This is a genomic window from Pseudomonas gregormendelii (genome assembly GCF_017114825.1).
In the GTDB taxonomy this organism is placed as follows: domain Bacteria; phylum Pseudomonadota; class Gammaproteobacteria; order Pseudomonadales; family Pseudomonadaceae; genus Aquipseudomonas; species Aquipseudomonas gregormendelii.
This window is the reverse complement of record NZ_JADEVO010000040.1, coordinates 1-47,328: the sequence shown is the minus strand read 5'-3', so window position 1 is coordinate 47,328 and position 47,328 is coordinate 1. Positions and strand designations below refer to the sequence as shown.

Here is a 47,328-nt window from a genome sequence, read left to right as displayed (position 1 = left end):
GTGGGGGTGATGTTGTGGGTGGGCGGCATGGACGTGATTGCCGGGCGGATTTCCGCGGGCGAGCTGGCGGCTTTCGTTTTTTACAGCCTGATCGTCGGCAGCGCGTTCGGCACCTTGAGCGAAGTGATTGGTGAACTGCAACGTGCCGCTGGCGCCGCCGAGCGCATTGCCGAGTTACTGCGCTCGGAAAACATCATTCAGCCGCCGACCTCGGGGCTGGTAACCCTGCCCGAGCGGGTCGCCGGCGACCTGGTGCTGGAGGATGTGCGTTTTTCCTACCCCTCGCGGCCGGACAGCTACGCGGTCGATGGCCTGAGCCTGACCATCCATGCCGGCGAAACCCTGGCCCTGGTCGGGCCTTCGGGGGCTGGCAAGTCGACGGTGTATGACCTGCTGCTGCGCTTCTACGACCCGATCGCCGGGCGCATCCTGCTCGATGGCGTGCCACTGACCCAGCTCGACCCCCTGGACCTGCGCCGCTGCTTCGCGCTGGTGTCGCAGAACCCGGCGCTGTTTTACGGCAGCGTTGAAGAGAACATCCGCTATGGCCGGCCGGACGCCACCCTGGCCCAGGTGCAGGAAGCGGCGAAAATCGCCTATGCCCACGACTTCATCGAACAGATGCCCGACGGCTACCAGACCCACCTCGGCGACGGCGGCCTGGGCTTGTCCGGCGGCCAGCGCCAACGCCTGGCCATCGCCCGCGCGCTGCTGGTGGACGCCCCCATCCTGCTGCTCGACGAAGCCACCAGCGCCCTCGATGCCCAGAGCGAACACCTGATTCAGCAAGCGCTGCCCAGCCTGATGAAAAACCGCACCACCCTGGTCATCGCCCACCGCCTGGCCACGGTGAAAAACGCCGACCGCATCGCGGTGATGGATCAGGGCAAATTGGTCGCCGTGGGGACGCATCAGGAGCTGATCGCGGGGAATGCGCTGTATGCGCGGTTGGCGGCGTTGCAGTTCAGTGATGGGCATGAAGGGGCGTGAATGAGTGGCACTGGCTGTCCCAATACCGACTAAGTAACCGACTAAGTAACCGACTAAGTAACCGACCAGGGATCGGCACTCGGAAATATGCAGAAATCGCGCAAATCAGCGGCTTTAAATCGCTGGGCTAACCTTGAGTAATCTGCATGTTTCAGGGAGGGCAACGGAATGCCCATCGCCGCAAACGGATGTCGCCTGCGTACGTCCAGATTTTCTGAGCAGGGTCGTATTTATCTGCTGACAGCAGTCACTCATCAGCGCCAGCCGGTGTTTGCTGACTGGCGCTTGGGCCGCCTGTTGGTGGATCAATTGCGCTGCGCCGATGAGGGGGCGGCGATCAGTTCCATGGCATGTGTTGTGATGCCGGATCATCTGCATTGGCTGATTGAGCTTAAGCACGGGACGCTCGCGGAATTGATGTGTCGCATCAAGTCCAGGAGCAGCCGTTCGATCAATCTGCTGCGTGGAGATCAGGGGCGAGTGTGGCAGAGGGGGTATTACGACCGCGCGTTGCGACGCGATGAAGATATCAAGGGGGCGGCGAGGTACATCGTCATGAATCCGTTGCGGGCGGGGTTGGTTCGGCGGGTTGGTGATTATCCGTTGTGGGATGCGATTTGGGTTTGAAGATCAGAAGCAAAAGTCAAAAGATCGCAGCCTTCGGCAGCTCCTACGGGGGCACCGCTGCGATCTTTTGATCTTGCTTCACCGTATCTTACTGATCATCAAAATACCGCTCATGCCAATCCACCAGCGGCTGCGGCGAATTGAGCTTCTGCCCGTAGATCACCGAATACGACAACACGTTCTGCACGTACTGCCGGGTTTCATCGAACGGAATGCTCTCCACCCACACGTCGAAACTCAGGTGATCGGCACCGCGCAGCCACTGGCGTACGCGGCCCGGGCCGGCGTTGTAGGCGGCGGAGGCGAGGACGCGGTTGCCGTTGAACTGGGCGTGGACCTGGCTCAGGTAGGCGGCGCCGAGTTGGATGTTCGTGTCCGGGTTGAGCACTTGCTGAGGCGAAGCCAGGGGAATGCTGAACTTGCGTGCAGTTTCCTTGGCGGTGGCTGGCATCAGCTGCATCAGGCCGCTGGCGCCGACGCCGGAGCGGGCGTCGTCCATGAAGGCGCTTTCCTGGCGGGTAATGGCGAAGACCCAGCTCGAATGCAGGCCGCGGACCTTGGCTTCACGCACCAGGGTTTCGCGGTGGGCCATCGGGAAGCGGATATCGAGGTCGTCCCAGTACTGCGCCTGGCTGATGGTGCGGATCGCCGGGAAATACCATTTCAGGTCATAGGCCAGTTTGGCCTGGGCGACCATTTCATCGCGGTTGAAGTGGCGGCTGACGTGATACCACTCGCGGCGACCGTCGACGATCTGCCCGCGAGCATGAAACTCCAGCGCGCGGCGAATGCCCGGTGTATTGCGCACAGTGTTGATCAGCGCCTGGCTCAACACCAGCGGCTTGTTGTTCAGCGAGTAGGGCGATTGCGAACGATCGGCGGCCAGGAAGCCATAGAAGTCACGCTCGCGGGCCAGGCCCTTGTACAGCGTCTGCGCTTCCGGGTTCTGCGGTTGGGCCAGTTCCAGGCTGCGGGCCTGCCAATAGCGCCACCGGTTGGTGGTCGCCAGGTCCTGGGGCAGGCGGCGAGTCAGCTGATAGGCATCATCCCAACGCGCCAGGCGCAGCAACAGGCGCAGGCGCCATTCGGAAACGGTGTTGTCGCGCAGCTCAGGGTCGTACTTGGTCATCACCTCCAGCGCCCGGGCGTCAAACCGGCGGGCGAGGGTCAGGCCGATTTCCCGGGCAATGGCAACTTTTTCATCGCGGGAAAAATGCATGCTGCTGGCATAGCCGTCGAGCAGGGCCATGGCCTTGTCCGGGTCCTGGCGCGCCAGGCGGCGCAGGCCAAGGCTGACGACGTCGGACATCGGCTCATCGGCCGGGGTGAAACGTGACGGCTGGTTGAGCAGCTCGGGCTTCTGCGCTACATCCACCAGCAAGCGGCCGCGGGGGGCGAGGGTGGTGAGGCCGTTGACCAGGCTGTTGGCCAGCGGATAGTTGCGCGCCTGGGCCGCGAGCTTGGTGCGCTCCCAGCGTTTCTGTTCAGTCAGTTGACCATCGGCGGCCCACACCCCGAACAAGCCGTCGCAGGCGGCAGGCAGGGATTTACCGGTGAGCCACAGCTTGTTGGCGTTGGCGTAGCCTTCGGATTTCTGGTTGTGACCGATCTGGTATTGCGCGTTCAGGCAATCCAGCTCGGTGAAGTTGAGCTTGGGGTCGTAATACTTGACGAAGGGTGCCCAGTCGCCGCGTTCGGCCAGCCAGCGCAACCAGCGCAGTTTCATCCAGTTGGCCTGGGGCAGGTCACCGTGCTCGGCGAGGAATTTCTCTATTTCGGCATTGCTGGCGGTTTTCAGGCGCGCGGTCAGTTCGTCATACGCCAGGTAAGGCTCCAGCGGATAATCGGCCAGGGCCTGGCTGTAGCGCATATAAGGGCCGGTATCGCCCTTGGCCAGCGCGCGCTTGGCTTCGTCGTAGTATTGGCGCTGGGTGGACAGGTCCACCGCCTGGGCTGATTGGATGGCAGAGGCAGAAAGAAGCAAACATGAAAAAAGACTGAAAAGGCGACTGCGCATGAGACATCCGGGCAGAGAAATCATGACAAGTGCGGGCAGGACCCCCACTGAATAATCTGTAGCTTAGCCTTTTGCCAGCGACCGGCGAAAGCTTTGCCGGCCTCTTGGCATCAGTTCGCAACATTTGTCATGCAGAGTGCCCCGACATTGAAATTGCCGGCCTTTTGCAGCCTCAAGTCAGGTAGAATGCGCGCCCGGTTTTTGGAGAAGCTCATGACCCTGCTCAAATTCAGCGATGTGTCCCTTGCTTTCGGCTCTACGCCGTTGTTGGACAAGGTGTCCTGGCAGATCGCCCGTGGAGAGCGGGTGTGCATCATCGGCCGCAACGGCACTGGCAAGTCCAGCATGATGAAGCTCGTCAAGGGCGACCAGAAGCCGGATGACGGCTCCGTTTGGCGTGCCCCCGGCCTCAAGATTGGCGAATTGCCGCAAGAATTGCCGGTAGCCGACGAGCGGACCGTGTTCGACGTGGTGGCTGAAGGCCTGGACGGCGTTGGTGAGCTGCTCGCGCAGTATCACCACCTGAGCCAGAACATCGTCACCGACGCCGACCTGGACAAGCTGATGCACGTCCAGCAAGACCTCGAAGCTCGTGACGGCTGGCGCTTGCAGCAATTGGTAGACAGCACCCTGAGCCGCCTGCAACTGCCGGCCGACAAGACCCTGTCCCAGTTGTCCGGCGGCTGGCGTCGTCGCGTGCTGCTGGCCCAGGCCCTGGTTTCCGAGCCGGACCTGCTGCTGCTCGACGAACCGACCAACCACCTGGACATCGGTGCCATCGCCTGGCTTGAAGAAGCGCTGAAGGATTTCCAGGGCGCCGTGCTGTTCATCACGCACGACCGTTCTTTCCTTCAGAACCTGGCGACCCGCATCCTGGAACTGGATCGCGGCGGCCTGATCGACTGGAACGGCGACTACGCCAGCTTCCTGGTGCACAAGGAAGCGTCGCTGGCCGCTGAAGAAACCGCCAACGCGCTGTTCGACAAGAAGCTGGCCCAGGAAGAAGTCTGGATCCGCCAGGGCATCAAGGCCCGTCGTACCCGTAACGAAGGCCGTGTTCGCGCATTGAAAGCATTGCGCGTCGAGCGTAGCGAGCGTCGTGAGCGCACCGGCAAGGCCAACATTCAGCTGGACACTGCCGACAAGTCCGGCAAGCAGGTGATGGTCCTCGAGAACGTGAGCTTCGCGCATCCGGACGGCCCGTTCCTGATCAAGGATTTTTCGATGGTCCTGGCGCGCGGCGACCGTATCGGCCTGCTTGGCGCCAACGGTACCGGCAAGACCACGCTGCTCAAATTGATGCTCAACGGCCTGCAGCCTACCAGCGGCACCGTGGAGGAGGGCACGCGCATCGACGTGGCCTACTTCGACCAGTTGCGTCATCAGCTGGACCTGGAAAAGACCGTGATCGACAACGTGGCCGAAGGCCGCGACTTTATCGACATCGACGGCCAGAGCCGCCACGTGCTGAGCTACCTGGGCGACTTCCTGTTCAGCCCGCAGCGTGCCCGCACGCCGGTCAAGGCGCTGTCGGGTGGTGAGCGTGCGCGTCTGTTGCTGGCCAAATTGTTCAGCAAACCGGCCAACCTGCTGGTGCTCGACGAACCGACCAACGACCTCGACGTGGAAACCCTCGAGCTGCTGGAAGAGGTCCTGCTGACCTTCAATGGCACCGTGCTGATGGTCAGTCACGACCGGGCATTCCTCGACAACGTGGTGACCAGCACCCTGGTCTTCGAAGGTGAAGGCAAGGTTCGCGAATACGTCGGTGGTTATCAGGACTGGCTGCGCCAGGGTGGCTCGCCGCGCCTGCTGGGCGTGACCGAGAGCAAATCGGGTAAAGCCGACCTGACGTCGGCGGTGGTGACTGCCGAGGCGGCGCCTGTGGCTGCTGCGGTTGAAGCGCCAGTGGCGAAGAAGAAACTCAGCTACAAGCTGCAGCGCGAGCTGGAAGCCTTGCCGGGCCAGATCGAAGCCATGGAGCAGCAGATCGCCGCGGTTGAAGCGCAAATGGCCAACAGCGCGTTCTACCAGCGTCCTGCGGCGGAAACCGCAGCGGTGATTGCTCAGCTGGAACAGTTGCAGGCGGAACTGGAAGTGATGGTGGAGCGTTGGGCCGAGCTGGACGCCTGATTAACCCCGCAATAAAAAAGCCCGGCGTCCAGTGATGAGCGCCGGGCTTTTCGTATGTACCGCGATCCCGTAGGAGCTGCCGAAGGCTCGGGCCGCGTTCGGACGATCTTTTGATCTTGCTTTAAAAAACCAGGCCCAGAATCGCAACCCCGTAGGAGCTGCCGAAGGCTGCGATCTTTTGATCTTGCTTTAAAAAACCAAGCCCAGGATCGCAGCTCCAACAGGGGATGGTGTTGTCAGTTCTTGTTGGCCAGGCGCACCGCCAGCACGTCACAGGGCGCGCCGTGCAGCACGTCATTGGCCGTCGAGCCCAGCAGCAATGCCAGGCCATGGCGGCCATGACTGCCCACCACGATCATGTCGCAACCTTGCTCCTTGGCCAGGTGATGGATTTCCTGGCGCGGTTGGCCGTAGGTCAGGTGGCTGAATTCCTTGGACAGCTCCGGGTACTTGATGATCAACCGGTCAAGTCGCTCGCGAGCCTGGTCAAACTGCTGCTGTTGCAGTTGCGACAGGTCCATGGGCACGTCGCCGCCAAAGGCCATGGCCATCGGTTCGACGATGTGCACCAGGGACAGCTTGGCACCGTTGCTCACCGACAGTTCGCGAGCACGGTGGATTACAGGGTCGCACTCTTCGGTTAGATCTACAGCGACCAGAATATGGTGGTAGGGCATGAGGTGCTCCTCCTGAGAATGGCAATAGTGATAAGTATGGCTGGTTTCAAGCGCAGCGGTTCCAAAGTGACCCGGACGCGCTCATTTAAAAAAACGATGCCTGTAAAAACGGAGTACTGATATGACGGTCTGGATAGTGGTGTCAATCCTGTTGGTGGTTTTGAGTCCGCTGGCATGGTTGCGGCCGTCCCGTGGCCAGAGCGGTCGCATGGCCCTGCGCATGGAGGCGCGACGCATCGGCCTGGCCATGCAACTGGCGCCCGTGGAGTGGCCGCACTGGCTCAGCCAGGAGCCGCCAAGCCCGTGCGCGCAGTACCATCGGCCACGACGCGGCAAGCAGCCGGCCTGCTGGAGTTACTGGCAAAAAGCCCCTGGGGTCTGGGTGAATCAGTGGCAGGAAGTCTGCGAGGATCAGGCGCTGCTGAATCATTTCGAAAAATTGCCAGACAACGTCTACAAGGTCGAGGCGGATCAGCAAATGATCACCTTGTATTGGGGTGAGAAGGGCGAGGCGAGTGTGTTGCAACAAATCGACGCCACCCTCAAAGCCCTGGCCTGAAACCGATCTGCCTGGCCTGCGGTGTTGCATCCACATTTCCCGAGACAATAAAAAGCCCGACATCAACATCGGGCCGGGTTGGCCAGGCAGGCCGGAAAACGGTGTGGGCTGATCTTACGCTTGGCATTCGTCCAAGCGTTGATAAATTTTCCTCCAGGTCCCCGCCAGCGTAGCCTCTTAAACGGAAGCTGCCGCGAATTAGGGCGACTTTTCTAACTATTGATTCTATGAATGGCCACACATGTACCCGCGTGTTGAAGATCTTCGCGTAACGGAAATGACCGCAAAGTCGCATTTGCGCCCCTGTTTTGGGCGATTGACAATTGTCTGAAATTCCGTGAAGGTGACGTACCCAAATCAAACGGGCGTATGAATTGAGCGTTTGCATTGCGCATCGCTCCTACGAATCCCGACTATCGCGTTGGCGGGTGTGACGGGTGGATTGGCGTAGCATCGACGAATAACGTCCTGCCAAGCCATTCGCCTGCGTCCGACGTGTACTGTTCAGCTTCCATATCGTGGAGATCAGTTGATGATTTACGAAGGTAAAGCCATCACGGTTACGGCTCTTGAAAGTGGCATCGTCGAATTGAAATTCGACCTCAAGGGTGAGTCCGTCAACAAGTTCAACCGTCTAACCCTGAACGAACTGCGTCAGGCCGTAGACACCATCAAGGCAGATGCTTCGATCAAGGGTGTGATCGTCAGCAGCGGCAAGGACGTTTTCATCGTCGGCGCCGACATCACCGAATTCGTCGAGAACTTCAAGCTGCCCGATGCAGAGCTTGTTGCAGGCAACCTCGAAGCCAACAAGATATTCAGTGATTTCGAAGACCTCAACGTCCCGACTGTCGCCGCGATCAACGGTATCGCCTTGGGTGGCGGTCTGGAAATGTGCCTGGCGGCGGACTACCGCGTCATGTCCACCTCGGCCAAGATCGGCCTGCCGGAAGTCAAGCTGGGCATCTACCCTGGCTTCGGCGGCACCGTGCGCCTGCCGCGCCTGATCGGTGCCGACAACGCCATCGAATGGATTGCCGCCGGCAAGGAAAACCGTGCTGAAGACGCGCTGAAAGTTGGCGCTGTAGACGCAGTGGTGGCTCCTGAGAAACTGCAGGAAGCGGCCCTTGAACTGATCAAGCGCGCCATTTCCGGTGAGTTTGACTACAAGGCCAAGCGCCAGCCGAAGCTGGAAAAGCTCAAGCTGAACGCGATCGAACAAATGATGGCTTTCGAAACCGCCAAAGGTTTCGTGGCCGGTCAGGCTGGCCCGAACTACCCGGCGCCGGTTGAAGCGATCAAGACCATCCAGAAAGCCGCGAACTTCGGTCGCGACAAGGCTCTGGAAGTCGAAGCGGCAGGTTTTGTGAAACTGGCCAAGACCTCTGCTGCGCAGAGCTTGATCGGTCTGTTCCTGAACGATCAGGAACTGAAGAAAAAGGCCAAGGCCTACGACGAAATCGCTCGCGACGTGAAGCAGGCTGCCGTATTGGGCGCTGGCATCATGGGCGGCGGCATCGCCTATCAGTCGGCTTCCAAAGGTACGCCGATCCTGATGAAGGACATCAACGAGCACGGTATCGAGCAGGGCCTGGCTGAAGCCGCCAAGCTGCTGGTTGGCCGCGTTGATAAAGGCCGCATGACGGCGGCGAAAATGGCCGAAGTGCTCAACGGCATTCGTCCAACCCTGTCCTACGGCGACTTCGGTCACGTGGACCTGGTGGTCGAAGCCGTGGTCGAGAACCCGAAAGTCAAGCAGGCCGTACTGGCCGAAGTGGAAGACAAGGTCAAAGAGGACACTATCCTCGCGTCCAACACCTCGACCATTTCCATCACCTTGCTGGCCAAGGCCCTCAAGCGTCCGGAAAACTTCGTCGGCATGCACTTCTTCAACCCGGTGCACATGATGCCGCTGGTTGAAGTGATCCGTGGCGAGAAGTCCAGCGAGCTGGCTGTTGCCACCACCGTTGCCTACGCCAAGAAAATGGGCAAGAACCCGATCGTGGTCAACGACTGCCCGGGCTTCCTGGTGAACCGCGTGCTGTTCCCGTACTTCGGCGGTTTCGCCAAGTTGGTCAGCGCTGGTGTGGACTTCGTGCGCATCGACAAGGTCATGGAAAAATTCGGCTGGCCGATGGGCCCGGCTTACCTGATGGACGTGGTCGGCATCGACACCGGTCACCACGGTCGTGACGTGATGGCTGAAGGCTTCCCGGATCGCATGAAAGACGACCGCCGTTCGGCGATCGACGTGCTCTACGAAGCCAAGCGCCTGGGCCAGAAAAACGGCAAGGGCTTCTACGCCTACGAGACCGACAAGAAGGGCAAGCAGAAGAAAGTGGCCGACCCGTCGGTGCTGGAAGTGCTCAAGCCGATCGTTTACGAGCAGCGCGAAGTCACTGACGAAGACATCATCAACTGGATGATGATCCCGCTGTGCCTGGAAACCGTGCGTTGCCTGGAAGACGGCATTGTCGAAACCGCCGCCGAAGCCGACATGGGTCTGGTCTACGGTATTGGTTTCCCTCCATTCCGTGGCGGCGCGCTGCGCTACATCGATTCGATCGGTGTTGCCGAGTTCGTTGCCCTGGCTGACCAGTACGCTGATTTGGGCGCGCTGTACCACCCGACCGCAAAACTGCGTGAAATGGCCAAGACTGGCCAGCGGTTCTTCGGTTAAGCGTCCCAACACTTGAGCGAGAGTGAAATTTTATGAGCTTGAATCCAAGAGACGTCGTGATTGTCGACTTCGGTCGTACGCCGATGGGCCGCTCCAAGGGCGGCATGCACCGCAACACCCGTGCCGAAGACATGTCGGCGCACCTGATCAGCAAACTGCTGGAACGCAACGTCAAGGTTGATCCTAACGAAGTCGAAGACGTGATCTGGGGCTGCGTCAACCAGACCCTGGAACAGGGCTGGAACATCGCCCGTATGGCGTCCCTGATGACGCAGATCCCGCACACCGCTGCCGGCCAGACCGTCAGCCGCCTGTGTGGCTCCTCGATGAGCGCGCTGCACACTGCTGCGCAAGCGATCATGACCGGCAACGGTGACGTATTCGTGGTTGGCGGCGTCGAGCATATGGGTCACGTGAGCATGATGCACGGTGTCGATCCGAACCCGCACATGTCGCTGTACGCGGCAAAAGCCTCGGGCATGATGGGCCTGACCGCGGAAATGCTCGGCAAGATGCACGGCATTACTCGCGAACAGCAGGACGCCTTTGGCGTGCGCTCCCACCAGCTCGCTCACAAGGCGACGGTGGAAGGCAAGTTCAAGGACGAGATCATCCCGATGCAGGGCTACGACGAGAACGGTTTCCTGAAACTGTTCGACTACGACGAAACCATTCGTCCGGAAACCACCCTGGAAAGCCTGGCGGCGTTGAAGCCAGCGTTTAACCCCAAGGGCGGCACCGTGACAGCCGGTACTTCGTCGCAGATCACCGATGGTGCCTCGTGCATGATCGTTATGTCGGCGCAACGTGCACAGGACCTGGGCATCCAGCCGCTGGCGGTGATCCGCTCGATGGCAGTGGCAGGTGTGGACCCGGCGATCATGGGCTATGGTCCAGTACCGGCCACCCAGAAAGCACTTAAACGTGCGGGCCTTGGTATCAACGATATCGACTTCTTCGAGCTCAACGAAGCTTTCGCCGCACAGGCCCTGCCAGTGCTGAAAGATCTGAAAGTGCTCGACAAGATGAACGAGAAGGTTAACCTGCACGGCGGCGCGATCGCCTTGGGTCACCCGTTCGGTTGCTCCGGAGCGCGTATCTCCGGCACTCTGCTGAACGTGATGAAGCAAAATGGCGGCAGCCTCGGGGTTGCCACCATGTGCATTGGTCTCGGCCAAGGCATCTCCACCGTCTTCGAACGCGTTTAAGCGTTACGTTGATGGAAGCCGGGGCCAAGTGCCCCGGTTTTTGTTTTTCTGAAATTTTTTTTATTTTTATTTTGAAAAGATTTGTGCGAGGGCCAAACCATGCTTTTACAACCTGGGCTCTACCAACATTACAAAGGTCCGCAGTACCGCGTATTCAGCATTGCGCGACATTCGGAAACAGAAGAAGAAGTGGTCTTCTACCAAGCCCTGTATGGTGATTACGGCTTTTGGGTGCGTCCCTTGAGCATGTTCCTGGAGTCGGTCGAGGTTGACGGCGAACAGGTGCCACGCTTTGCTTTGGTGCAGGCCGAACCGAGTGTTTTTTCGAAGGTATAAGCTGAGTGCGCGCCGAACCCTGCGCTTGACCTCATCTTGTAGCCACTATATATAGCGGTGCCGCGTCAGGCGCCAACCGCCTTTCACTTCTAGAATTCAGGAATTTTCTGATCCATGGGCAAATCGCTGGTCATTGTGGAATCCCCGGCTAAGGCCAAGACCATCAACAAGTATCTGGGTAACCAATACGTGGTGAAGTCGAGTATCGGCCATATCCGAGACCTGCCCACCAGCGGTTCGGCTAGCGCCAGCAAAGAGCCTGCCGCCAAGCGCGGCAAGGCCGCTGCGGGCGAAGGCCCGGTGCTCACGCCGAAAGAGAAGTCGCGCAAGCAACTGGTCTCCCGCATGGGCGTCGATCCCGATAACGGCTGGAAAGCCAAGTACGAGATCCTCCCGGGCAAGGAAAAGGTCATCGAAGAGCTGCGCCGGCTCGCCAAGGATGCTGACACCATCTATCTCGCAACCGACTTGGATAGAGAGGGGGAAGCCATTGCCTGGCACCTGCGCGAAGCCATCGGTGGCGACGACAGCCGCTACAAGCGCGTGGTGTTCAACGAAATCACCAAGAAGGCGATTCAGGAAGCCTTCTCCAAGCCCGGCGAGCTGGACATCGACCGCGTCAATGCCCAGCAGGCGCGTCGATTCCTCGACCGTGTGGTGGGTTACATGGTGTCGCCGCTGCTGTGGGCCAAGATCGCCCGTGGCCTGTCTGCCGGTCGCGTGCAATCGGTTGCCGTGAAGCTGGTGGTGGATCGCGAGCGCGAAATTCGTGCGTTCAACCCTGAAGAATACTGGGAAATCCACGCCGACCTCGGCACCGCCAAGGGCGCCACCGTGCGCTTTGACGTCGCTCGCGAGAAAGGCGAGGCCTTCAAGCCGCTTAACGAAACCCAGGCCATGGCTGCGCTGGAGAAGATCAAGGCTTCCAGCTACAGCATCGTCAAGCGTGAAGACAAGCCGACCAGCAGCAAGCCGTCTGCGCCCTTCATCACGTCCACCCTGCAGCAGGCCGCGAGTAACCGCCTGGGCTTCGGCGTGAAGAAAACCATGATGATGGCCCAGCGTCTGTATGAAGCCGGCTACATCACGTATATGCGTACCGACTCCACCAACCTCTCGGCTGATGCCGTGACCATGGCGCGCAGTTACATCGAGACCGAGTTCGGCAAGAAGTACCTGCCGGAAAACCCTAACGTCTACAGCAGCAAGGAAGGCGCACAGGAGGCTCACGAAGCGATTCGTCCTTCTGACGCCAATACCGAGCCAAGCAAGCTGGCGGGCATGGAGCGTGATGCAGAGCGCCTCTACGAGCTGATCTGGCGCCAGTTCCTGGCATGCCAGATGCTGCCGGCGCAATACCTGTCGACCACCGTTACCGTGGGCGCGGGTGATTTCGAGTTGCGCGCCAAGGGCCGTATCCTCAAGTTCGACGGTTACACCCGCGTCATGCCGCAGATCGCCAAGCCTGGCGATGACGATGTACTGCCGGACATGGCCCAGGGCGACTCGATGAAGCTGATCAAGCTTGATCCGACCCAGCACTTCACCAAGCCGCCTGCGCGTTACTCGGAAGCGAGCCTGGTCAAGGAAATGGAAAAACGCGGCATCGGTCGTCCTTCGACTTACGCCGCGATCATTTCGACCATCCAGGACCGCGGCTACGTTGCACTGCACAACCGCCGGTTCTATTCGGAAAAAATGGGCGACATCGTCACCGAGCGCCTGTCCGAGAGCTTCCCGAACCTGATGGATTACGGCTTCACTGCCGGCATGGAAGAGAACCTCGATGACGTGGCCAAGAGCGAGCGCGACTGGAAAAGCGTGCTGGACGAGTTCTACGGCGACTTCAAGAAGAAACTCGAAGTAGCTGAAAGCGCCGAAGGTGGCATGCGCGCCAACCAGCCGGTGATGACGAACATCCCGTGCGTGGTGTGCGGTCGTCCGATGCAGATTCGTACGGCATCGACCGGCGTGTTCCTCGGTTGCTCCGGCTACAGCCTGCCACCGAAAGAACGCTGCAAGGCCACCGTCAACCTGGTGCCGGGCGATGAAATTGCCGCAGACGACGAGGGCGAGTCCGAATCCCTGGTGCTGCGTGGCAAGCATCGCTGCCCGATCTGCAGCACGGCGATGGACGCCTACCTGCTGGACGAGAAGCGCAAGTTGCACATCTGCGGCAACAATCCGGACTGCGACGGCTACGAGATCGAAGAAGGCAGTTATCGCATCAAGGGCTACGAAGGTCCGAGCCTGGAATGCGACAAGTGCGGCAGCGAGATGCAACTCAAGACCGGCCGTTTCGGCAAGTTCTTCGGCTGCACCAACGCGACCTGCAAGAACACCCGCAAGCTGCTGAAAAGCGGTGATGCGGCGCCGCCGAAGATGGACCCGGTGAAGATGCCTGAGCTCAAATGCGAGAAGGTCAACGACACCTACATCCTGCGCGACGGTGCTTCCGGGTTGTTCCTGGCCGCCAGCCAGTTCCCGAAAAACCGTGAGACTCGTGCGCCCCTGGTGATGGAGATCATTCCGCACAAGGACGAGATCGATCCGAAGTATCACTTCCTGTGCGAAGCGCCGAAGAAGGACCCGGATGGCTTGCCGGCGGTGATTCGTTACAGCCGCAAGACCAAGGAGCAGTACGTGCAGACAGAAGTCGACGGCAAGCCGACTGGCTGGAAGGCGTACTATGACGGCGGCAAGTGGACGGTAGAAGACAAGCGCCCGGCGAAAGCCAAGGCTTGATCCGGCGCTGATATAAAAAACCGCATGTGAACCCTCGGGTTTTCATGCGGTTTTTTTTGCAAGCAAAGATCAAAAGATCGTCCGAACGCGGCCCGAGCCTTCGGACGATCTTTTGATCTTGATTTACTTGCCGCAGGCCAGGTGTATCCACGACACTGTCCGACCTGCTTCAAGCAATTATTTCGTTGTGGAGGCTGCCGTCATGGCCCACGAACTCTATACCCGCACCAACCAGAAGATCTATTTCGCCGGCCTGTCGCTTGAAGCGCTGGGCAAAGCCGAAGAGGGGCGGGCGATGAACTCCCTCGCGTTGATCCAGGCGGGGCGTGAATCGGCGCTGTTTCATCTATACGGCGCGCTGCTGGGCCTGTGCCATGAGATCGCCGGCTTCTACCGTCTGCCGCAGGCCAACGCCCCGCGCGCAGAGATGCTGCTGACGCGCGAAGTGCTCGAAGCCATCGCTATTCCGGAAATGGCCGAGATGGTCGAGCTGGCGCAAAACCCGGAAACATGGCTGGCCAGGTTGCTGGCCGCGTACTCGGCGCTGTTCCAGCCACCGCGTGCCCCGCACAAGCCCAAGGGTGACGTGACCCAGCCGCTGATCCAGGCGATCAACCTGGATGAAGAACAGGCGCCTCAGGAGCTCAGCCGCGAAGAGCTGGAGAGCTGGCGGCAGCACCTCAAAGGCCTGGCCATTCGTTTTCGTGAAGGCTTGAACGAGTGCTGATGGCTGGGGATTCAGCGGTGCTGTCAATGGCACTGCTGGTCAAGATCCCGAGCGAAGCATGGCCGATGCCTATATAATCCCCGCCTTTCGTGGAGAACAGACTTATATGCCAACGTCGTTTCTGGAAATTGTCGAGTTGCCTGACGGCCGTATCGAGCTGCGCAGGGCTGAGGACGAGGGTTCTCTGGTGACTTTGGATTTTTCCGAAGATGCCAAAGCGTTCCTGCAAGGCCAGCACGTGGAAGTCGCCAAGGCGATGTTGAGCGTCGGCGTGCAGATGGCCGGTCGCATGGTTGAAGGCGAATTAGAGCAGGAAGAGGGGTCGCGGGTTCTTCATTGATCCCCGCCCGTCGATTTCTGCAGACACCGCTTCGGTTCGGCTTCTCTGTCCTTTGAGAAGCCCCGCGCATGATCCTTGCGCGCAGCAGGTTCGCTTAGCCCAGTCGAATATTCAGGCTTTGCGCGTCCCCGATCCGGGCGGCGCTGATCAACTGTTGCCGTTGGGTTGAACCCAGCGGATTGAGCCAGCTCACAACCGTGTGGCTGCGGCCCAGTCGAAGTGCTTCGCACGTCAGCTGCTGAGCGCTCTGGGTGCCCCGTGGTTGCAGTAGCAGGATGCGCTCGCGGTTGAGGCCGGCGTCCCGCAACCAGGCCTGGGTCAGGCTGGCGGGCGGGGCGATCAGGGTGAGCCAGCGGGCGTCCTGGTCCTGGCTCAGTTCCCTGAGGATCGGGGCGAGAAGGTTAAGGCAATTCCCGGCTGCACCACGCAGTGACAGTTCGCTGAAGACTTCCGGTTCGGCGCTCCACGGCGATTCGACCACGTCTTTGAGGATGGGCGCCAACGGCTGCACCATGAACGCCTCGAACAACGGCAGTTGGGCTTGCTGTGATGTGTGCGGGAATTGCATAAAGCCTCCTTTAGCGGCGAATGACGCCGACACTCAAGCCTTCGATCACCAGTTCCTGATCTTTCAGGTTGACTTCGATAGGGGCGAACTCGGGGTTTTCAGCCAGCAACCAGACTTTGCTGCCATCGCGCTTGAAGCGTTTGACGGTCACTTCATCGCCGATCCGCGCGACTACGATCTGGCCATTACGGGCATCGCGAGTGGTATGAACCGCCAGCAGGTCGCCGTCGAAAATGCCGACGTCCTTCATGCTCATGCCGTGGACGCGCAGCAGGTAGTCGGCGCGTGGATGAAAGAAGGTCGGGTTGATGTTGCAGGATTCCTCGATGTGCTGCTGGGCCAGGATCGGCGCACCGGCAGCCACCCGGCCAATGATCGGCAGGGTGGAATCGTCGGCGGCCTCGGCTTCAAAGCCCGGAATACGGATGCCACGGGACGCGCCCGGGGTCATTTCGATTGCACCCTTGCGGGCCAGGGCCTTGAGGTGTTCTTCCGCCGCATTAGGCGATTTGAAGCCCAGTTCCTGGGCGATTTCCGCACGGGTCGGCGGGTAGCCGTTGTCTTCGAGGCAGCGTTTGATGAAGGCCAGAATCTCTGCTTGGCGTGGCGTCAGCTTTAGCATATTGATCGCTCTGTCTTTTTATACAGTGACTGTGATTATATACAGTGGAACGGTCTTGGCAATGCCCGTTTTTTTACCCGCCGCTGGACGGTCGATCCGAGCCCTGATTGAAGCTTTGCAGTTGTATGGTTAAATAGCTGACCGACCATTCCCAAAACGAACCGCCAGGCTTGACAAAACAGGGTCTGAAACGTATGTTTCAAACAAGTGTTTGTCAGGCGGAGTAGCCATGGCCCAGTCGGAAACCGTTGAACGCATTCTCGATGCTGCCGAGCAATTGTTCGCGGAAAAAGGTTTCGCCGAAACCTCGTTGCGCCTGATCACCAGCAAGGCCGGGGTCAACCTGGCGGCGGTGAACTATCACTTCGGCTCGAAGAAAGCCCTGATCCAGGCGGTGTTCTCGCGCTTCCTCGGGCCGTTCTGCCTGAGCCTCGATAAAGAGCTTGAGCGTCGCCAGGCCAAGCCGGAAAACAAGCCGACGCTGGAAGAGCTGCTGGAGATCCTGGTCGAGCAGGCCCTGGTCGTGCAGCCGCGCAGCGGTAACGACCTGTCCATTTTCATGCGTCTGCTGGGCTTGGCGTTCAGCCAGAGCCAGGGCCATTTGCGTCGTTATCTGGAAGACATGTACGGCAAGGTGTTTCGCCGCTACATGATGCTGGTCAACGAAGCTGCGCCGCGTATACCGCCGATCGAGTTGTTCTGGCGCGTGCACTTCATGCTCGGTGCCGCTGCGTTCAGCATGTCGGGGATCAAGGCGCTGCGGGCGATTGCCGAGACCGATTTCGGCGTCAACACGTCGATCGAGCAGGTCATGCGCCTGATGGTGCCGTTCCTGGCCGCCGGCATGCGCGCCGAAACCGGCGTGACAGACTCCGCCATGGCCACCGCGCAGTTGCGTCCACGCAGCAAATCGACACAGGTTGCCGCCAAGGTTTAACCGCGTACGGGTGGGCGCGGCAGCTGACATCCGCTAAGCTAGCCGCCCATGCCGACTCTCGTTCTGAACCCGCTCCCCATTGCACTCGTCGACCTGCCTGGCCTCGCCCAGGTTGGCGATTTTGCACGCGCCGGGTTTTTCGTTATCAAGGAATCTCTATGACTGCTGGCCTGCAAGGCTCGTTGATGGTGGACGTCGCCGGTACCTGGCTGACGGCTGAAGATCGCCAGTTGCTGCGTCAACCGCAAGTGGGCGGGCTGATCATTTTCGCCCGCAACATCGAACATCCGCGCCAGGTGCGTGAATTGAGCGCGGCGATTCGCGCGGTGCGTCCCGACCTGTTGCTGGCAGTCGACCAGGAAGGCGGGCGGGTGCAACGGCTGCGCCAGGGCTTCGTGCGCCTGCCGGCCATGCGCGCCATTGCCGATAACCCGAATGCCGAATACCTGGCGGAACAATGTGGCTGGATCATGGCCACTGAAGTGCTGGCTGTGGGTCTGGACCTGAGTTTCGCCCCGGTGCTGGACCTCGATTACCAGCGCAGCGCCGTCGTCGGCACCCGTTCGTTCGAAGGTGATCCGCAACGCGCCGCCTTGCTGGCCGGCGCGTTCATTCGCGGCATGAACAGCGCCGGCATGGCCGCCACCGGCAAGCATTTCCCCGGGCATGGCTGGGCCGAAGCAGATTCCCATGTGGCCATCCCCAACGACGAGCGCAGCCTTGACGAGATCCGCGCCAACGACCTGGTGCCGTTTGCCCGTTTGAGCAAGCAGCTGGCGGCAGTGATGCCGGCCCACGTCATTTACCCGCAAGTCGACTCCCAACCGGCCGGCTTCTCCCGCCGCTGGTTGCAGGACATCTTGCGCGGCGAACTGCAATTTGACGGTGTGATCTTCAGTGATGACCTGTCCATGGCCGGTGCCCATGTGGTTGGCGATGCGGCCAGCCGGATCGAAGCGGCGCTGACGGCCGGTTGCGACATGGGCCTGGTGTGCAACGACCGCGCAGCGGCAGAGCTTGCCCTGTCGGCGGCGCAGCGCCTGAAAGTGACCCCTTCGCAGCGCATTGCGCGGATGCGTGGGCAAGCCTTCGTCGGTACCGAATACCGTCAGCAGCCACGCTGGCTGGCTGCCATCGGCGCGCTCAAAGAAGCTCAACTGATTGAATAAGGATTCAACGTTATGACGGTTTACGCGATCATCGGTGGCACCGGCCTGACCCAGCTCGAAGGCCTGAACATTCGTCAGTCCCTGGCTGTGGACACGCCTTACGGCGCGCCGTCGGCCGAGGTGCAGATTGGCGAATACGCCGGCAAGGAAGTGCTGTTCCTCGCCCGTCACGGCCATCCGCACCGGTTCCCGCCGCATCAGGTGAATTACCGCGCCAACCTCTGGGCCCTGAAGCAGGCTGGCGCCGAAGCGATCCTGGCGGTCAATGCCGTCGGCGGGATCCACAGCGCGATGGGCACCGGGCATTTCTGCGTGCCGCACCAGCTGATCGACTACACCAGCGGGCGTCAGCACACGTTCTTTGCCGATGACCTGGAGCAGGTGACCCACATTGATTTCAGCTACCCCTACAGCGAGCCGTTGCGCCAGCAATTGATCGCGGCGCTGGCTGCAGAGGGTGTCGATTACAGCAGCCAGGGCGTGTATGCCTGCACCCAGGGACCGCGCCTGGAAACGGTTGCCGAAATTACCCGGCTGGAGCGTGATGGCTGCGACATCGTCGGCATGACCGGCATGCCTGAAGCGGCGCTGGCGCGGGAACTGGAACTGGATTACGCCTGCCTGGCGCTGGTGGTGAACCCGGCGGCGGGCAAGTCGACGGCGATCATCACCATGGCCGAGATCGAGCAGGCTTTACATGACGGGATGGGGAAGGTGAAGTCGACTCTGGCGCGGGTGCTCAAGGGCTAATCACTTTTGGGACCGGGGTGACCCCATCGCGGGCAAGCCCGCTCCCACAGGAAATGTGTGCAATCCCCGCATTGCCGGGCCAACAACAATCTCTGTGGGAGCGGGCTTGCCCGCGATGACGGCCTGACAGGCGCCGACACTCTCAACGCTTCTCCAGCTTATCCGGCAACGGCGCAAACAGCGCCTCGATATCATCGCTCTGCAACTTCCAGTCCCCGGCACTGCGTCCATCCAGCACGCCCGCCGCCAGGTCGGATTTTTCCTTTTGCAGGTGCTGGATCTTCTCCTCCACCGTGCCCCGGGCAATCATCTTGTAGACGAACACCGGTTTCTCCTGGCCGATGCGGTAGGCCCTGTCAGTCGCCTGGTTTTCCGTGGCCGGGTTCCACCACGGGTCATAGTGAATCACCGTGTCCGCTTCGGTCAGGTTCAGGCCCACGCCGCCGGCCTTCAAGCTGATCAGGAAGATCTGTCGCTTGCCGCTCTGGAAGTCTTTCACCGGCGCCCGGCGGTCGCGGGTCTGGCCCGTGAGCAAGGCATATTCCACGCCGCGCTTCTTCAGCTCGACCTCGATCAGCGCCAGCATCGAAGTGAACTGCGAGAACAACAGAATCCGCCGGCCCTCTTCGAACAGTTCTTCCAGCATTTCCATCAGGCTGTCGAGTTTGCCCGAGGTGCTGCCGCGAGTCGGCGGCGCGGCATCGCTGACCAGGCGCAAGTCGCAACACACCTGGCGCAGCTTCAGCAGCGCTTCAAGAATGATGATCTGGCTGCGGGCCACGCCTTTGCGGGTGATCTCGTCGCGCACTTTCTTGTCCATGGCCAGGCGCATGGTTTCGTACACGTCGCGCTGGGCTTCGTTGAGTTCGACCCAGTGAATGATTTCGGTTTTCGGCGGTAATTCTGTCGCCACCTGCTCCTTGGTGCGGCGCAGCAGAAAGGGTTTGATCCGCCCGTTCAGGTGCTGCAGCCGGACGTCGCTGGCGCGCTTTTCAATGGGCACGCGGTAATCGCGATTGAAGCTCTTCACGTCGCCCAGCCAGCCGGGCAGCAGGAAGTGAAACAACGACCACAACTCCCCCAGGTGATTCTCCAATGGCGTGCCACTCAGGCACAGGCGCTGGCGCGCGTTCAGTTCGCGGGCAGCCTGGGCGGCTTTGCTGTTGGGGTTCTTGATGTACTGCGCCTCATCCAGCACCAGCACGTGCAAAGGTTGCGCCGCCAGGTGCTCGATGTCCTTGGGCAGCAGTGCATAGGTGGTCAGGATCAGGTCGTAGTCGCCAAGGTGGGCGAAATGTTTTTTGCGGCTGGCACCGTACAGCGCCAGCACCTTGAGCTGCGGGGTGAAGTGCGCCGCTTCGTCGAGCCAGTTGGGGATGAGGCTGGTGGGCATCACCACCATGCACGGGCGATCGAGGCGCCCGGCGTTCTTCTCGCTGAGCACATGCGCCAGGGTCTGCAGGGTTTTCCCCAGGCCCATGTCATCGGCGAGAATGCCGCCGACTTCCAGCTGGCGCAACGACTGCATCCAGCTCAAGCCTTCCAGCTGATACGGGCGCAGGGTGGCGTTGAGGCCGTCCGGCGCGGTCGCAGTAAAGTCCTTGATGTCGCGCAGGCGCTGGGCAAACGTGCGGATCTGCTCGCCGCCTTCCCAGAGCAGTGGCATGTCTTCCAGCGGGTTGAGGCGCGTGGCGTCGGCCTTGCTCAGGCGCAGCGTGGTTTCGCCCGGCTCCTGCAGGTAGAACTCGCCGAGGGTCGCCAGTACCGGTTTCAACCGACCCAGGGGCAGGGCGACTTGCAGCGGGCCGTGCTCGGAGTTGGGGCGATTGGGAATGTTGACCAGGATCAGCTCGTCGTCCCGACGCCGTGCCAGGCGTTCCGGGTTGAGGATTTCGGTGTGCGAGCGCATCAGGTTCAACAGGATCGGCAGCAGGCTCAGGCGCTCGCCATTGACGATGATGCCCAGCTCGAGGTCGAACCAGTCGCGTTCCGGCGCCTGTTCGACGGTGGCGTACCAGTCGTCCACGGCCGTCAGGTCGAAGCCGAATTCCTCGTCGATCTGCAACTCCCAGCCCTGGGTGCGCAGCTTCGGCAGTTCATTGAGGGTGAAGGTCAGCCAGGCGCTGTCGTTGACCATTTCGAACAGCTCGCCCGCGCTTTCCGGCAGGGCCTTGCTTTGGCGGGTGGCGATCTTGAAGCCGAGGATTCGCAGGTGCTCCCGGTAGGACTGTTCCACTTCCGGTTGACGCTTGATCCGCAGGGTCTGGGTCTCCTGGCGGATGAGAATGTCGGCGTTTTTTTGTCCGCTGACGTATTCGTCCAGATAATTGAACGACAGCGCGGCGCGATGCTGGATGTAGCGCTGCATCTTGCCGTTGCGCGGCTCGAATGCACTGAATTCGATACTCGCCAGCCACAGGCGCGGCACCGGCTGGACATTCTCCACCAGCACCTGAGGCACGCTTTTGGGGTTGCGGTTTTCCAGTACGGCCGATAGTTTTTCCAGCAGTTCGGCGTCTTTGGCGGCGGCTGGATAGTCGAGGGTTTCCTGCACCTGCAGCAGCACCGCAGCGCAATGCTTGCAGTTGTTGCGCACCGGGCAACTGCAGGTGGCATCGACCATCAGCAGGGTGGACTTGGCCGACTCGCGCAGGCGAATGGTCTGGCGGTAGACGTTGCCGCCAGAGCCTTCGCACGCGGCAACGATCGTGGCGTCGCCCACTTCGACGATCCTGACGCGGTTCTCCAGGGCGTAGCGCCGGCCACGCTCCAGGCTCTGTTCCTTGAATCGGCTGACCCAGGACGGTGCCAGGGGTTTGCTCAGGGTCGTGGACATAAGGACTTCAATCAGTCCGGAATTTCATCGGGGACTGGCCGAGGTGCGGGGGCGGTCAACGAAGTGATTTTTATCAGCAGGCCGAGGTGGCCGTTATCGAGGAAATTCAGCTGGCCGTTCTTGGTGTGGCTTTCCTGCTTGAGGCGCTCGCTGGAGGTGACCATGCCATTGGCGTCGATCTGGTTGACCCAGAAGTCGGCGTCGACGTCGGTGAAGCGCCCCAGTTTCAGGCTCAGGGTGCCCTCGATCGGGAACTGGCCGAACTGTTCCGCGCCGTCGCTGATCGCGAACTTGCTGGCTTGTTCGCCCAGGGTCTGTTGCCACGCCTTGTGCAGCAGCACTGTGTATTCATTGCTGGCCGTGAGTTTTTCCACCTCGCGAGTCAGGCTTGGCGTGCGCAGGCTTTGCGGGCTCACGCGTTGCGCGCCGGCTGCCCAGTCTTCCGGTGCGGCACGGCTGACGATGGCCGGCACGGCGTTCTGCCGCACCAGCACCATTTCCACTTGATACATGTCGTCGGCAAACACCGAGGGGGCGACCAGGGTCATCAGCAAGGTCAGTGAGCAAAACAGGCGCATGCGGCGTCCTTCAAGCAGTTTTCGGGATGAGGCGCTCAAGCAGCGCCTCCACAGTATTAAAGCGCTCTTCTGCGCGCTCCATCGGCACCATGAATTTGAACACCGTGGCACCTTCGAATTTGTAGCGTTTGGGTTGTCCCTGAATCAGCTTGATCAGCGTCAGCGGGTCGACCGGTGTTTGCGCCGCGAATTCGATACGGCCCCCTTGCGGCCCGCCGTCGACTTTCTTGATGCCGAGCAGTTCGGCCTGCAGTTTCAGGGCCGTGATGCGCATCAGGTTCTTGGTCGGTTCCGGCAGCAGGCCAAAGCGGTCGATCATCTCCACCTGCAGATCCTTGAGGCCGTCTTCGTCGGTGGCCGAGGCGATGCGCTTGTAGAGGATTAGTCGGGCGTGCACGTCCGGCAGGTAGTCTTCAGGGATCAGCGCCGGTACCCGCAGATTGACTTCAGGACCGCCACCCAGGGGTTGGTCGAGGTTCGGTTGTTCGCCCTTGCGGATCGACTTCACCGCGCGTTCGAGCATCTCCATGTACAGGGTGAAACCCACGGCCTGGATCTGCCCGCTCTGACCGTCACCCAGCAGCTCGCCGGCGCCGCGGATTTCCAGGTCGTTGGTGGCGAGCACAAAGCCCGCGCCAAGGTCCTGGGTATTGGCGATCGCTTCCAGGCGCTTTTCCGCATCGGCGGTAATCTGCTGGCGCGGCGGTGTGAGCAGATAGGCATAGGCCTGGTGGTGACTGCGTCCGACCCGGCCGCGCAGCTGGTGCAGCTGTGCCAGGCCGAACTTGTCGGCACGCTCGATGATGATGGTGTTGGCGCTCGGCACGTCGATGCCGGTCTCGATGATGGTCGAGGCGATCAGCACGTTGAAGCGCTTGTGGTAGAAGTCGCTCATCACCTGTTCGAGTTCGCGCTCGCGCATCTGCCCGTGGCCGATGCCGATGCGTGCTTCCGGCACCAGTTCGGCGAGGTCGGCGGCACATTTCTCGATGGTCTTCACGTCGTTGTGCAGGTAGTAGACCTGGCCGCCGCGCAGCAACTCACGCAGCAGGGCCTCCTTGACTGTGCTCTTGTTCTGCTCCATGACGAACGTGCGCACGGACAGGCGACGGGCCGGCGGCGTGGCGATGATCGACAGGTCGCGCATGCCCGACACCGCCATGTTCAGCGTGCGCGGAATCGGCGTGGCGGTCAGGGTCAGGATGTCGACTTCGCTGCGCAGCGCCTTGAGCTGTTCCTTCTGGCGGACGCCAAAGCGGTGTTCTTCGTCGATGATCACCAGCCCCAGGTTCTTGATCTTGACGTCGTCCGACAGCAGCTTGTGGGTGCCGATGACGATGTCGATCTTGCCTTCGGCGAGGTCGGCGATGGCCGCATTCACTTCCTTGGGCGACTTGAAGCGGCTCATCACTTCCACGCTCACCGGCCAGTCGGCGAAGCGGTCGCGGAAGCTGTTGTAGTGCTGCTGGGCGAGCAGGGTGGTCGGCACCAGGATGGCCACCTGACGCCCGCCATGCACCGCGATGAAGGCGGCGCGCATGGCCACTTCGGTCTTGCCGAAACCCACATCGCCGCACACCAGGCGGTCCATCGGTTTGGGCGCGAGCATGTCGGCGCGCACGGCGTCGATGGTGGTTTGCTGGTCCGGGGTTTCCTCGAACGGGAAGCCGGCGCTGAAGGTCGCGTAGTCGGCCTTCGGGTCTTCGAAGGCATAGCCTTCCCGTGCAGCTCGACGGGCATAGATGTCAAGCAGTTCGGCGGCCACATCGCGCACTTGCTCGGCGGCCTTGCGCTTGGCTTTCTGCCAGGTCTCGGAGCCGAGGCGGTGCAGCGGCGCCAGGGCGTCGTCGCTGCCGGTGTAACGGGCAATCAGGTGCAGGTTGGCCACGGGCACGTAGAGCTTGGCGCCTTCGGCGTATTGCAGGGTCAGGAATTCAGCGGCCTGATCGTCGATTTCCAGGGTCGCCAGCCCCAGATAGCGCCCCACACCGTGATCGATGTGCACCACCGGCGCGCCTTCGCGCAGCTCGGTGAGGTTCTTGATGACGGCGTCGTTGTTCGCGTCGGCGCGTTTCTCCCGACGGCGGCGCTGCATCACGCGCTGGCCGAACAGCGGGCTTTCCGCTACCAGTGCCAGGGCTGGGTCATCGAGCACCAGGCCTTCGTCCAGCGGCGCGATGGTGATCGCCAGGCGCTCTTTGCCCGCAACAAAGTCTGGCCAGCTGTCGACGGTTTTCGGTCGCAGCTTCAGGCGTTCGAGCAGTTCCAGCAGCACTTCGCGACGGCCTGCGGACTCGGCGGTAAACAGCACGCGCCCGGGAAACTCGTCGAGGAAGCCGGCCAGCGCCGCCAGTGGCTGGGTGGCCTTGGCTTCGATGGCCAGGTTGGGCAGTTCGCGGGCCGGGAAGCGCTCGCGCCCAGCGCCGGTTTCGACATCCTGTTGGCTGGCCACCACGCGCGGCCAGTTTTTCAGGCGGGCGAAGCAGTCTTCCACCGGCAGGAACAGCTCCGCTGGTGGCAATAGAGGTCGGGCCGGATCGACGCGGCGTTCTTCATAGCGGTTGCGCACGTCGTTCCAGAAGTTTTCCGCCGCCTGTTCAATGCCTGGCAGGGAGAACACCTGGGTGTCCTGGGGCAGGTAATCGAACAGGGTAGAGGTTTCATCGAAGAACAGCGGCAGGTAGTACTCGATGCCGGCGGGGGTAATCCCGCTGCTCAAGTCCTGGAAGATCGGGCAGCGCCGGAAGTCGACGTCGAAGCGTTCGCGAAAGCGTGCCTTGAAGCGCGTGACCGCATCTTTTTGCAGCGGGAACTCACGCGCAGGCAGCAGGCGCACGGTGTCGACCTTGTCGATGGAGCGCTGGTTCTCAGGGTCGAAGGTGCGCAAGGTCTCGATTTCGTCATCGAACAGATCGATACGGAAAGGCAGCTTGCTGCCCATCGGGAACAGGTCGATCAGCGAGCCGCGCACGGTGAATTCGCCATGCTCGTACACGGTATCGACGTAGCGATAGCCACTGGCCTCGAGCCGGGTGCGCATCTGCTCGACGTCGAGCTTCTGGCCGACGTCCAGCACCAGGCTGCTGCCGAGCAGAAACTTGGTCGGCGCCAGGCGGTGCAGGGCGGTCGTGATCGGTACCACCAGCACGCCGTGGCTCAGCTCTGGCAGCCGGTACAAGGCAGCGATGCGCTGGGAGATGATGTCCTGGTGCGGCGAGAACAGGTCGTAAGGCAAGGTTTCCCAGTCCGGGAAATGCAGTACGGGCAAATCCGGGGCGAAGAAACCCAGCTCCTGTTCCAGCCGCTCGGCACTTTGGCTGTCGGCAGTGAGCAGCAGGGTAAAGCGCTTGGCAGCGCTGGCAGCCTCGGCAATGGCCAGGCTCAGGGCGGCACCGGGCAGGTTGCCCCAGTGCTGTTTACCTGCCGCGGCAGGGAGAAGCGGTAGACGCAGAACGGGCACGGAAGGTTGAGCTCCAAGCGTTGCGACAAAGTCGGTAATTGTAGCGGGCCTGGGTGCCGCCTGTCAGTGACAGACTGTGCCTATTACGCAGGTTTGGCGAAATGTAGTGGTAAAGACAAAATCGGCGGTTTTTTTAGGGAAAATGACCGGATATGTAGTGGCAAAACGGACCGGTGTTACGGATGGTTACGGACAAGGCAGCGCTGTCTGCAAAAAAATGACAGCGCTGGAAGCCGCGTGTTTACTGGGCTGCAGCGAGGCGTATTTTTTTCTGACGGAATTTTGTTACGGATGGTACGACAAGCGCGCATTGCTACAAGAGGCACTCGGCGGCATAATGTAGCCCCTTTTTTCTGCCCCTACATGTGGAAGGTTCCCGTGACTCAGAAGCCCGACCAGTGTCTTGGTGAATGGATCGACCGTGAAGCACTCGCAGAAGCGATGATTCCGCTTATCGGTCAGCTCTACCGCAATAACAACGTGGTGAGCTCGATCTATGGCCGCAGCCTGATCAATCGTTCAGTCATTGCGATTCTCAAAGCCCACCGCTTTGCTCGTCATCGCCAGTCCGATGACAGCGAATTGTCCGTCCACGAAACATTCCCTCTGCTCAAGGCGATGAGCGAGCTCAAGCTCGGCGCCGCTTCGGTAGACCTGGGCAAGCTTGCGGTCAAGTTCAAGACCGAAGGCAATGGCCGTACTGCCGAGCAGTTCGTCCGTGAAGAACTGGCTGACGTCGTTGGTCAGCAGAACGCCGCCGCTCGCAAGGGCACCGACGTTGTCCTGTACGGTTTCGGTCGTATCGGCCGCCTGCTGGCGCGCATCTTGATCGAGAAAACCGGTGGTGGCGACGGCCTGCGCCTGCGCGCCATCGTGGTCCGCAAGGGCGCCGAGAACGACTTGGTCAAGCGCGCAAGCCTGCTGCGTCGTGACTCGGTTCATGGTCCGTTCGATGGCACCATCACCATTGATGAAGCCAACAACACCATTACCGCCAACGGCAACCTGATCCAGGTTATCTACGCGAAAAACCCGACTGAGGTGGACTACACCCAGTACGGCATCAAAGACGCGCTGCTGGTGGACAACACCGGTGTATGGCGTGACGCCGATGGCCTTGGCCAACACCTGGCGTGCCCGGGTGTCGACCGCGTTGTTCTGACCGCGCCTGGCAAAGGCAAGCTGAAGAACATCGTGCACGGCATCAACCACGGCGATATCACTGCTGACGACAAGATCGTTTCTGCCGCTTCGTGCACCACCAACGCCATCGTGCCGGTGCTCAAGGCTGTGAACGACAAGTTCGGCATCGTTAATGGTCACGTTGAAACAGTTCACTCGTACACCAACGACCAGAACCTGATCGACAACTTCCACAAAGGCGATCGCCGTGGCCGTAGTGCTGCGCTGAACATGGTTATCACCGAGACCGGTGCCGCTACCGCTGCTGCCAAGGCCCTGCCTGAGCTGGCCGGCAAGCTGACCGGTAACGCGATCCGCGTTCCGACGCCTAACGTGTCGATGGCCATTCTCAACCTGAACCTTGAGAAAGCCACCACCCGCGAAGAGATCAACGAGTACCTGCGCCAGATGGCCATGCACTCGGATCTGCATAAGCAAATCGACTATGTCAACTCGCAGGAAGTGGTTTCCACCGACTTCGTTGGCTCGCGCCACGCAGGCGTAGTGGACGCTGAAGCGACCATCACCCAGGATAACCGCGTTGTACTGTACGTTTGGTACGACAACGAATTCGGTTACAGCTGCCAGGTGGTTCGCGTGATGGAAGACATGGCCGGTGTAAACCCGCCAGCATTCCCGCGCTAAGCTTCACAAGTAACTAAAAATGCCCCGGCCCTTGGTCGGGGCGTTTTTGTTTGTATCTTGCTTATAACTTTTTAGACTTTTTTCCCAGGAGTTAAGCGTTATCCAGTTTGTTGCCTCGAAAGTTGCAGGCATAAACTTCCAGCAAAAATAAGCAGTTGCCGATTGTTTGAGGTGCGGGTGGGTTTAGTGGATCCAACTTAAAATGCGTTGGCGAATTGGCGCCATTTAATTGTTCCGTCCAAATACTTGACACTGTCACTCACTGAAACTAGTGTCGCCTGTGACGGCCCGCTCTGCCTCGGGCTTCGTCGGTTTTGCTGCTTCAGCGTCGCGTTACAACTCTCCAAAAAGACAGGGATCTCATTCCTGCTCACATCACAATAAATCTAATGAAAACTGTTCCGGCTTAGTTGCCGTGCAGCGCCCTGTTTCGTATTGCTCACCCTGCCGAAAGTGTTTTGCGGTCACGGCATGTTATTGCCTGGCTTTTACGCGGTTGGTCTATCGGGAGAGTCGAACATGGCGGAAGAACGATCGAAGTTGTTGTCGCTGTTACCGCGCTTGGTGGGGTTGGGAGTCCTGGGGTTTGTCGTCTGGTTACTGCTGTCGACACTGCTGATGCCTCTGGTGTCGGCCTCTGCCACCCGGGCGATTTTGAATGCTCCGGTGATCCTGCTCACCACGCCCATTGATGGCGTGGTCAGTGCGTTGGACGTCAAACCCGGTGCGACCTTTGCCCAGGGCCAGAAAATCGCCGTAGTGGAAAACCCCCGGGCGAATCAGGAAACCTTGCTGACCCTGCAAACGCGCCGCCTCACTCTGGAACAGCAGATATCTTCCTCGGCCAGCCAGGCCGAACATGATCAGCAGTATTACGAGGCACTGGAAAAAACCAGCCAGCAGTACCAGACCGCTTTTCATACCCGGCAACTCTTTACCCAAAGGGCGCTGCGGGCCGAAAACAGTGCCGCCAGTGCGCGGTTGATGGACGCCCAGGAAACGGTCGAGCGCAACCTGGAGTTGTTCGTGCAAGGGGCGGTGAGTGGCGCGGTGGTGGCCTCGTCGAAAGCGCAGCTGGCCTCTTTGCAAGGTGCGGCCGAGTCCGTTCGCTCGCAGTTACGGATCAACTACGGCGACGTCAGTGCGGCCAATAAGCAGGTGTACCTCGACCCGGATCAACTGCGCATGTTCGACCTGACGGCGCAAATGACCACGCTCAAGCTCAGCCTGGAAAATCAGGCGCGCAATCGGGCGACCTATCAACAGGAGCTCGACAACCTCAACCGTTTGATCGATGCCGAGCAGAGCCGGGTCAAGCTGATGGCCGGGTACGATGTCGTGGCCTATTCGCCGGGTACTGTCCAGGAGCTCCTGGCGCCCCAAGGCACGCTGGTGCAGGCCGGTTCGACCTTGCTGCGCGCCACCGATTGCGGGCAGAGCTATGTGATTGCGGTGTTCCCGGAGCGCATGGCCAGCAAGATCGATCGTGACAGTGTGTTGACCGTGAAAATCCGCGGCCTTGCCGAGCCGCTCAAGGCCAGCGTGGTGCAGTTGTTATCCAGCGCTTCGGACATTCGCGCCAACTCCTACAGCGTGCCGTTCCCCTACGCCGAGCAGAACTCGGTGTATGTGGTCGGTACCTTTGCCGCCGACCTCACCGATAGCCAGCGCGCCATGACTTGCAACCCCGGGCTATGGGCCAGTGCCGAAGTGTCACGACCATGAACGGCCTCTTGCGCGGGGTGGTCAGCGTGATACTCATGGGCTCTGGCGCGTCCTCATTGGCGGCAGCCGCCAGGCCTCAACTGGCGACAATGACCTGCGCCGCACTCGATCGCGCGGTGGCGACGCAGCCGGCGGGCCCTGTGCTGGTGGCCAGTTACCCGGCGCTAAATGGTCAGCCGGCGCCGATCCTGGCGTTGCGCGGGGTGGCGTTCACTTACGATAACGCCCTGGCGAGCATTGCCTTGTTCGCCTGCGGCAAGGCCGGGTCGGCGCGACGCATCGCCGATGCTCTGGTCTTTGCAACGAACCACGATCCCGAATATCACGATGGCCGTTTGCGCAACGCCTACGCTGCTGGCCCCGTGGGTGCGCCGCCGATGAAGCTGCCCGGCTACTGGAGCACCGAACGCAACGCCTGGAACCAGGACGCCTATCAAGTCAGCAGTGCCACCGGGAACCAGGCCTGGGCGGCGCTGGCGTTGCTTGAGGCTTTTCGCCAAAGCGGCGAGGGCGCCTACCTGGAAGCGGCAAGAAAAGTCCTGCGCTGGTCGCAGGACAAAACCTACGACGCCCAGGCACCGGCCGGCTTCAGTGGGGGCTACTACGGGTACTTCGATCAGCAGATCCAGCAGAACTGGAAGTCCACCGAGCATAACGTCGACCTGGCGGCTGCGTGGTCGGCACTCAATGCGCTGGCTCCGGATCAGGGCACGGCGCGGCAGGCGCAGATCGCCCGGCAGTTTGTCGCCAGCCAGTGGGACGCCACGGAAGGGCGCTTCCTGATCGGCACCGGTGCGGATGGCCAGACGTCGGACCGCGTGCGCTCCGGGCTGGATGCGCAAATCTGGCCACTGATTGCCTTGCACGACCCGCCCGGGGATTGGCGTCGGGTGTTCGCTTTTGTCGATCGCGCGCACCGGTCCGGTGACGGCTACGGCTTCAATCGCGATCCCGATGGTTTGTGGACCGAAGGCACCGCGCAAGCCGCAGCGGTCGCGCAGTTAAACGGCCTGAGTGACAAGGCGCAGCCGCTTTGGAGTGTTTTGCTGGCCCAGGAAGCCGGCAATGGCTGGCTGTACGCGACCCCGGCACCGCGCATCAGTACCGGGCTGGCCATAGGCCCGGACTCGGTGACCAACGATTTTTTCTATTACCACCTGCCTCACCTGGGCGCCACGGCGTGGGCGGCGATTGCGGCCACCGGCGTCAATCCCTTTACCGGTTCGCTAGAGGCTGACTGACATGCAGGCACTGGACTCGTTGCAACTGATGCAAATCAACTTCTGGACCCTGGCACTGGTGATTCTATTCACCTGCCTGACTCATCGGGACCAATGGGCTGCGCGCGCCGGATTCGGCGCCGTGACCGCGTTGCTGTTGCTCAACTACGCGGCCTGGCGGATTCGCGACACCTTGCCGGACGGCCATTCCGGGTTTGCCACGGTCTGGGCCTACACCTTTTTGTTCTTCGAAATGCTGGCGATCGGTTACACGCTGTTTTCCATCGTCGTCATGCTCTGTCGCTCGGATCACAGCAAGGACGCGGACGCGGGCGAGCGACGCTTGCGCGCCCAGGGCGTGAGTGCGCCAGCGGTCGATATCTTCATCGCCACGTACAACGAAGGCCTGGAAATCCTGGAAAAAACCATTATTGCCGCCCAGGCCATCGACTACCCGAATTTCACCATCTGGGTGCTCGACGATACGCGCCGGGACTGGTTGCGTGATTACTGTGCCGAGGTCGGCGTGCAGTACGCGCGCCGCCCTGATAACTCCCACGCCAAGGCCGGCAACCTGAACAATGGCTTGCGCCAGTCGGCGGCCGGCAGCAACGCGCCGTACATACTGGTGCTGGATGCTGATTTCGCGCCGCAGCAGCCGATCCTGTTGCGCACCCTGGGCTTGTTCGACGACCCGAAAGTCGGCCTGGTGCAGACGCCGCAGTTCTACTACAACCCCGACCCGATCCAGCACAACCTGGGCACTTCGGCGTGCTGGGTCGATGAGCAAAGGGTGTTCTTCGACGTGTTTCAGCCGGCGAAGGATGGCTGGGATGCGGCATTTTGCGTCGGTACGTCCTTCGTGGTGCGGCGCGATTTGATCAACGAGATGGGCGGTTTTCCTACAGGCTCGGTCTGCGAAGACATCTACACCACCTACCGGCTGCTGCAGAAAGGCTATGTCACCCGCTGGTTGAATGAGCGCCTGTCAATCGGCTTGTCGGCCGAAGGCCTGACCGAGTACATCAACCAGCGCGGGCGCTGGTGCCTGGGCACCATCCAGGTGGCGCTGCTCAAGGATGGACCGTTGCGCGGCAGCGGCTATACGCTCAACGACCGCCTGCACTACATCCATGGGCTTATGCACTGGTTTTCCAAACCCTTCATCCTGATGATGCTGGTGTCGCCGGTGCTGTACTGGTATTTCGGCATTGCCGGTTTCTACGCCACGCCGATGGATTTCCTCGCGTTTGGCATGCCGGCGCTGATCGCGTTCTGGGGCTACGGCACCTGGGTCACGGACCGGCGCACCTTGCCGATTTTCACTGAGGTCACACAGATCGTTGCCTCCCTGGCCGTCACCGCCACCATCGCCAGCGCGATGATCCGGCCTTTCGGACGCCCGTTCAAAGTGACCGCCAAAGGCCTGGATCGCACCAAAACCATGGTGCACTGGAAGCTGTTCGGGTTCTTTTTTGCCTTGACGCTGTTCTCGCAGATTGGCGCCTATATCGTGATCAGCACTGCCGCCTCGTTCGACGGCAACATGCTGTTCAACCTGTGTTGGACTGTGGTCGCGCTGGTCTACAACCTGGCAACGCTGGTCGCCTGTGTGGATCGTCCGCGCTTGCACGGTGAAGAGCGTTTTCCGTTCAACAAGCCCACGGGGTTTCGGTTTGGCGGCAAGGTGCTCGCCGGGCGCCTGGTGGATATCTCCCTCAGCGGCGCGTCGTTCGAGTGCGCGTTCGCGTCGTCGATCAAGCCGGGGCTGTGCGGGCAGATGTGGGTCGACAAACTGGGTTGGCTCGATGTCGAGGTCATGCGCAACCATGGAGACAATCAACTGGGCCTGAGGTTTGCCGAGCTTGATGAAGCGCTGCGGCGACGGTTGATCGCGCGGTTGTTCAGCGATGCAACGATCAATGTCGTCAGCAAGGCGGAGCCGGGGCTGGCGTTCGGCACCTTGTTACGGCGTGCATTGCTTGGCGAAAAATCAGCGGCGCCGCATTTGCCTGCGCCGGCCAGGGCGTCGTCCTACACCCCGCTACGTCGCTGGCGACCGGTCAGTGTACGTTCGCGTAGACAGCCTTTGCCGCATGTCAGCGTCAGTCGGTCAGGCCTTTGGTCTTTGCTGCTTTCACCCTTGCGAGCTCTGCTCGGCCAACGATTTTAGGTGCGCGCCATGAACAGTTGCTTATCGACCTCATGCTTTATGTCATTGCTTCTGCTGGGTGGTTGTTCGCTGGAGCCGACCTACGAGAAACCCGATGCACCGATCGACCAGCAATGGCCGGCCAACACGGCCGGCGAATGCTGCGCGGGCAAGCAGGCGTTCGACAAGGACTGGCGCGGCTTTGTGGTCGATGACCGCCTGCGCCAGCTGATCGACCTGGCGCTGGCCAACAACCGCAGCCTGCGCCAGTTCGCGGCCAGTGTCGAAGAGGCGCGGGCGGGTTATGCCAGTGCGCAGTCCGGGCTGTTTCCTACCATCGGCATAGACACCTATGCCGGACGCAGCAAGTTGCCGCCGCTGGTGCGCACGCCCAATGGCGGAGACAGTGCCGGCAGTATTGCCAACACCTTCCAGGCCACCGGTGGTTTCACGTCCTACGAGCTGGACCTGTTCGGTCGCATTCGCAGCCAGCGCAATGCCGCCGGTGCCCGGTTCGAAGCGTCTGAGGGCGATTACCAGGCCGCACGCCTGGCGCTGATCGGCGAAGTGGCCAGCACCTGGTTGACGCTCAAGGCCAATAAGCACCTGCTTGACCTGGCGCAGAATACTTATCAGTCCCAGGACCGCTACGGGCAGTTGCTGCGCAAGAGTTTCAACCTCGGTTCCAGCGCCCGGATCGACGTGCACCAGGCCGATGCGCAGACCAACACGGCGGCCGTGCAGGTCAACACTTACCGGATGCAAGTGGCGCAGAACAGCAATGCGCTGCGGGTGCTGGTGGGGCAGCCGGTGCCGCCGGGTTTGCTGCCCACGGGCGTGCTCGGTGAGCAGTTGGCCACGCTGGACGTGCCGGCCGGTTTGCCGGCGTCATTGGTCGAACGCCGCCCCGATATCATGTCTGCCGAGGCCCAGCTGCGCGCTGCCAATGCCGACATTGGTGCCGCTCGTAGCGCTTACTTCCCGACCTTTTCCCTGACCTCGGCCCTGGGCAGCCTGACCGGGGACTTCTCGCGCCTGCTCACCGGCCCGGCGGAGTTCTGGACCGTGGCGCTGGCAGGGTCGTTGCCATTGATCGATGGGGGTGCCCGTCGTGCGCAAGTGGACGCCAGCCATGCGCGGTTTGACGGGCAAACGGCGGCGTACGAGGCCACAGTGCAGAACGCTTTTCGGGAAGCGGCCGATGCCTTGAATGCGCGTCAGGAGATGCTGACCCAGGTGCAGTTCCAGAAGAAACTGGTGGGGGATTATCAGGAGGCTTACCGCCAGTCCCGCCTGCGCTTTGAGGCTGGGCTGGACAGCTATTTTTCAACCATGGATGCACAGCGTTCGCTGTTTGACGCGCAGCAGAAGTGGGCCCAGCTGGAGTTGGCCCGGGAGATTAACCAGGTGACCTTGTACAAGGCGTTGGGTGGGGGCTGGGGTGGCTCCTTGAAGGTGGCAGGGCGGTGATGATGGCGATCGATCAGGCGCCGCCGACCACAGACGCCTGCGCGGTGCGCAACTCATGGCGATTGCCGCGGAACAACACCAGGGTCGCAATCAACCCCAGTACCGCTGCGCCCGTCAGCCAGATCCCCGGTGCGGCCTTGTTATCCAGCACATGAATCAAATAGGTACAGGCTGCCGGAGTAAACCCGCCGAAGGTAGCGGTCGCCAGGCTGTAGGCCAGGGAAAAACCGGTGGTGCGCACTTCCACCGGCATGATCTCGGTCAGCGCCACGACCATGGCACCGTTGTACGAGCCGTACAGGAACGACAGCCACAACTCGACGATCAGCAAGTGACTGAAGCTCGGATTGGCCACCAGCCAGGACAGGGCAGGGTAGGCGGTGAGAATCGCCAGAAGCGTCGCCGCCAGCAGCAGGGGTTTGCGCCCGACCTTGTCGGAAAATGCGCCCATGACCGGTAACCAGAAGAAATTCGACAGGCCGATGCACACCGTCACCAGCAAGGCATCCAGGTCGGACAAGTGCAGTTCGGCCTTGCCGAAGGTCGGCGTGTAGGCGGTGATCAGGTAGAACGACACGGTGGTCATGACCACCAGGGCCATGCCGGCGATGACGATGCCGAAGTTCTGCCCGATCGAGCGGACCACCTCGCGCAAGGTCGGGCGATGTTTGCGTGCCTGGAACTCCGGTGTTTCTTCCAGTGAACGACGAATCACGAAGATTACCGGCACAATCAAACAGCCGACCAGGAACGGCACGCGCCAGCCCCATTCGCCCATTTCCTGCGGGCTGAGCCAGTGGTTCAAGGCCACGCCCAGCAAACCGGCGAAGACCACCGCCGCTTGCTGGCTGGCGGACTGCCAGCTGACAAAAAAGCCTTTACGGCCCGCAGTGGATATTTCGGCCAGGTACACCGACACCCCGCCAAGCTCGACGCCTGCCGAGAAACCTTGCAGCAGGCGGCCGAACAGCACGAGCAGCGGTGCCGCGACACCCAGGGTGGCGTATCCCGGGACGCAGGCTATCAATACGGTGCCGGCAGCCATCATCACCAGGGTAATGATCAGGCCTTTGCGGCGCCCGTGACGGTCGATGTAGGCGCCGAGAAAGATTGCCCCCAGCGGCCGCATCAGGAAGCCGGCGCCGAAGGTCGCCAGCGACAGCATCAGGGACGCGAACGCGCTGTCAGCGGGGAAGAAGGTTTTGGCAATGGCAGTGGCGTAGAAGCCGTAGACCATGAAGTCAAACATTTCGAGGAAGTTGCCGCTGACAACGCGAAAGATCGCTTTGCCTTTGCTCGTGGGGGTAGACATGTGTAGGTACTCACGCTGGTAAATCTTGTTTGAAAACACGGCGCCTGTGGGCGCGGGCCTGCTCGCGATGGCGTGGGGTCAATCCGCATGGCTGTTGGCTGACGCACCCCTGTCGCGAGCAGCCTCGCTCCCGCAGGTTTTGCGTTTGCCTGACGGGCGCCGGCAGCCCTCGCTCCTCTGCGCTCTGAGGTCCATAATGGCCGGCGCGGTTTTGCGGGGAGATGAAGATTTGTTAACTGGACGGTGGGGTGGGCTTGTGGTGCTGGCCGTGGTTGTGTCCGGCTGCGGCAACGGTGACTCCATGGAAAGCTTCGGGGGGCCCACCATGGGCAGCTCCTATTCAATCAAGTATGTGCACCGCGCCGGCCTGCCCGCACCCGCTGAGGTGCAGGCGCAGGTGGAAACAATCCTCGACCGCATCGACCGGCAAATGTCGACCTACCGCAGCGACTCCGACATCGAGCGCTTCAACCATCTGCCTGCCGACCACTGTCAGGACATGCCCGCGCCTGTCCTCGAACTGGTCCGGGTCGGCCAGCAGCTGTCACAGCAGAGCGAAGGCGCCTACGACCTGACGGTCGAGCCGCTGCTCAACCTCTGGGGATTTGGTCCGCAATCGCGCCAGGAAGTCGTCCCGAGCGCCGAAGCACTGACCCAGGTGCGTCAGCGAGTGGGTTACCGGCATTTGCGCATCGAAGGCGAACAACTGTGCAAGGACGCTGCAGTGGAAGTCGATTTCAACAGCATCGCCGCCGGTTACGCGGTCGACACCATCGCTGCCCGACTCGAGGCCATGGGCATCCACGATTACCTCGCCGAAGCCACCGGTGAACTCAAGGCGGCCGGCCGCAAACTCGACGGTAGTCCGTGGCGCATCGCCCTGGAGGAGCCCCGGGATGACCGCCAGGTCGCGGAGAAAATCATCGCGGTCGATCACTACGCGGTGTCCACCTCGGGCGACTACCGTCATTACTTCCAGCAGGATGGCCGGCGCTATTCCCACACCTTCGATGCGCGCACCGGGGCGCCGGTTTCCCACGCCCTGGCGGCAGTCACGGTGATCCATCCTTCGGCGCTGATGGCCGATGGCTTATCGACGCTGTTGCTGATTCTCGGGCCGGAACGCGGCTGGGACTACGCGGAGAAATACGCTATTGGCGCTTTTTTTGTGATTCGAACCGATACCGGTTTCGTCACAAGAACCAATCAGGCTTTCGAGCGGCTCAGTGGCGCGGCTACCCAAAAAAAGCAATGAACGCTGGCGTTGTAGTGCAGGCAAAACTAGCCTACGACGCGACCAAGGGTTAATGTGCCCGGCGTTGACGCTTCTATAGACTGTGTCCGGGTTCTGCACTGGCCCCAAATTGTTCCTTCACGCCGCAGATGGCGTGATTTAGCCGCAGGTGCCGAGGGCGCCGCGGCCTGTTCTGAGGAGTACGCATGGCTGTCTACAACTACGACGTGGTGGTGCTGGGTTCCGGCCCGGCAGGAGAAGGCGCGGCAATGAACGCCGCCAAAGCAGGACGCAAGGTGGCGATGGTCGATAGCCGTCGCCAGGTCGGCGGTAACTGCACCCACCTGGGCACCATCCCGTCCAAGGCCTTGCGTCACTCGGTGCGGCAGATCATGCAGTTCAACACCAACCCGATGTTCCGGGCCATTGGTGAGCCGCGCTGGTTCTCGTTCCCGGACGTGCTCAAAAGCGCCGAGAAAGTCATCTCCAAGCAAGTCGCTTCGCGCACCGGCTACTACGCCCGTAACCGCGTCGACGTGTTCTTCGGCACCGGCAGCTTCGCCGACGAGCAAACCATCGAAGTCGTCTGCGCCAACGGCGTGGTCGAGAAACTGGTGGCCAAGCACATCATCATCGCCACCGGCTCGCGTCCTTATCGCCCGGCGGATATCGATTTCCACCACCCGCGTATCTACGATAGCGACACCATCCTGAGCCTCGGCCACACCCCGCGCAAACTCATCGTTTATGGCGCCGGCGTGATCGGTTGCGAGTACGCCTCGATCTTCAGTGGCCTGGGTGTACTGGTTGAACTGGTGGACAACCGCGGCCAGTTGCTGAGCTTCCTGGACTCGGAAATCTCCCAGGCCCTGAGCTACCACTTCAGCAACAACAACATCACCGTGCGCCACAACGAAGACTATGACCGCGTCGAAGGCGTGGACAATGGCGTGATCCTGCACCTCAAGTCCGGCAAGAAGATCAAGGCCGACGCCTTGCTCTGGTGTAATGGCCGTACCGGCAACACCGATCAGCTGGGTCTGGAAAACATTGGCGTGAAGGTCAACAGCCGTGGCCAGATCGAAGTGGACGAGGCTTACCGCACCTGCAAGCCGAACATCTACGGCGCCGGTGACGTGATTGGTTGGCCGAGCCTGGCCAGTGCCGCTCATGACCAGGGCCGTTCGGCCGCTGGCAGCATCGTCGACAACCACAGCTGGCGCTTCGTCAATGACGTGCCAACCGGCATCTACACCATCCCGGAGATCAGCTCGATCGGCAAGAACGAGCAGGAGCTGACCCAGGCGAAGGTGCCGTACGAAGTGGGCAAGGCGTTCTTCAAGAGCATGGCGCGCGCGCAGATTGCCGGCGAGCCGCAAGGCATGCTGAAGATCCTGTTCCACCGCGAGACCCTGGAAGTGCTGGGCGTTCACTGCTTTGGTTATCAGGCGTCGGAGATCGTGCACATCGGCCAGGCGATCATGAACCAGCCGGGCGATCTGAACACGCTGAAGTACTTCGTCAACACCACGTTCAACTACCCGACCATGGCCGAAGCCTATCGGGTAGCGGCCTACGATGGCCTCAACCGGCTTTTTTGAGCGGCTCCGGCCGGTGGCCTGAGCCGGCCGGGGAGACCGATTTCAGCAATTCTCGAGCGTGGCGCTGGCCAAACCGGGAAAGTCTGTAATCAGGCTGTCAACGCCGAAGTCGGCGAGCCTGCGCATTAGCGCGGGCTCGTTGACTGTCCATACCGACACATGCAGCCCCTGGCGCTGCGCCTTCTCCAGGCGTTCCGGCGTGCACAGGGTCCAGTTCAGCGCGAGAAACTCACAGCCATAGCTTTGCGCGACCTTCAACGGGTCGAGCCAGGCGTACTCGGCTACCAGCCCGCGGGACACGTCCGGCACCAGATCCAGTGCAGCCTTCAACACTTCACGTGAACTCGAGGTGATGGTGACTTTGTCGAGCATGCCGAAACGCTGGGCCATTTCGCGAATCGCCAGCACGGTGGTGGCGGCGCGGGTGCGCGAAGCGCTTTTGACTTCCAGCTGCCAATGCTCGAAATCGCATTTTTCGAACAGCTCTTCCAGGGTCGGGATCGGGCACGGTTTGATCCAGCCCGGGCCGCCTTTGCGCGCGTCGTAGGTCTTAAGCTCCGCCGCCGTATGTTCGACGACCTTGCCGCGCCGTTCGGTGGTGCGCTTGAGAGTCGGGTCATGAATGACCATCAGCTCGTTGTCCTTGGACAGGTGCAAGTCCAGTTCGCAACGGCGCACGCCGTGCTTGAGGCATTGCTGAAAGCTGATCAGGGTGTTTTCCGGTGCTTCGCCCTTGGCGCCGCGATGGCCGTAGATGAGGGTCACGGTTCTTCCTTAATTTAGAGGCCTGAGTCGTTTTGTTCGCGGGCCAGGCGACGTTCCTGGGCCTGCTTCTGCAAAATGTAGCGGGCGAGCAATTGGCGCTGGGCATCGGTGGGGTGTTCAAACTCGGTGCCGATGTCGTAGCCATCGCCCTTGGGATCGCAATGGGTGACGCGGGCGCGCAGCAACAGGCCAAGGGCTTGCGGCATCAACACCAGCTTGATCGACAGGCGCGCCCCGGCGGCAATCGGCGTGGGGTACTGAAAGTCGACGCCCCCTTCGGAGATGATCACCGGTTGCGGCTCGCCAATCTGCCCCAGCACGGTAATGGCGATCACCTGGCTCAGCAGGTCGATGCGTTTGTTCTGGGATTTCAAGAATGCCGCAAGGTTGCGGTCGCGCTCACTGATCTGGCGCAACAGGTGTTGCGATTCGAATTCGCTCAGGTGCAATTCGCTGAGCAAATTGAACAGTGGAGAAGCATCCTGCAACACTTCCTGGCCCGCGGCTTCGACAGCGGACAAAGGCCGAATTTCCAGTGCGATCGTGTCCTCGATACGGTAGTATTCGCGGCGATCTTCTTCATCTAATGTCGACATGGCGAACCCATGGTAGCGGCGGTGGTCTGAGTGTAAAGCTGGTTATCGACCCCCGCCACAAGGACGTTCCTTTTCCCTCCGAACAAGCCCCGACATGTTCAGACCTCTCTTCGTATTTATTGGCACGCGTTATACCCGTGCAAAGCGTCGCAATCATTTTGTGTCGTTCATTTCCCTGACTTCCATGATCGGGCTCGCCTTGGGCGTGGTCGTGATGATCGTGGTGCTGTCGGTCATGAACGGCTTCGATCATGAGATGCGCACCCGCGTGCTGGGCATGGTGCCCCACGCGACCATCGAGTCCGGTGAACCGATCAGCGACTGGCCAAGCCTGGCGGCCAAGGTCAAGCAGAACCCGCAGGTGACGGCGGTAGCGCCGTTTACCCAGATGCAGGGGTTGCTGACCAACAACGGCAAGGTGTCCAAGGTGCTGCTCAATGCCATCGACCCGGCGCTGGAGCGCCAGGTGTCGATCATCGACAAGTTCATGCTGCAGGGCAAACTCGACGACCTGGCGCCCGGCAGTTTCGGCATCGTCATCGGTGACAAGGCCGCCGCCAAGCTGGGTGCCGCCATCGGCGACAAGCTGACCTTCGTCGCGCCGGAAGTCACCGTGACCCCGGCCGGGATGTTCCCGCGCATGAAGCGCTTTACCGTGGTCGGCATTTTCCATGTCGGCGCCGGTGAGATCGACGGTTACCTGGGCGTCACCAACCTCCAGGACCTGGCGAAACTGCATCGCTGGAAGCCGGATCAGGTGCAGGGCATCCGCCTCAAGTTCGACGACCTGTTCCAGGCGCCGCGTACCGCGTGGAACATCGCCCAGCAACTTGGCGAAGACCGTTACTATGCGCGTGACTGGACCCGTACCCACGGCAACCTGTACCAGGCGATTCGCATGGAAAAAGCCATGATCGGTCTGCTGTTGCTGCTGATTGTGGCCGTGGCCGCGTTCAACATCATCTCCACCCTGGTGATGGTGGTGAACGACAAGAAGGGCGATATCGCGATCCTGCGCACCCTGGGCGCGACGCCACGAACCATCATGGCGATCTTCATGGTGCAGGGCACGGTGATCGGGGTGTTCGGTACGCTGATCGGCGCCGTGGTCGGGATTTTCGCCGCGCTGAACGTCAGCGCAGCGATCTCGGCCCTCGAAGGCCTGATCGGCCACAAGTTCCTGAACGCCGATGTGTACTTCATCGATTACCTGCCGTCGCAAGTGCAGAGCCAGGACGTGGTGATGGTCTGTGCCGCCGCGTTGATCCTGAGTTTCCTCGCCACCCTGTATCCAGCCTGGCGTGCCGCGCGCACCCAGCCTGCGGAGGCGCTACGTTATGAGTGAATTGGGCATGAGTGAAAAAGCAATCCTGAGCTGCCGCAACCTGGGCAAGTCCTACGAGGAAGGTCCGGAATCGGTCGAGGTCCTGGCGGGGCTGCAACTGGAGTTGCACCCAGGTGAGCGTGTCGCCATCGTCGGCACCTCGGGTTCGGGCAAGAGTACCTTGCTCAACCTGTTGGGCGGCCTCGATACGCCGACCCAGGGCAGCGTGTGGCTCGACGGTGAAGAGCTGTCGGCCCTGAGCGAGAAGAATCGCGGCCTGTTGCGCAATCGGTCGCTGGGTTTCGTCTACCAGTTCCACCACTTGCTGCCGGAATTCACCGCGCTGGAAAACGTCTGCATGCCGCTGCTGATCGGCAAGACTGCGATCCCCGAGGCGCGCCAGCGTGCCACGGCGTTGCTGGAGCGGGTAGGGCTGGGCCATCGCCTGGAGCACAAGCCGGCCGAACTGTCCGGTGGCGAACGCCAGCGTGTGGCCATCGCTCGCGCCCTGGTGAACAAGCCTGGCCTGGTGATGCTCGACGAGCCCACCGGCAACCTCGACTCCCACACCGCCCAGGGCATCCAGGACTTGATGCTGGAACTCAGCACTTCGATGCGCACGGCGTTCCTGGTGGTGACTCACGACATGAACCTGGCCCGCCAGATGGATCGCGTCCTGCATCTGCAGGAAGGCCGCCTGACGCCTATCTGACTGGTCGAAACCCGGGGTCTGCAACGACCTCGGGTCATTTATTTTTATACGGTGCCCCAGCGAATGTTCAGACCGTTATCGATCTTCATCGGCGCGCGCTACACCCGCGCCAAGCGTCGCAATCGCTTCGTGTCCTTCATCTCGATGACCTCGATGATCGGTCTCGCCCTGGGCGTGCTCGCCATGATCGTGGTGCTGTCGGTGATGAACGGCTTCCAGCGTGAGATGAGCTCGCGCATCCTCGGCATGGTGCCGCACGCGACCATCGTCGGTGTCAACCCGATCGACGACTGGCAGCCGGTGGCCGCCGCCGCGATGAAAAACCCCGAAGTGACCGCCGCCGTGCCGTTCACCGAGATGGAAGGCATGCTGTCCTACAAGGGCACGATGCAGCCGATCCAGGTCAGCGGCGTCGACCCGGCGCTCGAAGGCCAGGTGTCGATCGTCGCCAAGCATATCGTCCAGGGGCGCCTGGATGCGCTCAAGCCAGGTGAGTTCGGCGTGGTGGTCGGTGAAATCACGGCCCGGCGTTTCCGCTTGAATGTGGGCGACAAGATCACCCTGATCGTGCCGGAAGTGAGCACGGCACCGGGCGGCATCACGCCGCGCATGCAGCGCCTGAACGTGGTGGGCGTGTTCAAGGTTGGCGCCGAGCTGGACGGCTCGATGGCGCTGATCCATGTGGCCGATGCCGCGCAGATGCAGCACTGGCAGCCGAACCAGGTGCAGAGCGTGCGCCTGGCGGTGAAGGACTTGTACGCGGCGCCGAAGGTCTCCAGCGATATTGCCGGCAGTCTCGGCAGCGCCTACCGGGCGGATGACTGGACCCACACCCAGGGCAGCCTGTTCAGTGCGATGAAGATGGAAAAGACCATGATCGGCCTGCTGTTGCTGATGATCGTCGCCGTCGCCGCCTTCAACATCATTGCCACCCTGATCATGGTCGTGAACGACAAGGGCGCGGACATCGCGATCCTGCGCACCATCGGCGCCACGCCACGACAGATCATGGCGATCTTCATGGTGCAGGGCACAGTGATCGGGATCGTCGGGACCTTGATTGGCGGGGTGCTGGGCGTGATTGCAGCGCTGAACGTCAGCGAGCTGGTGGGTTGGGTGGAGCGGGTGAGCGGGCAGCACATCTTCAGTTCGGATGTGTACTTCGTCAGCAACCTGCCTTCGGAACTGCAGGCTGGTGATGTGCTGTTGATCTGCTCGGCGGGGTTCGTGTTGAGCTTTTTGGCCACGGTGTACCCTGCGTGGCGAGCGGCGAAGATCGAGCCGGCGCATGCTCTACGTTATTCGTAAGTCCTGACGCCGCTCCCCCGTAGGGGCTGCCGAAGGCTGCGATCCTTTGATCTTGCTCTTCCGCCGCTCCCCCGTAGGGGCTGCCGAAGGCTGCGATCCTTTGATCTTGCTCTTCCGCCGCTCCCTCGTAGGAGCTGCCGCAGGCTGCGATCTTTTGATCTTGCTCTTAAAAAACAGGATCAAAAGATCGCAGCCTTCGGCAGCTCCTACCGGGGCGGGGGTCAAACTCTTTTTGGCAGCTCAATCGAAAACCGCGTCCAGCCATCCCCCGATTCACACCGAATCTGCCCGCCATGGGCCCTGATGATCGACTGGGTGATCGCCAATCCCAGCCCCGCATGTTCACTGCTGCCTTCCTGGCGCGCAGGGTCCGCCCGGTAGAAGCGGTCGAACAAGCGCGGCAGCAGCTCGGCGGCAATCCCTTCGCCCATGTTCTCGACCACCAGTCCCAACACCTTGGGCTGCTGGCTGATCCGCACGCGCACCTCACCCTCCGCCGGGGTAAACCGCAAGGCATTGTCCAGCAGATTGGAGAGCGCGCGGCGCAGCATGTTGCGATCACCCTCCATACTGGCAGTGCCTTCACGGCTCAATGTCACCCGGGCGTCTTCCGCCAGGGGAGCGAAAAACTCCAGTAGCACATCCACTTCCTGTCCAAGGTCGAGGGGTTCGCGGGTGGGCATCAACAACCCGTGATCGGCCTTGGCCAGGTACAGCATGTCGTTGACCAGCTGCGCCATCCATTGCAGCTCTTCAAGGTTGCTGTGCAGCGCCTCGCGGTAATCCTCCAGCGGTCGCGGGCGCGTGAGGGTGACCTGAGTGTGGGTCAGCAGGTTTGACAGCGGCGTGCGCAGCTCATGGGCGATGTCGGCGGAGAAAGCCGACAGTCGCTGGAATGAGTCGTCGAGACGTTCCAGCATGGCGTTGAAGTGATGGGCCATTTGCGCAAGTTCGGGTGGCATCTGCTCTTCGGGCAATCGGGCGTTCAGCGACTGGGCCGACACCCCGCGCGCCACTTCACTCATGCGCCGCAGCGGCCGCAAGCCACTGCGCGCCGCCCAGGCTCCAAGCAGTGCGGTGGCCAGCGCCGAGAGTCCGACGGTCAGCCAGATCAGGCGCTGCATGCGCTGCAGGAAGTGCTGGTGATGGGTGATGTCGAGCAGCAGGGTCAACTGCGGCGAGTCGGGTTGGCCCGGATAGAGCGGGGCGCTCAGCACTCGATAGTCGGTGCCTGCGTGGCTGGTGGTGGACAAGCCCGCGGTCAGTGGAAGTTGTTCCGGCAGTTGCGCCGAGCTGTCGTACCAGCGCCGGCCGTCAGCCCCGGTGATGCGCAGTGCCAGGTCGGCCTGGCGGCTCAACTCATCGGCTAGCCTGGCCTGGCTGTCGCTCGATTGAATGTCGTGCAGCGCCCGACGCAAACCAATCAATTTGCCGTCCAGCAACTGTTGGTCCAACTCGATGAAATGCGCCTCGCTGGCACGGCTGAACAGCACGCCGGCGATCAGTGACACCACCGCCGTACAGGCAGCGAACAGCAGCGCCAGGCGGCTGCTCAAGGACAGTCGAGGCATCAGGCAGAACGCTCTTCGAGGACGTAACCCATGCCGCGCACGGTGTGGATCAGCTTGTTGGGGAAGTCATCGTCAATCTTCAGGCGCAACCGGCGGATCGCCACTTCGATAACATTGGTGTCGCTGTCGAAATTCATGTCCCACACCTGTGAAGCGATCAGCGACTTGGGCAACACCTCGCCCTGACGGCGCAACAGCATTTCCAGCAAGGCAAACTCCTTGGCGGTGAGGTCGATGCGCTGCCCACTGCGTTCAACCCGGCGACGGATCAGGTCCAGGCGCAGGTCCGCCAGTTGCAAGCTGGTGTCCTGGGGCGGGGCGCTGCCACGGCGTAACAGGCTGCGCACCCGCGCCAGTAATTCGGAGAAGGCGAAGGGCTTGACCAGGTAATCGTCGGCCCCCAGCTCCAGGCCATAAACCCGGTCCTCTACGGCGTCACGGGCGGTGAGAAACAGCACCGGCGTGTCGAGACCTGCGCCGCGCACTGCTTGCAGAATTTGCCAGCCATCGCGCCCGGGCAGCATCACATCAAGAATCAACAAGGCGTATTCGCCGCTCAGTGCCAGCTGTTGACCAGTGCTGCCGTCGGCCACCAACTCGGTATTGAACCCGGCCTCGGTCAGGCCCTGGCGCAGGTATTGGCCGGTTTTCGCTTGGTCTTCGACGATCAACAGTTTCATGGAGAGCTCGGGGTCAATGGAACGAAGGCTTTATACCGTGGGCCGCGCGAGTGCAGGCCAACCTGACAAAGTTGTAATCTGCCTGTCAGGTTACGGGCAGTCGTGTCAGTTTAGAGTTTTCTACAGGCTGAACCTTATCTTGTTGGAGAAGACCCATGTTTTTGCGCAAATCCCTGCTGTTGACCGCATGCCTGCTGGCGCTGAGCGCTCCGGCGTGGGCATCGCCGGCGCAATCCGTCGATTTTGGTCAGCCGGCCCCGGCAGCCAATGCGACCCGCAGCATCGAAGTGGTCATGGGTGACATGTCGTTCGATCCCCGGGCCATCAAGATCAAGGCGGGGGAGACCGTCCGCTTCGTCCTGGTCAATAAAGGCCAGTTGCTGCACGAGTTCAACCTCGGCGACGCAGCCATGCATGCCCAGCATCAACAGGCCATGCTGCAGATGCAGCAAAGCGGCATGCTGACACCGAGCGGCATGAAGGCCATGGATCACGCTGCCATGGGGCATGGCATGAAGCACGATGACCCCAACAGCGTGTTGGTCGAGCCTGGCAAAACCGCCGAGCTGACCTGGACCTTCACCAAACCCACCAGCCTGGAATTCGCCTGCAACATCCCCGGCCACTACCAGGCCGGCATGGTCGGCAAACTAACCATCGAAGCCCCGTAGCCGCTGCGCAGGAGCTGTGTAGGAGCTGTCGAGTGCAACGAGGCTGCGATCTTTCCAAAACCACCCAATTCCCAATTCCCAATTCCCAATCCCCAACAAAACCACTGAACACTGATAGAATCCCCTGATTCTTCAGTCAGGTTTCCGCCATGCATCCTGCAGCCGAACACTCGCCGCTGGGTAAATCCAGCGAATACATCGCCACCTACACGCCGTCCCTGCTGTTCCCGATCCCGCGCACCGCAAAATGGGCCGAGCTCGGCCTGACGGCGCAAACCCTGCCGTACACGGGTGTGGACTTCTGGAACTGCTTTGAGCTGTCGTGGTTGCTGCCGTCCGGCAAGCCCGTGGTGGCGATCGGCGAATTCAGCATTCCGGCGGACTCGCCGAATATCATCGAGTCGAAGTCGTTCAAGCTGTACCTCAACTCGCTGAACCAGACGCCATTCGCTGACACGGCAAGCCTCGAGGCAACCCTGGCCAAAGACTTGTCCGCTGCCGCCGGCAAACCGGTGGGCGTGCGCATCCGCAGCCTGAAAGAGGTGGAGGCCGAAGGCGTCGTCGCATTGCCGGGGGTGTGCATCGACGACCTCGATATCAGTGTCAGCAACTACGAACACCCGCGTCCGGAACTGCTGCGTTGCGATGATTCGCGTATCGTCGAGGAGAGCGTCCACAGCCATCTGCTCAAATCCAATTGCCCGGTCACCAGCCAGCCGGATTGGGGCAGTGTGGCAGTCGAATACCGTGGTGCGGCGCTGGATCACGCGAGCCTGCTGGATTACATCGTCAGCTTCCGCCAGCATTCGGACTTCCATGAGCAGTGTGTGGAGCGGATATTCCTCGACCTGCAGCGGTTGCTCAAACCCGAGAAGCTGACCGTGTATGCGCGGTATGTGCGCCGTGGCGGTCTGGATATCAACCCGTATCGCAGCACGCAAGCCGTGCAACTGCCGAACCACCGCCTGGTCCGCCAATAAAGAACGAATGGGGAGCCCGGTCCCACAGGGAATGCATTGCAAACTGCGCACAATAAAAAGCCCCGCCATCACTGGCGGGGCTTTTTTGCATCTGGTGTCTCGTCCTGAATAAGGTTTACACCTTCTGGCTTCTTATCAGGAAGGTGCAATGAACACGGGCGAAAAACGTAGCCAGAGAGATTACACGCTGACTTTTAAATTGTCGGTTGTCGACCAAGTCG

At 61.1% G+C, this 47,328-nt stretch carries 37 protein-coding genes; 25 read left to right on the top strand and 12 right to left on the bottom strand.

All coding sequences use genetic code 11. The features are described 5' to 3' along the window. Window positions 1–990 (top strand): ATP-binding cassette domain-containing protein (locus IMW75_RS22465; RefSeq protein WP_205893806.1); only part of this gene is annotated, 990 nt, incomplete at its 5' end. A 168-nt stretch (window positions 991–1,158) separates the two neighbouring features. Continuing rightward, on the top strand, window positions 1,159–1,617 hold the full coding sequence (locus IMW75_RS22460; RefSeq protein WP_205893805.1) for an REP-associated tyrosine transposase: 459 nt from the start codon (window positions 1,159–1,161) through the stop codon (window positions 1,615–1,617). 88 nt (window positions 1,618–1,705) lie between these two features. Here IMW75_RS22460 and IMW75_RS22455 read toward each other — a convergent pair whose 3' ends face one another. Further along, the gene (locus IMW75_RS22455; RefSeq protein WP_205893804.1) at window positions 1,706–3,634 is read right to left on the bottom strand and encodes a transglycosylase SLT domain-containing protein; all 1,929 of its coding nucleotides are present in this window, start codon (window positions 3,632–3,634) and stop codon (window positions 1,706–1,708) included. A 213-nt stretch (window positions 3,635–3,847) separates the two neighbouring features. Between IMW75_RS22455 and IMW75_RS22450 the strand changes: the two genes are divergently transcribed. Further along, the gene (locus IMW75_RS22450; protein ID WP_205893803.1) at window positions 3,848–5,767 is read left to right on the top strand and encodes an ATP-binding cassette domain-containing protein; all 1,920 of its coding nucleotides are present in this window, start codon (window positions 3,848–3,850) and stop codon (window positions 5,765–5,767) included. A gap of 236 nt (window positions 5,768–6,003) precedes the next feature. Here IMW75_RS22450 and IMW75_RS22445 read toward each other — a convergent pair whose 3' ends face one another. After that, a complete protein-coding gene (locus IMW75_RS22445; RefSeq protein WP_045062405.1) occupies window positions 6,004–6,444 on the bottom strand; it encodes a universal stress protein in 441 nt (146 codons plus the stop codon). A gap of 121 nt (window positions 6,445–6,565) precedes the next feature. Between IMW75_RS22445 and IMW75_RS22440 the strand changes: the two genes are divergently transcribed. The 7 genes from IMW75_RS22440 to IMW75_RS22410 all read left to right on the top strand — a co-directional run bounded on the left by IMW75_RS22440 (window position 6,566) and on the right by IMW75_RS22410 (window position 15,039). Continuing rightward, complete coding sequence (locus tag IMW75_RS22440) at window positions 6,566–7,003, top strand: hypothetical protein (protein ID WP_045062407.1); 438 nt, start codon at window positions 6,566–6,568, stop codon at window positions 7,001–7,003. Window positions 7,004–7,535: 532 nt separating this feature from the next. Next, window positions 7,536–9,683 (top strand): fatty acid oxidation complex subunit alpha FadB, encoded by a 2,148-nt coding sequence (gene fadB / locus IMW75_RS22435; protein WP_045062410.1) that lies wholly within the window; start codon window positions 7,536–7,538, stop codon window positions 9,681–9,683. Window positions 9,684–9,715: 32 nt separating this feature from the next. Then, window positions 9,716–10,891 (top strand): acetyl-CoA C-acyltransferase FadA, encoded by a 1,176-nt coding sequence (gene fadA / locus IMW75_RS22430; protein WP_045062413.1) that lies wholly within the window; start codon window positions 9,716–9,718, stop codon window positions 10,889–10,891. Between the two features lie 99 nt (window positions 10,892–10,990). Next, a complete protein-coding gene (locus IMW75_RS22425) occupies window positions 10,991–11,227 on the top strand; it encodes a DUF1653 domain-containing protein (RefSeq protein ID WP_045062415.1) in 237 nt (78 codons plus the stop codon). 114 nt (window positions 11,228–11,341) lie between these two features. After that, window positions 11,342–13,972 (top strand): type I DNA topoisomerase, encoded by a 2,631-nt coding sequence (topA, locus tag IMW75_RS22420; protein WP_205893802.1) that lies wholly within the window; start codon window positions 11,342–11,344, stop codon window positions 13,970–13,972. 202 nt (window positions 13,973–14,174) lie between these two features. After that, window positions 14,175–14,699, top strand: a complete 525-nt coding sequence (locus tag IMW75_RS22415) for a DUF6586 family protein (protein WP_045062420.1) — start codon at window positions 14,175–14,177, stop codon at window positions 14,697–14,699. 106 nt (window positions 14,700–14,805) lie between these two features. After that, on the top strand, window positions 14,806–15,039 hold the full coding sequence (locus IMW75_RS22410) for a hypothetical protein (protein WP_045062423.1): 234 nt from the start codon (window positions 14,806–14,808) through the stop codon (window positions 15,037–15,039). Between the two features lie 94 nt (window positions 15,040–15,133). On the opposite strand, the gene sulA is transcribed toward IMW75_RS22410, so the two are convergent. Then, window positions 15,134–15,607: an SOS-induced cell division inhibitor SulA gene (gene sulA, locus IMW75_RS22405; RefSeq protein WP_045062425.1), complete on the bottom strand. Its 474-nt coding sequence runs from the start codon at window positions 15,605–15,607 to the stop codon at window positions 15,134–15,136. Between the two features lie 10 nt (window positions 15,608–15,617). Next, window positions 15,618–16,229: a transcriptional repressor LexA gene (gene lexA / locus IMW75_RS22400; protein WP_205893801.1), complete on the bottom strand. Its 612-nt coding sequence runs from the start codon at window positions 16,227–16,229 to the stop codon at window positions 15,618–15,620. Between the two features lie 229 nt (window positions 16,230–16,458). On the opposite strand from lexA, the gene IMW75_RS22395 reads away from it, so the two are divergent. The 3 genes from IMW75_RS22395 to IMW75_RS22385 all read left to right on the top strand — a co-directional run bounded on the left by IMW75_RS22395 (window position 16,459) and on the right by IMW75_RS22385 (window position 19,085). Beyond that, window positions 16,459–17,166, top strand: coding sequence for a TetR/AcrR family transcriptional regulator (locus tag IMW75_RS22395; RefSeq protein WP_008037709.1), 708 nt, complete (start codon window positions 16,459–16,461; stop codon window positions 17,164–17,166). 158 nt (window positions 17,167–17,324) lie between these two features. Beyond that, complete coding sequence (gene nagZ, locus IMW75_RS22390) at window positions 17,325–18,335, top strand: beta-N-acetylhexosaminidase (protein WP_205893800.1); 1,011 nt, start codon at window positions 17,325–17,327, stop codon at window positions 18,333–18,335. Between the two features lie 12 nt (window positions 18,336–18,347). Beyond that, window positions 18,348–19,085 carry an S-methyl-5'-thioinosine phosphorylase gene (locus tag IMW75_RS22385; RefSeq protein WP_045062436.1) on the top strand — a complete coding sequence of 246 codons (738 nt, stop codon included), beginning with the start codon at window positions 18,348–18,350 and terminating at the stop codon, window positions 19,083–19,085. A 142-nt stretch (window positions 19,086–19,227) separates the two neighbouring features. On the opposite strand, the gene IMW75_RS22380 is transcribed toward IMW75_RS22385, so the two are convergent. Genes IMW75_RS22380 through mfd form a run of 3 tightly spaced genes read right to left on the bottom strand, consistent with a single transcriptional unit; the run spans window position 19,228 to window position 25,959 of the window. Beyond that, on the bottom strand, window positions 19,228–21,921 hold the full coding sequence (locus tag IMW75_RS22380; RefSeq protein ID WP_205893799.1) for a DEAD/DEAH box helicase: 2,694 nt from the start codon (window positions 21,919–21,921) through the stop codon (window positions 19,228–19,230). A gap of 11 nt (window positions 21,922–21,932) precedes the next feature. Then, window positions 21,933–22,499, bottom strand: a complete 567-nt coding sequence (locus tag IMW75_RS22375; RefSeq protein ID WP_045062439.1) for a CsiV family protein — start codon at window positions 22,497–22,499, stop codon at window positions 21,933–21,935. 10 nt (window positions 22,500–22,509) lie between these two features. Continuing rightward, the gene (gene mfd / locus IMW75_RS22370) at window positions 22,510–25,959 is read right to left on the bottom strand and encodes a transcription-repair coupling factor (RefSeq protein ID WP_122838168.1); all 3,450 of its coding nucleotides are present in this window, start codon (window positions 25,957–25,959) and stop codon (window positions 22,510–22,512) included. A gap of 363 nt (window positions 25,960–26,322) precedes the next feature. Between mfd and IMW75_RS22365 the strand changes: the two genes are divergently transcribed. From IMW75_RS22365 to IMW75_RS22345, 5 genes are all read left to right on the top strand, one after another. Next, complete coding sequence (locus IMW75_RS22365; RefSeq protein ID WP_045062443.1) at window positions 26,323–27,786, top strand: glyceraldehyde-3-phosphate dehydrogenase; 1,464 nt, start codon at window positions 26,323–26,325, stop codon at window positions 27,784–27,786. A gap of 519 nt (window positions 27,787–28,305) precedes the next feature. Further along, window positions 28,306–29,511 (top strand): HlyD family secretion protein, encoded by a 1,206-nt coding sequence (locus tag IMW75_RS22360; RefSeq protein WP_205893798.1) that lies wholly within the window; start codon window positions 28,306–28,308, stop codon window positions 29,509–29,511. After that, a complete protein-coding gene (locus IMW75_RS22355) occupies window positions 29,508–30,752 on the top strand; it encodes a hypothetical protein (RefSeq protein ID WP_205893797.1) in 1,245 nt (414 codons plus the stop codon). The genes IMW75_RS22360 and IMW75_RS22355 overlap by 4 nt, the downstream gene beginning before the upstream one ends. A gap of 1 nt (window position 30,753) precedes the next feature. Beyond that, window positions 30,754–32,904, top strand: coding sequence for a glycosyltransferase family 2 protein (locus IMW75_RS22350; RefSeq protein WP_205893796.1), 2,151 nt, complete (start codon window positions 30,754–30,756; stop codon window positions 32,902–32,904). 39 nt (window positions 32,905–32,943) lie between these two features. Beyond that, window positions 32,944–34,353: an efflux transporter outer membrane subunit gene (locus tag IMW75_RS22345; protein ID WP_237142313.1), complete on the top strand. Its 1,410-nt coding sequence runs from the start codon at window positions 32,944–32,946 to the stop codon at window positions 34,351–34,353. Window positions 34,354–34,366: 13 nt separating this feature from the next. Here the strand turns inward: IMW75_RS22345 and tcuC are convergent, their stop codons facing one another. Further along, window positions 34,367–35,665, bottom strand: a complete 1,299-nt coding sequence (gene tcuC, locus IMW75_RS22340) for an MFS transporter (protein WP_045062457.1) — start codon at window positions 35,663–35,665, stop codon at window positions 34,367–34,369. 196 nt (window positions 35,666–35,861) lie between these two features. On the opposite strand from tcuC, the gene IMW75_RS22335 reads away from it, so the two are divergent. After that, on the top strand, window positions 35,862–36,920 hold the full coding sequence (locus tag IMW75_RS22335) for an FAD:protein FMN transferase (protein ID WP_205893794.1): 1,059 nt from the start codon (window positions 35,862–35,864) through the stop codon (window positions 36,918–36,920). Between the two features lie 185 nt (window positions 36,921–37,105). Then, window positions 37,106–38,500: a Si-specific NAD(P)(+) transhydrogenase gene (gene sthA, locus IMW75_RS22330; protein ID WP_045062459.1), complete on the top strand. Its 1,395-nt coding sequence runs from the start codon at window positions 37,106–37,108 to the stop codon at window positions 38,498–38,500. A gap of 42 nt (window positions 38,501–38,542) precedes the next feature. On the opposite strand, the gene IMW75_RS22325 is transcribed toward sthA, so the two are convergent. Both IMW75_RS22325 and IMW75_RS22320 read right to left on the bottom strand, forming a co-directional pair. Then, complete coding sequence (locus tag IMW75_RS22325) at window positions 38,543–39,265, bottom strand: glycerophosphodiester phosphodiesterase (protein ID WP_045062462.1); 723 nt, start codon at window positions 39,263–39,265, stop codon at window positions 38,543–38,545. Window positions 39,266–39,279: 14 nt separating this feature from the next. Then, on the bottom strand, window positions 39,280–39,861 hold the full coding sequence (locus tag IMW75_RS22320) for a PilZ domain-containing protein (RefSeq protein ID WP_045062464.1): 582 nt from the start codon (window positions 39,859–39,861) through the stop codon (window positions 39,280–39,282). A gap of 94 nt (window positions 39,862–39,955) precedes the next feature. On the opposite strand from IMW75_RS22320, the gene IMW75_RS22315 reads away from it, so the two are divergent. From IMW75_RS22315 to IMW75_RS22305, 3 genes are all read left to right on the top strand, one after another. Then, window positions 39,956–41,206, top strand: coding sequence for a lipoprotein-releasing ABC transporter permease subunit (locus IMW75_RS22315; RefSeq protein ID WP_045062466.1), 1,251 nt, complete (start codon window positions 39,956–39,958; stop codon window positions 41,204–41,206). Between the two features lie 7 nt (window positions 41,207–41,213). After that, on the top strand, window positions 41,214–41,897 hold the full coding sequence (gene lolD, locus IMW75_RS22310; protein WP_163019364.1) for a lipoprotein-releasing ABC transporter ATP-binding protein LolD: 684 nt from the start codon (window positions 41,214–41,216) through the stop codon (window positions 41,895–41,897). A gap of 63 nt (window positions 41,898–41,960) precedes the next feature. Beyond that, the gene (locus tag IMW75_RS22305; protein ID WP_045062469.1) at window positions 41,961–43,205 is read left to right on the top strand and encodes a lipoprotein-releasing ABC transporter permease subunit; all 1,245 of its coding nucleotides are present in this window, start codon (window positions 41,961–41,963) and stop codon (window positions 43,203–43,205) included. Between the two features lie 221 nt (window positions 43,206–43,426). Here IMW75_RS22305 and IMW75_RS22300 read toward each other — a convergent pair whose 3' ends face one another. Together IMW75_RS22300 and IMW75_RS22295 are read right to left on the bottom strand one after the other, a co-directional pair. Then, entirely contained in the window at window positions 43,427–44,776 is a 1,350-nt protein-coding gene (locus IMW75_RS22300) for a heavy metal sensor histidine kinase (protein WP_205893793.1), read from the bottom strand. Next, window positions 44,776–45,456, bottom strand: a complete 681-nt coding sequence (locus tag IMW75_RS22295; RefSeq protein WP_205893792.1) for a heavy metal response regulator transcription factor — start codon at window positions 45,454–45,456, stop codon at window positions 44,776–44,778. The genes IMW75_RS22300 and IMW75_RS22295 overlap by 1 nt, the downstream gene beginning before the upstream one ends. 155 nt (window positions 45,457–45,611) lie before the next feature. On the opposite strand from IMW75_RS22295, the gene copI reads away from it, so the two are divergent. Then, on the top strand, window positions 45,612–46,127 hold the full coding sequence (gene copI / locus IMW75_RS22290) for a copper-resistant cuproprotein CopI (protein ID WP_205893791.1): 516 nt from the start codon (window positions 45,612–45,614) through the stop codon (window positions 46,125–46,127). 149 nt (window positions 46,128–46,276) lie between these two features. Beyond that, complete coding sequence (queF, locus tag IMW75_RS22285) at window positions 46,277–47,107, top strand: NADPH-dependent 7-cyano-7-deazaguanine reductase QueF (protein WP_205893790.1); 831 nt, start codon at window positions 46,277–46,279, stop codon at window positions 47,105–47,107. The last annotated feature ends 221 nt before the right edge of the window (window positions 47,108–47,328 follow it).

Excerpts from the sequence above, each read along its gene's own strand:
- IMW75_RS22460 (WP_205893805.1), top strand. The coding sequence starts at position 1,159 with ATGCCCATCGCCGCAAACGGATGTCGCCTGCGTACGTCCAGATTTTCT.
- IMW75_RS22455 (WP_205893804.1), bottom strand. The coding sequence starts at position 3,634 with ATGCGCAGTCGCCTTTTCAGTCTTTTTTCATGTTTGCTTCTTTCTGCC.
- IMW75_RS22450 (WP_205893803.1), top strand. The coding sequence starts at position 3,848 with ATGACCCTGCTCAAATTCAGCGATGTGTCCCTTGCTTTCGGCTCTACG.
- IMW75_RS22445 (WP_045062405.1), bottom strand. The coding sequence starts at position 6,444 with ATGCCCTACCACCATATTCTGGTCGCTGTAGATCTAACCGAAGAGTGC.
- IMW75_RS22440 (WP_045062407.1), top strand. The coding sequence starts at position 6,566 with ATGACGGTCTGGATAGTGGTGTCAATCCTGTTGGTGGTTTTGAGTCCG.
- fadB (WP_045062410.1), top strand. The coding sequence starts at position 7,536 with ATGATTTACGAAGGTAAAGCCATCACGGTTACGGCTCTTGAAAGTGGC.
- fadA (WP_045062413.1), top strand. The coding sequence starts at position 9,716 with ATGAGCTTGAATCCAAGAGACGTCGTGATTGTCGACTTCGGTCGTACG.
- IMW75_RS22425 (WP_045062415.1), top strand. The coding sequence starts at position 10,991 with ATGCTTTTACAACCTGGGCTCTACCAACATTACAAAGGTCCGCAGTAC.
- topA (WP_205893802.1), top strand. The coding sequence starts at position 11,342 with ATGGGCAAATCGCTGGTCATTGTGGAATCCCCGGCTAAGGCCAAGACC.
- IMW75_RS22415 (WP_045062420.1), top strand. The coding sequence starts at position 14,175 with ATGGCCCACGAACTCTATACCCGCACCAACCAGAAGATCTATTTCGCC.
- IMW75_RS22410 (WP_045062423.1), top strand. The coding sequence starts at position 14,806 with ATGCCAACGTCGTTTCTGGAAATTGTCGAGTTGCCTGACGGCCGTATC.
- sulA (WP_045062425.1), bottom strand. The coding sequence starts at position 15,607 with ATGCAATTCCCGCACACATCACAGCAAGCCCAACTGCCGTTGTTCGAG.
- lexA (WP_205893801.1), bottom strand. The coding sequence starts at position 16,229 with ATGCTAAAGCTGACGCCACGCCAAGCAGAGATTCTGGCCTTCATCAAA.
- IMW75_RS22395 (WP_008037709.1), top strand. The coding sequence starts at position 16,459 with ATGGCCCAGTCGGAAACCGTTGAACGCATTCTCGATGCTGCCGAGCAA.
- nagZ (WP_205893800.1), top strand. The coding sequence starts at position 17,325 with ATGACTGCTGGCCTGCAAGGCTCGTTGATGGTGGACGTCGCCGGTACC.
- IMW75_RS22385 (WP_045062436.1), top strand. The coding sequence starts at position 18,348 with ATGACGGTTTACGCGATCATCGGTGGCACCGGCCTGACCCAGCTCGAA.
- IMW75_RS22380 (WP_205893799.1), bottom strand. The coding sequence starts at position 21,921 with ATGTCCACGACCCTGAGCAAACCCCTGGCACCGTCCTGGGTCAGCCGA.
- IMW75_RS22375 (WP_045062439.1), bottom strand. The coding sequence starts at position 22,499 with ATGCGCCTGTTTTGCTCACTGACCTTGCTGATGACCCTGGTCGCCCCC.
- IMW75_RS22365 (WP_045062443.1), top strand. The coding sequence starts at position 26,323 with ATGTGGAAGGTTCCCGTGACTCAGAAGCCCGACCAGTGTCTTGGTGAA.
- IMW75_RS22360 (WP_205893798.1), top strand. The coding sequence starts at position 28,306 with ATGGCGGAAGAACGATCGAAGTTGTTGTCGCTGTTACCGCGCTTGGTG.
- IMW75_RS22355 (WP_205893797.1), top strand. The coding sequence starts at position 29,508 with ATGAACGGCCTCTTGCGCGGGGTGGTCAGCGTGATACTCATGGGCTCT.
- IMW75_RS22350 (WP_205893796.1), top strand. The coding sequence starts at position 30,754 with ATGCAGGCACTGGACTCGTTGCAACTGATGCAAATCAACTTCTGGACC.
- IMW75_RS22345 (WP_237142313.1), top strand. The coding sequence starts at position 32,944 with ATGTCATTGCTTCTGCTGGGTGGTTGTTCGCTGGAGCCGACCTACGAG.
- tcuC (WP_045062457.1), bottom strand. The coding sequence starts at position 35,665 with ATGTCTACCCCCACGAGCAAAGGCAAAGCGATCTTTCGCGTTGTCAGC.
- IMW75_RS22335 (WP_205893794.1), top strand. The coding sequence starts at position 35,862 with ATGGCCGGCGCGGTTTTGCGGGGAGATGAAGATTTGTTAACTGGACGG.
- sthA (WP_045062459.1), top strand. The coding sequence starts at position 37,106 with ATGGCTGTCTACAACTACGACGTGGTGGTGCTGGGTTCCGGCCCGGCA.
- IMW75_RS22320 (WP_045062464.1), bottom strand. The coding sequence starts at position 39,861 with ATGTCGACATTAGATGAAGAAGATCGCCGCGAATACTACCGTATCGAG.
- IMW75_RS22315 (WP_045062466.1), top strand. The coding sequence starts at position 39,956 with ATGTTCAGACCTCTCTTCGTATTTATTGGCACGCGTTATACCCGTGCA.
- lolD (WP_163019364.1), top strand. The coding sequence starts at position 41,214 with ATGAGTGAAAAAGCAATCCTGAGCTGCCGCAACCTGGGCAAGTCCTAC.
- IMW75_RS22305 (WP_045062469.1), top strand. The coding sequence starts at position 41,961 with ATGTTCAGACCGTTATCGATCTTCATCGGCGCGCGCTACACCCGCGCC.
- IMW75_RS22300 (WP_205893793.1), bottom strand. The coding sequence starts at position 44,776 with ATGCCTCGACTGTCCTTGAGCAGCCGCCTGGCGCTGCTGTTCGCTGCC.
- IMW75_RS22295 (WP_205893792.1), bottom strand. The coding sequence starts at position 45,456 with ATGAAACTGTTGATCGTCGAAGACCAAGCGAAAACCGGCCAATACCTG.
- copI (WP_205893791.1), top strand. The coding sequence starts at position 45,612 with ATGTTTTTGCGCAAATCCCTGCTGTTGACCGCATGCCTGCTGGCGCTG.
- queF (WP_205893790.1), top strand. The coding sequence starts at position 46,277 with ATGCATCCTGCAGCCGAACACTCGCCGCTGGGTAAATCCAGCGAATAC.